A 57,671-nucleotide genomic window follows, 5' to 3' on the forward strand; every position below is an offset into this window, starting at 1 on the left:
ATTAAGAACTAAAAAAAATAAAAAATCCCAATCTAAATACCCCCCTAATGCCTAAACAAATGCATCAGGGGGTTTTTTGATAATTAGCAAAAAACAGAACTATCAAAATACACTATCAAAAATTTTATATAAATAGTAAAAACTACAGATCATATGACTTGTAGTTTTTTTATTTATCAAAATTAAATAATAACTTACCCGTGTTTTAATAAAATAAAACATCAAAAAACAAAACCCACAATACCAAATTACCATTTCTTCTTTAAAAAAACCTATTAAAAAAATGCGGTTATATAAACAAATTCATCTTCCTTCATGGCAATACTAAAATTTCCTTTATCAAAAATAACATTCTCTTTTTTACTGGGTATTCTATTTTCTTTTTATGTGAAACCTAATCTGAAATTTATATTTACAACGCTTATCATACTATTCTTCTTTTTAGGTTTATCTTTTTTTCTTGCGAGAAAAGATTTTCTGCAAAAGAGTTATTTTGGAATTTTCACTTATATAGTCTGTTTCTGGATTGGTAGTACTACACTGCTCCTACATACAAATTCTTTTCAGAAAACACATTATATTCATCAGATTAAAGACGATACTAAAACTAATCTAATAGAATTAGTAATTAATGAGAAACTTAAAGACGGCATTTACAACCAACGATATATTGCTGAAATAAAAAAAATAAATTCAATAAAAAGCACAGGATCTATACTTCTCAACATTCGAAAAGACAGCCTTACTACTTTAGTACATTTCCCTATTGGTTCTGTTTTGCAAATTAAAAGTTCTATTATTCCTCATAAAAAACCTTATAATCCCAATCAGTTTGATTATGGTAAATACCTTCAAAATAAATCTGTTTTTGCTCAGATATACACGGATAAAAGCGGGATAAAAATTAACTCCTTTTTAAAAAAAGATATTTTATACTATGCTGCTCATATTCGGGACAAAATCATTTCTAATCTTAAAGCAAAAGGATTTAATGATGCTGAATTAGGGGTCATTGCTGCTCTCATCTTAGGGCAACGACAGGATATATCACCTGAAACTTTAAGAGATTATCAGTATGCAGGAGCAGTGCATATTTTATCTGTTTCGGGACTACATGTCGGATTCATATTGCTTTTTATTAATTTCATACTGAAACCAATTCCCAACAATAAAATTGGAACAATAATAAAACTAATTGTTATAATCATTTCTCTTTGGGTTTTTGCTATAATAGCGGGACTTTCACCTCCTGTCGTTCGATCTGCTGCTATGTTTTCCTTTATTGCAATAGGAATGCATTTAAAACGACATACTACTATTTATCATACTTTAATTGTGTCAATATTAATCATTCTGCTCTTTCAGCCTTCTTTTCTTTTTGACGTAGGTTTTCAGCTAAGTTATATTGCTTTATTTTTTATTGTGTGGTTTCAGCCCTTATTGTCTAAAATATGGATTCCAAAAAATAAGATATTAAAATACTTTTGGGATATTCTAACCGTTTCTTTTGCTGCTCAAATTGGCACACTTCCGCTGTGTCTTTATTATTTTCATCAGTTTCCGGGTCTGTTTTTTGTAACGAATATTATTATAATTCCTTTTCTTTCTATTATACTTGCTGTCGGAATAGTTGTAATGCTGTTAGCTACTATTAACCAGATTCCTCTATTTCTTTTAAAAACACTGGAATATAGTATTTTTATTTTAAATAAAATCATTCATTGGATTGCCTCTTTTGAAGACTTTATTATTAAAGATATTCCTTTTAATTCCTATATGGTTATTAGCTCTTATTTTACAATTATTGTTATTATTATTTGGATTAAAAAACCGAGTTACAACAAATTAATCTTCTGTTTCACTAGTTTAATTCTGTTTCAGATCACCTGTTTAGGTACTAAATGGAAAAATGAAAAAACGGAGGAATGGATTGTTTTTAAGATGAAAAAAAATAATCTTATTATGGAAAGAAAAGGAACGGAAGCTATTCTATATTCTAATGACAGTCTAATAAAACATCTACAAAATAATCTTACTGTAAAATCATATTTACTAGAAAATTTCAGTTCTGTAAAACAACAGGATACTATTTGTAATCTGGCGTATTTTAATCAGAAAAAGATTTTAATAATTGACCATTCCGGTATTTATCCGAACACTGCTGATGTAGATATTCTTCTGATTATACAGTCCCCAAAAATAAATTTAGATAGAATAATTAATACTATAAAACCTAAACTGATTATTGCTGATGCTTCGAATTATAAAAGTTATGTTACCAACTGGAATGCAACCTGTAAAAAAAAAGAAATCCCTTTTCACGCTATTGCGGAAAAGGGATTTTATAGGATTTCAAAATAGTCCTTTTTAGTTGATAGTTGTTGGTTGATAGTTTTCATACTAATCGGTTAATGAGTACCGAAGTAAACAACAACTTACTTTTTAGTCTTTGAATTCATTTTTAAAATTTGCCTGATAACTCTCCCACTTTTCTTGCGTATTCAGTTCTTTGTATTTTTCTTTAGAGAAAATCTTTAGGAAAATTTCTATTCTACTTGGTGTATAATATCCTGTTAAAGGGGAAATATACTCTCCTTTTTCATCAAAGAAAACCATTGTAGGATATCCTGATATTTTTAAAGCATACGTCAGGTCGTGTGTTCCGTTTCTTCCTTTTCTAGTAGCGTCATAAGTTGAGTTTGTAAACTTTCTTCCTTTATAGTTTACTTCTTCATTACCTTCGGCATTGAACTTTACTGCGTAATAGTTTTTATTGATATAGTCTGCCACCTGTTTATTCTGAAAAGTATTTTTATCAAGCATTTTACAAGGACCACACCATTCTGTATAAACATCCATAATAATCTTCTTCGGATTCTTTTTTTGTGCAGTCAGAGCTTGTTCAAATGTCATCCATTTAATTTCCTGTGCTTGTCCTGCAAATGTCCCTAAAGCTACTATTACTGCTATAAATATCTTTTTCATAATTTTAATTTTAATTTTTGTATTCAAATAGTATGCCTAAAATTAATTATTTAACCCCATGCATTAATTTTTTCATCAAAGGATTTAAAGCGGTTACAATTATCCCTGCTGTGATTGGCACTATTGTAAAAATCAGAAAGAAAGTAGTCATATCATATTTACTGGTTACTTCATCGATCATACCTCCTAAAGAACCTGCTAGTTTACTTCCAATTGCAATCGCCAGATACCACATTCCAAACATAAAAGCTACCATTCTTCCTGGAACTAATTTACTTACATATGATAATCCTACAGGGGATAAACACAATTCTCCTAAAGTATGCAATAAATAGGCAAAAATCAGCCAGACCATACTTACTCTTACAGTACCGGCAATAGTTCCTTGTGGAATAACCTGAGAACCGAAAGCTAAAACAGCAAAGCCTAATCCCATTATAATCAGACCTAAACCATATTTAACGGCTGCACTTGGATTATATTTACTATCCCACCATTTTGTGAAGATTGATGCAAAGGTTATGATGAAGAAAGAATTCAGAATACTAAACCATGATGTTGTAATCTCTACTTGATTTTCTTTTAATTCTGAAACGGTAGCCTGTACTATCTGAGAAGGTTTATTTATTTTCTGATAATCGGCTCTTAATTTACTTTCAGCTTCTTTGGTCAGATAAACGAAACTACCTATTTCACTGTGAACAGCCACTTTATCATTAACTTTTAATATGTCTTTATTTGAGATTCTGACCAATTGATCTACTACTTTATCTGTTGGTTTTAAAATGGTTGTTTCTGTTATCGGTATAAAATTAAAGACAAGCTCTCCTTTCTCATCTTTTACCTGTTGCTTCGTTTCCGGATCAATCTGTGCAATCTTAACGGACTGATATTTTAATTCATATGCTTTTGAAGCATAATCATTATTCAACATCCAGATCACAATTCCCCAAATACCAACAAAACTTAAAGCTAATATAACATTCGATAATGCAATCTTTTTGAAGGTTTGTTTAAATAATAAAAATAGAACCCATGATATTAATAATAAAGGAACTACGGTTAAAAGCGTATTTACAATATTAAAAATTATAGCGGCATTCCCTTCTAAGGTTCTTTCTGTATAATCTCTTGCAAAAAGGACAAGGGAGGTTGCTCCTTGTTCAAATGATATCCAGAAAAACACAGTAAAGAATGCAAAGATGATTACGGCAATCATTCTGTCTCTTACAACTTTTTCATATCTGATAATTCTGGAAATTACTAAGAACAGGAATAAAATCAATCCGATAATAGTAATAACCAGGGCTCCCGGCACTGTCTCTTTACTAATCAAAAACTCTTCCGGTAATAAATGAATTCCTCCAATTTTTGACGCAGGATCGTTTATTAAATATAAAATTCCTATAATGGAAGTAATTGCAATCAGTATTTTATCTACTAATGTAAAAGGATTACGTTTTTCTTTTATGATATCTGTAGATTTTGGTTCTTTTATTTCTTTAGTCCCGGATTCTTTTGTTTCTTTATTTGGCACATCTCCAATCGTACCAAATAATGGTTTTGCAAACCAAAACTGAAGCATTCCTAACATCATAAATACTCCTGCCAGACCGAATCCCCAACTCCATCCTACTTTTTCTGCTAAATAACCACAAAGCATCATTCCGAAAAAGGCTCCTGCATTTACACCCATATAAAATATGGTATAGGCACCGTCTTTTTTTTCCGGAAGATCCTTATACATCTCAGAAATTATAGATGTGATATTCGGCTTAAAGAAACCGGTTCCAATTACTAAAAGAACTAATCCTGCGTATAATGAAAACTCTGTTTCAAAAGCCATTGAAGCATGTCCTAAAGTCATAATCAAAGCTCCGATCACAACTGCCCAACGATAACCGGTGATCTTATCTGCTACAATCCCACCTACTATGGGTGTCAGATATAAGAATCCTGCATAGGTTCCAAATAAAGCTCCTGCATTTCCTGTGCTCCACTCCCATCCCGGATTTGCTCCAACGGCTGCCATTGTTAAAAAGTTAATTAACAACACCCTCATTCCGTAGAAGGAGAACCGTTCCCACATTTCTGTGAAAAATAATACAAACAACCCGGATGGGTGTCCCAGAACTTTTGATTTGAAGAAATCATTACTTGTGGATTGAACCGACATATGCTTTTATTTAAATCCTTATTATATTATTATTTATTTTACTTCCTGCATTAGTTTTCTCACGAACGGTGAAATTATAATCAATATAATCCCTGCGATTAAGGCATAAAGGGCTAACTGCTGATAACCTGTAGTATATGAGATTAATTTATCATATAATGAAGCGCTTTCGCCGGGCTCTGAAGTTGACATTGCCGCTCCTAGTAACCCCGCAGCATACTGCCCGTAAGCACTTGCCAGGAACCATAATCCCATCATCATTCCGGATAAATGTTTTGGAGATAATTTTGTTACCATTGATAGTCCGATAGGAGATAAACATAATTCTCCAATAGTAACGAAAAAATAAGCTGCTGCAAAAACGTTTAATGAAGTTACGCCATTTACATCAGCAAAAAATCTTGTATAATAGAAAACATAATAACTTACTGCTAAGAATAAAAACCCTAAACCAAATTTAACAACTGTATTCGGCTCTATTTTTTTCTTTGCCATCCAAAGCCATACAATACCTAATATAGGGCTAAATATAATTACATAAAGTGAATTCATACTGTTATTCACAATATTCGGATCTATTTCAAAGAACAATAAAGTTGAATGTAGGTTCGTTTTTGCAAATAAAGCTAAAGAACCTCCTGCTTGTTCAAAAAAGGCAAAGAAAATGATAGAAAATACAATCATAACAAAAGCTGCCATTAATTTCTTTTGTGCTTTTATATCTTTTAAACTATAGGTTTGATAAATGAAATATAACAACGCTAAGGGTCCGATAGTATACATAAACTTATCTGTATAATCAGTATTGGTAATCATAACAAAAATCAAAGGAATTGTAAGTAAAGCACCTATGTATACAGCTATCTCTCTGATTTTTCTTTTAGCAACCGGCATGTCTTTTAACGGAGTGTCTCCGATAGGTCCTAAATGTTTTTTTGTTATAAGAAACGTAATAACACCTATAACCATTACAACAGCAGCGGCTAAAAAGGCAAGGCTCCAGGAATGTGATTTACCTAAATACACGCATACAAAACCTCCAAGTAAAGCTCCTATGTTGATACCGGAATAGAATAATCCAAAACCTGCATTTCTTCGGGCATCTCCTTCCTTATAAAGTTCTCCTACCATTGAAGAAATATTTGGTTTAAAAAAACCTGTTCCGATGATTGTTAAGGCAATCCCGATATAGAAAAAATCATGTGGGGAAACAGCGATCACGCTGTTACCGATAATCATTAATATTCCTCCAAACAACAACGATCTTTTAAAACCAAGAATTTTATCTGCAAAAATACCTCCGATAAAAGTAAACGCATAAACGAAGGCCTGAATTGCACCGTATCTCAAATTAGAAGCATATTCGGACAATGCTAACTGATCAACCATAAAAATAGCAAGAACTCCTCTCATTCCGTAAAAACAGAACCGTTCCCACATTTCAACTAAAAATAAATACCATAGCTGTTTCGGGTATTTTCCTTCAAAATTCTGTATTTTTTCTAAATCCGGATCAACAGATTCGACCTTTGTTGTATTCATTAATTATTCGTATTAGTTAGTTTAGTTTATTCTGAGTTAAGTTTTGTGATCTAAATTATATTCTTCTCTTTCATAATCCCATTCAGCCACTTCAGCAATAACACGGCAAAAGCGGTGGCAATCATCAAAAGTATAAAATTTATCAGGAAAAAATTAGCCTTATGGTCATAATCATACCACATACTTGCTAATACTCCGGATAATTTATTACCGATAGAAGTGGAAAGAAAAAAACCTCCCATCATTAATGCGGTCAGCCTCGGCGGACTTAATTTTGAAACTAGTGATAATCCCATCGGGCTTAAACAAAGTTCTCCAAAGGTAATTACACCATAACAGGCAATCAGCCAGAGAGGGGAAACTTTAATCGCTCCGTTACTTCCTATGTAAGCGGCTCCTACCATTACTAAACAGGATAAAGCGGAAATAAATAATCCCAACGCTATCTTACCGGGGGTAGAAGGCTCTTTTTTTCTTTTTCCAAGAAAAAGGAAAATACCTACTAAGATGGGAGTAAGTAATATTACCCAGGCAGGATTAACGGACTGGAATAACTCCGTATTAAGCAGATATATCTTACCTCCTTCTTTTGGTAAATTTTCGGGGGCTACATTTCTGAAATAAATATCTTTCCCCATCTCTTTTACAGGGGATCCGTCTTCATTTTTTATTGCTCTGAACTGGGTATCATAAGTTGTTACCAGTTCATCTTTATATACTTTTTCTTCGGCTAAATATAATTTATTCAGCGGTTTTTCTAAACTTGGAGAAACACTTCTTTCTGTATAATAATTTGCCCAGCGTGTGAGAGCTGTTCCGTTCTGCTTAAAGACTGCCCAGAACATTACGCTTACTGCAAAAATTGCTAATAATGCTGCAATGGGTCTTTTATCTACTGAACTGGCTCTGAAATAAAGGGATACATAGAAAATCACAACTGGGATACAGGCAAAGATAAAGGCATCTGTACTATCACTTCCTAATATATTTCCGGGAATCTGCCAACCTATAAAACCGGCAATCATAGCGGGTAAAAACACAAAAGACAATACTTTTGATATTCCTACATCTCCTTTTTCTGCAGGTTTCATTACATTCGCCTCTTTAATATATTTTAATCCGATCGAAAAGATAATCAGACCTATAAACAATCCGATTCCTGCTGAAGCAAAAGCGGCTCCCCATCCAAATTTATTACGCATAAATGCAGCGATAATATTACATATAAGGGCACCGATATTGATTCCCATATAGAAAATACTATATCCTGAATCTTTGAATGCTTTATATTGTTCTTCTGAATATAAATTTCCTAAAAGTGTTGATATACTTGGTTTAAAAAGTCCATTACCTATAATAATCAACCCTAAAGAAACATAAAAAGAGGTCATCCCAGGCAAAGCTAATCCGATATAACCTAATGCCATTAATACACCACCTATATAAACTGCTTTTATATAACCTAATAAACGATCTGCTAAAAATCCTCCTAAAAACGGAGTTAAATAGCTCAATGCTATGAAAGTTCCGAAAATATCATCTGCATTTTTATCTCCTATTGATAAGCCTCCTTTATCAACATCTGTCATATACAGAACAAAAATTCCAAGCATTAAATAATACCCAAAACGTTCCCACATTTCGGTAAAAAATAAAAAGTATAATCCTTTTGGATGTTTTGGCTTCATAGTAAGAAATTCATTAGTTTAATTCTGATTATAAATTTTGCTGAATAAAATTGGTCATTTTGGTATACAGCTGTACTCTGGTCTTACCTCCATAAATACCATGATTCTTATCGGGATAAATCTGAGAATCAAATTGTTTATTCGCCTGTATAAGTGCTTCCATCATTAACATGGTATTCTGCACATGTACGTTATCGTCTGCACTTCCGTGGATCAAGAGATATTTGCCTTTTAATTTATTTACATGATTGATTGGGGAATTATCGTCATACCCACTTGCGTTTTCCTGTGGTGTCTGCATATATCTTTCTGTATAAACGGAATCATAAAACCTCCAACTTGTAACTGGGGCTACTGCAATTGCCATTTTGAAAACATCGTTTCCTTTTAAAATACAATTTGAAGACATAAATCCACCATAACTCCATCCCCAGATACCGATTCTACTTACATCTACATAATTGTATTTCCCAATTACTTTAGCGGCATCAATCTGATCTTCTACTTCATATTTCCCTAATTCTTTATAGGTAACTTTTTTAAATTCGGCTCCTTTAAAACCTGTACCTCTGCCATCAACACAAGCAACAATATAACCTTGTTGTGCTAACATCATATACCAGTAATCATTTGAATTATGCCATTGATTTGCTACCTGCTGGGAACCGGGTCCACTATACTGAAACATCAGTACAGGGTATTTTTTATTCGGGTCAAAATCGGTCGGTTTAATCATCCAGGCATTTAACTGATGTCCTTTTTCTGTAGTAAGTGTAAAAAATTCTTTCTTAGAGATACCATATCTTTTTAAAGTATTCAGCAAAGTATTATTATCAACTATTGACTGAATCTGTTCTCCTTTATTAGCACCATTTAGTGTGAACTGTGGTGGTGTGGATACGCTGGAGAATGTATTGATGTAGTTCTGAAAATTTGGACTAAAAATAGCTTTATTTGTTCCTTCGGATTTTGATAATCTTACTTTATCCTTCCCATTCAGTTTAATACGATAAACGTCTCTGTTAATTGATCCGTTCTCAACTGACTGATAAAAAATAGAATTGGTTCTTTCATCGAAACCGTAATAGGAAGTAACTTCCCAATTTCCTTTTGTAACCTGATTAATTAATTTCCCTTCTTTACTGTAATGGTAAATATGATTGTAACCGTCTTTTTCACTGGTCCATATAAAACTGTTGTCTTTCAGAAAAGTCAGATTATCTGTAATATCGATATATGCTTTATCTTTTTCATTCAGAATAACTCTTGCTTTTCCTGAATCACCATTTACAAAAAGCAGATCCAGATTGTTCTGATGTCTATTTAGAATCTGAACGCTTAATTCTTTCGGATCATTGGTCCATTTTATTCTTGGTATATAGAAATCAGTATCGTTTTCTAAATTAACCTGTTTTGTGTTTTTAGTACTTACATCATAAAGATATAAGGAAACTACTGCATTTTTCTCTCCTGCTTTAGGGTATTTAAAAACCTGTTGTGTCGGATATAAAGTATTTCCATAAATATCCATTGAGAATTTCGGCACTTCTGTTTCATCAAATCGAATAAAAGCAATCTTATCACTTGCTTTATTCCAGTCAAAGGCTCTTACAAAAGCGAATTCTTCTTCATAGACCCAGTCTGTAATACCGTTAATGATATGGTTTTTCTTTCCGTCAGAAGTAATCTGAGTATTTTCTTTTGTAGCCAGATTATAAACATAAAGATTGTTTTCTCTGGCATACGCTATTTTCAATCCGTCAGGAGAAAAAGTGGGCTCCTGTACTTTAAAATCAAAAAGTTTAGTTAGTTTTTTACTTTCAATATCATACAAATAATAATCTGCTGTGAAAGAATGACGAAAGATTTGTTCAATATTACAGGCTAATAAAATTTGTTTTTCATCAGCACTAAAAGTATAACTCTGAATAATAGGCAGTTCTTTGTGATTTTTCGAATCAATCAGGGATGTTACTTTTTTCAGAGTAGCAAAATCATATAAATCAATCTGAATGCTCCTTGAGAGTCTATCAAAATTCAGTACGGTATACTGATTTGTATTTTTCATTGACTGGAGTTCGTCCATACCCTTGGTTCTGAATGTTCCTCCAAAAACTTCTTCTACTGTTATTTTTTGTTGTGCAAAAAGAGATACAAAAATAAATAAAAACAAAACTGTAATTTTATTCGAATACTTCATTTTAATAAATTAATAAAAACCTGTCAATTTTAGTGAAAAAATTGCAATTAACAACATTTTTTTGTGTTAAATCAAATTTTAGAAAAAAACAACCCTTTTGTTGAAGCTATAAAACTAACTTAAATAAATTATAAATAGCTGTTTTTTAACCCTAAATATTTTTTATACCTTATTTTAAAATCATCCAGACTAATGGTGTGTACAGAGATAAAATTATTGAACAAATCAAATAAATAAATATTTAAACCAATTCATAAAAAATAGATTGTAGAAAGAAAAAAACAAAACAATATTATAAATTAATACATTTTAATTATCTTTTAAAAAAGACATTAGTAGGACTTTTATATATACAAATAGTTAAAAATTACATAAATAAAAAACCAATATTAAAACTAATTTACAAAAGAGAAGTCCCAAAATTAACTACACAAAACTTAAAGTGTATTGGATTTAGATACTAAATATTTATATTTGCAAATATTTAAAAATAAAAAATTAAGATTATCTAAATTAAATTGAAAAATGAAAACAATATTACTTTCTTTAATAGCACTTTCGGTACATAACTTTAGTTTCTCACAAATTTCAAAAGTTGGGATTGGAACGCATAATCCAACTGAAATACTTGATGTAAATGGTACTGTTAGAATCAGAGAAACAGATGAAATAGGAACAGATTTGTATAAACTTTTAGTGAAAAATAATAACGGCGTTATTAAACAATTAGATAAGAGCGATCTTAATGCCAATACTGAACGAAAAGAGATAACGGTGGAATCCAAGAAAAGTGTTATAGTGACAAACGACCAAAATTTTGAAAGTACAAATATTACAATACTTTCAACTAATTCTTGTAATAGACATATGCTTAATTCATTCCAATCTTTTAATGCTGGTTTAGTCTTTTTAAATGGAATAGCCAGAGATGTTATAGCAAAATCAGTTTTAACAGAAATCCCTACAAATGAAAAGAATATGTCTGTAACATGGAATATTACCTTTCCAAATTTGATAGGATGTATGGATAAAGGGAGTACTCATTTTGATTTTACATTAGCAAAAACAATTCCTAATACTTATAAAATAACTAATGATGGTGACGATACAAGAACATACACTGTTATATTCCAAAAAATTTAGAATATTAAGCACTATAATCTTAATAACAAGAAGAGAGTACTGATTGGTTTTTGCTAAAATAAACAGAACAAGTATCTTAGAGCTTGTTTAAATTTTATTTAATTATTTTTCAAAGATGATTTATAGGAACATGGAATAGGTTTACAAAAGACTACACAACCACAAAATAGTACCAAACCTTTTTGGATTAATAGCAAATAAACGATCTAAAACGTATATTTGCCGATAATTTTATTTTTAATAAACTGAGAATGAGCAAAGAAATTACGGGATTTTCTAAATTATCTAAAGAGGAAAAAATTAACTGGATAGCTACTAAATATTTTTCGAATCCCACGGAAGCAATCAGTTTATTAAAAAAATACTGGAATAAAGATCTTGTTCTTCAGAAACTACATGATGAATTTATAGAAAATACGCTTACTAATTTTTATCTTCCTCTAGGTGTTGCACCGAACTTTTTAATAAACGGACAATTCAGAACGATTCCGATGGTCATAGAGGAAAGTTCTGTTGTTGCTGCTGCTTCTAATGCTGCTAAATTCTGGTCTAAACGCGGAGGCTTTAAAGCAACTGTTATCAATACTGAAAAAATAGGTCAGGTTCATTTTATATATGAGGGAGATTCTGAAAAACTGGAATCTTTCTTCTCTACTATTAAACCGAAATTCTTTTCGGAAACGGAAAGCATCACAAAAAACATGCAGAAACGGGGTGGCGGAATACTTGATGTGGTTTTAAAAAATAAAACAGATCTGATCTCAAACTACTACCAGTTACATGCTACATTTGAAACGAAGGATTCAATGGGAGCCAATTTTATCAACTCTTGTCTGGAACAGTTTGCAAAAACACTGAAAGAGGAAGCGGTGCTATATGAATCTTTTTCTGCTAAAGAAAAAGAAATTCAGATCATTATGAGTATTCTTTCTAATTATGTCCCTAATTGTATTGTAAGAGCTGAAGTTTCTTGCGAAGTAGGAGAACTGAATGTGAATAAAAATATAGCACCGGAACTGTTTGCCGAGAAATTCATAAAAGCAGTTCAGATCGCAGAGGTAGAACCTTACAGAGCGGTTACACATAATAAAGGGATCATGAATGGTGTGGATGCTGTTGTACTCGCTACCGGAAATGATTTCAGAGCTATTGAAGCGGGAGTGCATGCCTATGCTTCCCGAAACGGACAGTACAGTAGTTTATCTCATGCAAAAATTGAAAATGGTGTTTTTACTTTTTGGTTAGAGATACCATTAGCATTGGGAACTGTTGGGGGATTAACAACATTACATCCTCTTGTAAAACTGTCTCTTGAAATGCTGGAAAAACCATCTGCAGAAGAACTGATGCAAATAATAGCTGTGGCAGGATTAGCACAAAACTTTGCTGCTTTGCGCTCTCTTACTACAACCGGAATTCAGCAGGGACATATGAAAATGCATTTGATGAATATTCTTAATCAGTTACATGCTTCTAATGAGGAGAAAACACTGGCTGTGGAATATTTTAAAAACAATACTGCTTCGCATAGCGCTGTTGTTGACTTCATTGAAAATTACAGAAAAATATAAATCAGGACTCTTTTGAATACTACTTTCTACAGTAACGGAAAATTACTTATAACAGGTGAATATCTTATTCTTGACGGAGCCAAAGCTCTGGCTCTACCAACAAAATACGGGCAAAACCTAATTGTTAAAAAAGGTAAAGCATCTGAAATAATCTGGAAAAGTTTTGACTGTGATTCGAGTTGCTGGTTCTCTGCTTCTGTTACTTTTAATGATATTATACATAACAAAGTATCTGAACATCCTGAAGACATAAAAAATACTTTAATTAAGATTCTACACCAGGCTTATTTACTCAATCCCGGTTTCTTAAATTCAGGAAAAGGATATGATATTGAAACCAATCTTACTTTCCCCCGATTATGGGGTTTAGGCACTTCTTCTACTTTAATCAACAACATTGCTCAGTGGACGAAAGTAAATGCTTTTACGCTTCTTAATAATAGTTTTGGGGGCAGTGGATATGATATTGCCTGTGCGCAAAACAATACTGCTATACTATATCAGCTTGTTAACGGAAATGCTGTTGTTGAACCAATCACTTTTAATCCGGAATTTCATTCGTTCATTTATTTTGTTTACTTAAACAAAAAACAAAATAGTAAAACGGCTATTACTGCTTATTATAAAAACCGAAAAACAATTTCTTCTGCTAAAAACAGTATTGACAGCATCACTCAAAAAATAGCTGTAGCAAATGATATTGATCTTTTTTCTGCTTTATTAGAAGAGCATGAAAACATCATGAGCTCTGTTCTGGAAACTAAAACCGTTAAAGAGAGCTTATTCAGTGATTTTAATGGTTTTGTTAAAAGTCTTGGTGCCTGGGGAGGTGATTTTGTAATGGTGGTTTCAAAAGAAAACCCTGAAAATTATTTTAAAGAAAAAGGCTATTCTGTTATTCTGAATTATAAGGATTTGATTCTTTGATTTTTGTGATTATTCGATAGTTAGATTGTTCTATACTGTACTATCAATAATAGAATCTATTTATTTCCTATAATGGAAAACACCTATAATATTTTTTAATAATAAAGATCCGGGGAATTTATACACAGCTACAAAATAGAGAACTTCATAGAGTCGGTTTTCTTTCTGAATGGATTCTGATTCTCATACCTAACAGGTTAAAAAAACCTGTTAGGTATTATTTAGACAACATATAGTTGATCGATATAGTAAATATCTTGATATATATAATCTTAAAGCATATAAAAAACGAAGAAGCGGTCTAGAAATTAGACCGCTTCTTCGTTTTTTATAATACTATCGGATAACTGCTATTAGTAATTAAACTGCGCTCTGTTATCTTTAATTTTAGCATTCTCTTTTAAAGCCTGAACGACTCTTCCATTTACAGCTCCCTGACTCTGAGATTTTAATCTGTTTGAATAGTTAGCATAATTAGGTAATGCCGGAGCTTTAATAATTAGTTTTGTTCTTATTTTATACACTCCCAGGTTACCTTCTATCAGGTCGGAAGTTTTTCCTTGTTCTGTTCCAAAAGCAACGCCTACTACTTTAGGTTCTGGTCCTATATTTGGTAAATATGGAGCCATAAGAGCCACATTATTTGCCTGATAAACACTGGTTCCGGCGTTTTTAGCAACTTCTTCGAGTGTAGCTCCTTTCATTTTTACTTTGATTAATTCTGCTTTCTTGTTGTTTCTTAATATAGATTCAACAGTAACTCTGGCTGCATTCACAGACATTAATCCTTCTTTGTTTGCTTTCTTCACTCTTGCAATAACGTGACCTGCAGAAATATCAAATTTCTTAACGTCTCCTTCTTTAGTATCACTGTTAAATGCCCATCTAACGATTTGTCTTTGATTACCTAATCCCTGAACATTTTCATCGAAAGCTAAAAGACTGTTTACAGGAACTACTGTTAGTTTCATCTCTTTAGCAACAGCTGATAAATCTTTATTACCGGCTTCCATTTCAAGTTTACTTGCTAATGTATAAATCTGATCGTTTGTAGCATCTGATGCTTCTATTCTTCGAGCAACTGTAGCTAATCGAACAGCATCTTGCTTATCTGTAACTTTAATTATATGATATCCAAAATCTGTTTCTACTAATCCAACTTTTCCAACTGGATTACCAAACACATAATCATTAAATGGTTTTACCATCTGATTTGGTCCGAAGTATCCTAAATCACCACCTGATTGCGCGGATGAATCGTCTGAATTAGCTCTTGCTAAATCTTCAAAAGATGAAGGATTAGCATTAATTTCTTTTATTAATTCTTCTGCTTTTGCTTTTGCTTCTTCTTTTGTTCTTGTTATAGCCGGATTTGCTCTCTGAGCACCTGCATAAGCTAAAAGAATATGGCTTGCTTTTACATTAGCTCCTGCTCTTCTTTCTTCTAATTTAGAAATACAATAGTAATCTCCAAACTGATAAGGTCCGTAAATTTCTCCTTTCGCTAAATTAAATAACTGATCTGCATGTCCTTCCGGTAAATCTTTTTTAGCAATAAAGGTAGAATCGTATTTTACATCGGAATTTGAATCTACAAATTCTTCAAGATTAGTTGGTTTTCTGAATCCAGGTAAAGTATCGTTTTGACCTGTTTTCTGATTGTAAACTATTTTACTGTCTAATAATGCAGTAATTGAAGCTTTAATTTCATCTTCATCTTCTTTTGATGGTTTGTCTTCGATAAGAACGTATTCTATATCTCTATTTTCATCTGCTTTATATTTCTTTTCATTTTTCTTCATGTAGGAAATAATATCAGCATCGGATACTTTTACATCTTCATCTTTTATGGTACTGAACAATACTGGTACAATATCAAAATCAACTTTATTATTTTCTGATTCGTAAGCAAATTTTCCTTCATTTGATGTACTTATAAGACCTGATTTGATCATTGTATAATACATTTGCTCAATTGCCATCTGCTCAACTTGCTTTTCAAAAGTTAACCATTCATTCCATTGTGTTGAACCTGAAGTTTTGATACTGGCAACATATTCATTGAATTTAGCTTTATCAAAAACTTTCGCTTCATTTAAGAACATTGGGTTTTGTCCAATATTCGGATTCTGTATCATCACATTGATCAACTGGTCTCTACCAATTCTCAAACCTAATTTTTCATATTGTGCATCCAGCAAAACTCTTTTTACCTCCTGATCCCAAACACCGTTCATTACCTGCATCGAGGTCATACCTGAACCCTGAACATTTTTTTCAGCTGCATCAACTTTTAATCGAAAATCTTCAAAAGAAATATCTTGTCCATTTACGCTTCCTACATTATTTGAAGTACGATTGAATCCCTTCGTGAAAAGGTCAGGAAGTAGAAATGCAAATAATGCAAGTGCAATAACTGCTATCATTAAAGCGGAACGTTGTCTAATTTTTGCTAAAACTGCCATTTTATAATTATTAATTTTTTAGTTCAGTGGGCGAAAATACAATTATCTATTTAATAATAAAAGCTATAAAGTTATATTTTTATATAAAAAACATAATTTATATCGATCTCTATTTTCTTTATTATTTTATACTACCTGTAATTATTCTTCTTCATCCTTGTTCTTTTCTTCTAATCTCTGGATATTTCTACGTCTGAAAAAGAACATAAAAAGAGCGAGTACAACAAACAAAAAACTTGCCCATGGACTTTTGTCACCTGAATTCAGACTGATAATTCCATCATATAGAAATAGCGCTGCTATTGCTAAATATAAATAGTGTGTGTATTTATAATATTTCATCTTTATCTTTATTTTATTGTGTTCTATCTATCTCTGCCCGGAAATTTCTGGTTTTAATTACTTTGAAATCTTTACTAAAATCGACTCCTGTACCATAACTTTCTGCTTTTACATCTGTAAATTTATAATCACTTTCTGTAAAAAACCATTCGTTCTTCTGATCGTAATACAATTGTTCTGTTTCCAGCACTTTACCATCATCAGAAGTAATTCTGACGTTTCCCCTCAAATCAATAATATCAGATTTGGAATAGGTTATGGCATAATCTGATCTCACGAAACTATTCTTCCCTTTTTCATCGTATAAAGTCACGTCTACTCCTAAAGGAAATTCCATAAAAGGAAAATTGACATTGGAATAATCAAACATCTTCTTACTCACTAATATTGCTTTAATCTTACCGGAATCTGTATATTTCAGATTCACACTGTCTGCTTCTCCGACAGGAGTAAATTCTTTTGCATTGATATTCTGAACATTTTTAAAATTACTTTCACATGCAAAAAGCATTGTCACAGTAATAACTGTGACAATGCCTGAAAGCACTTTAAGTATATTCGATTTCATCTTTCTGTTTTGAATCAATATGATTAATCGTATTTTGATTTCACGAACCACTTATCGCTTAAGGACAATCCAATCATTACATTAAAGTAATTTTCCTGAACAAGATTTGCTTTTGTTGTTCCGCGTCTGCCATATTCAAAACCTATATTCACATTTGAAAAGTTTCTTCCAACCGGTAATCCTACTCCTAATGAAATTGCATAATCATTGATCGACTGATCTGCAATTACCAGTCCTGTTTTTTCAAATCGTAAACCTGCTCTGTAGGTTATTGTACTCCAGTAACTACTGAAAGAGGCATAGTTAGGAACATAATACCCTCCTATGGAAGCTTTGGTTCCATTCTCATAACTTGTCCCTGTAATATCATCATACAGATTACCAAATTTATTACTTTGTTGTAATGTAATTTCAGCACCTAAAAACCATTTCATTTTTTCCCCAAAACCTGCCCCTAGCACTAATTTACTTGGTAAGGTAAGATCATTATCTGCAATATCGTTCTCAATCTTATTATGAATAACCTCAATACCTTTAGCATTATAAGTAATAGTAGCTGTATTCCTTTTATTTTGAGATTTCAGGTTACTCTCAGGTGAGAAAACTACACTTCCTATAAAATCATATTTTTGTTTAAATTTGGCCTGATAAACTGCTCCAAAATTAAAACTTGCTCCACTCAAATCTGAAATATTCAACTCTCTTGTCCCATATTGAACGAAGGGTTTAAAAACTGTTCTGTTTGTTTCAATGTTACCGAAGTTATAATTAACATCCGCTCCCAGACTAAAGTTTTTTGTTATTTGATATCCTGCTCCTAAAAACACTTTATTTACACCCCCTTTTCCTGTATATCTCTTACTATCTGTAGTCCCATCAGAAATAGTCTGAATTTTATATCCTACTGATGAGAATGGAATCAAACCGAAAGCAACACCTAGTTTTCCCATCGGAATCCCAACAGCCAAATAGTCTAATGTCGTTCTCTGAGCGTCATCTTTAGCTGAATTTGTTTTCAGCTTAACGCTGTTATAACCTCCACCAATTGTAAATGTAGTACGCTTTAACGCAGAATATGTTGCTGGATTCTGCAAATTAAGATGAATACTATCGGGGAACACCCCTAAACCTCCCATAGAACGATTTTCAACAGTTCCTTTAAATTTCTGATCTCCAATTCCGTAGAAAGAATATGGTGAAGATGTACTCTCCTGAGCTACTAATACTAATGAAAAAAGCAGAGAGAAACTTACTATTATTTTTTTAATCATTTTCGATTTTTATAATGAAAGGTTTGATTCAAACTTTGTAAAAGAAAATTTGAATTGGCAAATATGGTATTTTTTAATCTTTTAGCCAAAAAATCAGCGTCTCCTCCTGTTAAAATTATTGTTAAAACCGGATATTTTTTTTCATACTGGTCAATAAACCCATTTATCTCATGAATTAATCCATTTACGACTCCGGAATGAATTGACTCATCGGTAGATGAACCAATAAAATCTCCAGGTTCTTTTAAAGTCAATAACGGTAATTTTGCGGTAAAATTATGGAGAGATTCATACCGCAGACGAAACCCGGGAGAAATCGCTCCTCCGTGATACTGATCTGCTGAATCTATAAAATCATAGGTTATACAGGTTCCTGCATCTATAACCAGACGATTCTGATCGGGATACTGAAGCACAGCTCCAGATGCCAGAACGATTCTGTCAATTCCTAATGTATGAGGTGTTGCATATAAATTTTTAAAAGGAAAGGGGTCTTTATGAGAAATAATATGGGTTTCAATCACACTTTTCAGATATTCTAAGTCGCTTTCTTCTAGATATCCGACTGAAGCAATGGTCAGATTTGAAATTTTTTTAAAATTTTTTAAAATTTTTTCAATGCTTTTTTTAAGGTCTTTTTTTAAGAAAACACAACTCTCTATTAGGCTATTGTTCTCAAAAACAGCTCCTTTAATTCTGGTATTCCCAATATCAATGGTGAGTAGCATAATGTGTAATTTTATTACTGCGAAGATACGAATTGATTTTTTTTAAAAATTGTTTTGGATAAACTAAAAAACATTCTATATTTGCACTCGCAATAAGCAAGGTACCTTAGCTCAGTTGGTAGAGCAATGGACTGAAAATCCATGTGTCCCTGGTTCGATTCCTGGAGGTACCACTTAAAAAACCGCACTAAAATTTAGTGCGGTTTTTTTGTTTTATGTCCTTTTTCAGACTAATACAAAATTAGGAACAAAAATTAAGTTTTCTTTATTCTCTCGCCCAAAGTATTCCATGAGTTGCTTCTGGATTCCATTCCGCAACTAATGAAATATGAGCTTGAATACAAAAATATTTATTGTCTTTGTAGCTTACTTTACTACCTAATTCGTAACGTATATTTAATTCCCATTCAGGATCACTACTACCAGATGCCTTTGTTCTTATGACAAGAACATCAGTTGGAGAGGATATCAGCTCTTGGGAATCTTCAGCCAGAATATAATAGCTGTATTTTGTATTTGATTTTAAATTTTCTTCACTATAACTTTCTTGAGTACCGGGAACTTCTGAATGTTTGTGTCCATCTCTATATATATGGTAGACTGCTATTGGATTATGACCTATTGATGCTCCCCACATCAAACTAACTGAAGTTTCAGTAAGTCCCATTGCATGTAAACCAGAAGGAGGAGAAGGTGGTGCTTGACTACCATCATCATTGAGTGTACGAACTTTAATAGCAGAACTTGGTAAAGATTCTTGTCCATTAAAACCAACGGCACTAATAAAATAGGTATATTCACTACCTGGTAACACTCCTGTATCTGTACATAACAGCATAGAACCATCTATCTCTATTAGCGTCGTCCCATTTCGAGTTATTCTATATTTTTCAATTGGCAATGAACTTTTGAAATAATCCCAAGTTAAAGTAACGCTTCTTTGTTTAACGTCAACTGCTTCTAAATTTTTTGGTGTTACCGGCAACTCACCTCCTCCATTATCTTCACCACTAAAGTTAAGATCAATAACCTGATAAAATGCATTACCTGTATCTGCAACTTCCCAAATTGCGTATAACACCTGATATCCTTTCTTTTTTGGTAAAGGAACTTCATGAATAGTCGGTATTCGAGGTGTTAGTTCATCCGTATAACTCCAATAAGGCTGATGGCTAAGCTCAACCTTATAGAAAGGTTTCTCTTCAAATTGATCTCTGCTTAGAGGCTGATCAGGAGCCCAACCATCTTTAGTAATAAAGTAATTCCATCGACGTGTTCTATGGTTAGCTGTATAGTCCCAAGATACTGTTAATATTTCCCCTGAGGCAACTTCATGCTTTTTCCAATGTGTTCCCGGCTCATCTAGAAAGGCTCCTGTTAATTGCCCTGTACTGGCTAGTTCTCCATCTTTTGGAGGGGTATTACTCGGAGTATCATCTGGAGCAAGTGAATCTGTTAATCCACCTTCAACTTTTGGAAAAAACTTCCCTGCTTCTCTCTGGTTTAAGGCTCCTTCATCAAGTTTTCCTTCCAGCCAGGCAAAATAGGCTCGTGAAGCTGGTTGAAAAATGTGACCATGTCGTGAAGACTGTGTTTTACTTTTAAACTTTTTCATGATTGTTTAGATTTGGTTTATATAAAAATATTTAATCTCTACTCCAATTTACTTGACCTTCATAAAAAACAGAAATGATACTATACTTTTAATATATTTGGGTCAAGTACACCCCAAGACTCTCCCTCCTCTCCTTAACATTTCTATACTTTTTAATTACAAAAAAACAGAAATGAATACACTATCAAATTTATAATATTTCATTTTAAATAAAAATAAGAAAAAACCTATTTTACGCGAAATATTTATAAATAAAACATCAATAACACGAAATAGATAAATTTATCGTAATTTATAACAGAAATAACACTCTTTTTTTAAAATATAATCAATTTAGCTTTCAGTTTTGAATACTAAAAAAACTAAATTAATTTTTGTCTGTAAGTATAAGTAATAAACAGATACCTGCAAGGTCAAAAAAGACCTTGCAGGTATCTGTTTATTACCCTTTAAAACCTGTATATAGTATCTCTCTTAACTCAGTCCTTCTACTTTACCATTTACCAGGTCAATATAAATTGCTTGTGGAATCTTAGGTAATCCGGGCATACGCATAATATCTCCAGCTATGACTACAATAAATTCTGCCCCTCTGTTTATCACGACGTCTTCTATTTTAAGATCAAAATCTTTTGCTACTCCAAAGGCTTTTGGATCTGTAGAAAATGAATATTGCGTTTTAGCAATACATACGGGAAAACGACTCATGTCTGTATTTTCTATTTTATCCAGTTTTTTAAGGGCTACTGCACTAAAACTGACGCTTGCTGCTCCATATATTTTCTTTGCTACTTTTTCTGTTTTTTCTGCAATACTGTCTTTATCATCATAGGCTAATGTAAGGGAACTTGAAGGTGTATCCTCTATTGTTTTCACTACCAGTTCTGCTAGTTCTTTAGCTCCTTCTCCTCCATCGGTAAAAGCATTATTAATCGCAAAACCAATATTTAAAGTTTTACAAAACTCTTTTATTACGGTTATCTCTGCTTCTGTATCGGTATTGTATCGATTAAAAGCAATTATGATACTCTGTCCATAGGATCGAATATTACCAATATGCTTTTTAAGGTTTTCCAGTCCCTGAACAATCCCCTGAACATTCTCTTCTTTAATCTTTTCTATAGGCACATTCCCATGCATTTTTAATCCTTGTCCTGTCACTACTATAATGGTGAGTGCGGGTTCGAGACCAGATTTTCTACATTTGATATCAAAGAATTTTTCTGCTCCTAAATCTGCTCCAAATCCGGCTTCTGTAATTACGTAATCTCCAAAACTCATTGCCATTTTAGTTGCAATCACGGAATTACATCCGTGTGCTATATTAGCGAAAGGACCTCCGTGAATAAAGGCGGGTGTATTTTCAGTCGTCTGTACTAAATTAGGCTGCAATGCATCTTTTAATAACACAGTAATAGCTCCTGCTACTCCTAAATCTTTTACGGTAAACATACTACCATCTGCTTTATAGCCTAATAGTATATTTTCTATTCTTCTTCTCAGATCTTCTATACTGGATGCTAAACACAGAATAGCCATAATTTCTGAAGCGGGTGTAATATCAAAACCTGATTCTTGAGGAACCCCGTTAGCGCTACCTCTTAATCCGGATGTTATATAACGTAGGCTTCTGTCATTTACATCGAGTACTCTTTTCCAGAGTACTTCTTTCAGCATCTGATCTGTACTCCTGTTCTGATAATTGTAATTATCCAGTAATGCGGTTATCATATTATGGGCTGATGTTATAGCATGGAAATCACCTGTAAAATGCAGGTTTATATTTTCCATAGGCAACACTTGTGCATAACCTCCACCGGCAGCTCCTCCTTTCATACCGAAACAAGGTCCCAATGACGGTTCTCTTAGTGCTACTACGGCATTCTTTCCAATCTTATTTAAACCTAACGCCAGTCCAATAGAAACGGTAGTTTTACCTATTCCTGCTTTTGTCGGGGTAATGGAGGTTACCAGAATCAGTTTTGATTTTTTAATATGTTCTTCTGATTTCAGATTTAGCGGAACTTTGGCTATATATTTTCCATAAGGAATAAGGTCTTCCTGTGGTATATTAATTTTTTTAGCAACTGTCGTTATATTTTCCAATAACGTAGACTGCGCAATCTCAATATCTGTTTTCATTATATGTTATTTAATATTTTCATTTTCAAAATTGGTTTTGAGACTTTGTAAATGATAAACATACAAGATACAAAATAAGGAATTAATTATCCCCAATTATTAAGTTCAAACCCTCTCTTTTTTTAAAATTAAAGTCTTACAAATGAGACGGTTTTAGTGATTAAAATCTCAAAACACTGACAATCAAATACACTGACAATTTTTTTTTGTGATCTTTAAAATAAACCAATATGTATAAAAAAACCACTCAGCTGAGTGGTTTTTTATACATATTATGGGTTTTTAATTTCTTCTTCTGTTAATTTAGATTTTATAACAGGTTGTATGGAATCAGTAACTGGTGCTACAGGCTGGTTTTTTGGCACTACGGGTTTTACAATCCCGGTAGAGTCTACATATTCTGTTTCTTGTACTTCGTCTGCTGATTTACTAAATATCTTGACTTTGGGATTCTGTTGTGTCCCTTCTATTACGATCGGAATTCCTATAATTCCTAATGGTGGTAATCCGAGTCTCATTTTTAGACTCAGTTGCCCATCAAGATTTGTTTCTCCTTCTATTCTCGGTCTAAATCCTGCTACTTTCATTTTAAAACGATCAATGGTGATTACATTATTTTTAATAGCGGTTTTAATATCTACTTTTGAAATATCGGGATCATCCATACCTTCGGAACCTGTTTTTTCGCTTATTACACTGAACATTTTAAGTCCTCTAAACTTCACTTTACTAACAGACAGCACACCACATCCTTCTAAAGAGGAATAGATCGGTTTCATATTACCATCCAGAACCCCTTTTAGTTGATAATCTATAGAAATAATCCCTTCTGCTTTTTCGGCTGCTGTTGCCATTTCTCTGAATATTGCTATTTCATTATAGGCTTTTTTTACATCAAAATCTTGTGCCTGAAGATGAAAATCAAAATCTGCTTTTCTGGGACCATCAGCTTTATAGGTAGCATCCATATTTACTGTACTGCCAATCAGATTAAAACAGGTCTTATTTAAGAACATTTTCCCCTGATTTATTACGAGACTTCCTTCAAAATTTTGAATATCCAGTCCGTCATAAGCTACTTTAACAGCTGCTGCGTCTAACTGTAAATTCAAATTGGAAGGAATCAGAATCACTCCTGATTCTTTTGAATTTTTCTTCTTTACGGCTTTCGCTTCTTGTGCATCTTTCTGATTATCTCCGGATTCTAAAAACATAAATTGATCTACATTGATGAAATTGGAATTCATCTTGAAATTACCCTTCAGGATTCCTCTCTCAGCAAAAACAAAATCAATGACATTCTGTAAATAACCATTTAGCACGAAATCAGATTGTCCATATACTGCTTTGAATTTTTTAAACCACATTTTATCCTGATTAAAAGAAAACAGTCCTTCTTTAATAATAAACGGTTTTGGGAAATACTCTGATGTCGTTTTTATATCCCTCAGTTCAAGGGTTCCTTTATTATTAAGTTTACTGTACTGACCTTTTGCAGCATAACTCTGTTTTCCTTTCAGCGATAGATCTGCTTTAATATTACCGTCCAACTCTAATCCTTTTCTTGAAAATACTTTATAAATTTTTGCGATTTCGATCTCTCCTTTTGCTTTAACATCATAATCAATATCGTCAAAATTAATCAGACTTGCTTTAACATAAACCGGATTATTCTCAAACAGAAAGGATGCGGGAGCAACGTTCATTTTTAAATCCTTATACTTTCCGGAAGTATTTACCACATTTGCAATTACATTTATATCAGTAATCGGATTAGGATAATATTCTGTTTTTATCCAGCCTTTCTGTAAATCAATCTTAGCGTCTGTAATGGGAAACAATCTTTTTTTAGAGTCATAGATACCATTCATTTTGACATCTGCTTTTAATACTCCCTGCAAATCAACATTTGGTATTCCAAAAGCTTTATCTAAAACTGCCAGATCCAGATTTCCTTTCATTTTTACTTTTATAAAAGGACTCGCTATTCCTTTTGTTTCTACTACTGCATTAAAACTATCTTTTCCTAAATTAAAAAATAGTGAATCAACTTTTATATTCAGACTATCCACATTTGTAGCAGGCATTCTCATTTTCATATCTAAATAAATATTAGATGCGGGCAGAGGAGCAACACCATTTTGTACAAAACCATCTCTAATATTCATATCAAAGGTCAGATCGGGTTTTCTGCTTTTTGATGCATTATAATTCCCTTTAAAAGTAAACAACAGACTGGCTTGTCCTTGTAATTTTGTCTGTTCCAGCCAAGTGACATAATGTGGCGGAAGTGCTTTAAAAAAATCTTCGAGTTTACTGTTCACTGAACTTGCTGAAACATCAATATCATATCCGTCTTTAAGGAAATTCAGCTTTCCATTGAACATAACGGGCAGATTATTTATTTTCAGGTTATTTTTCTGAAAGATAAAAGCCAGGGAATTCGTATTGATATTGGTTATCAGATCGGCTTTAATTAATTTATTTTTTAAATACGGTTCTCCTTCATAATAAAAATCCAATGAATCGATCTGAGTTCTGGTATGCAAATCAAAAACGGATTTACTTAAATCTCCATTTCCAATATACCTAAAACCTTTTGCGTCAATCAACATTTTTAAAGAGAGATCACTATATTTAACGTGGGTATTTTTAATATCAATCCTTTCTAATCGAATAGCGGTTGAAGAGGCTGTGTCTGCCGGTTCGTCAGAAACATAAACATTATAATTCGCCAGACCTTTTTCATTTACCTTGATATTGATAAAAGCATCTGCAACGTATATTTCATTGATCTTTACTTCATTGTTAAACAGCAGTCTTTTTAGATTGACACCAAAACCCACTTCTTTTGCCGCTAGTAAAGTGTCGTTTTTATACGGCTCTGACCCTTTTAAAGAAAAATCATATAAGGTCAGTGTCAGTGTAGGGAAATGATCGAAAAAAGACAACCTTGCTTTAGAAAAAGCAACTTCTCCTTCTAATTTCTTATTGGTAAACGTTTTTATTTTTTCTGCAACTGGTCCCGGAAAAATCATTGGAACTAAAAACAAAACTAACAACAAACCGGAAACTGTAATCGCTACGATCTTCAGCCCCTTTAACGCTATTGATTTGATCGATCTTTTCATAGAGTAAAGATACTACAGTAATTAGATAAAAATCAAAAGAAATAAAAACTAAACAGATTAAAGTTAGTTATTTATGAAATAAAAAGAATCTTGTTTAACTTATTGTTAATACAAATAGTAACAAAAAACACAAATAACACAAAAAAACATTATTTGGTCAAAAATTTATAGTATGAGACAACACTGTTAAAATTTAGACCTGAATAAACTCTTCTTTTTAAATCTGTCATTTTACTCTATATTTACGTTTTATAAACTAACTCAAACAGCATGAACAAAAAAGCATTTTTCCTTCTTACGGTAATAGGAACGACCTTATTTTCGTGTAAGAAAGATGACAAAAAACAAATTTCAGAAAACGTGAATCCACTATTAGAAGCTTACACCACTCCTTATGGAGTTCCTCCTTTTGATCTGATCAAAAATGAGCATTTTAAACCGGCTATTCTGGAAGGAATCAAGATTCATCAGGCAGAAATCGATTCTATTGCTAATAATCCGGAAACTCCAACTTTTGACAATACTTTACTTGCTATGGAAAATGCAGGTAAATTACTAGATCGTGCCAGTATTGTTTTCTTCAATCTGAAAAGTGCTAATACGAATGACACGCTTCAGAAAATAGCGGAAGAAATAGCTCCGGAATTATCAAAACACAGTGATAATATTTATCTGAATGAAAAACTTTTTGCACGTGTAAAGACAATATGGGATACTAAGGCAAATCTGAAACTGAACTTAGAACAGGCAAAAATATTAGAAAACACTTATAAAGCTTTTGTACGAAGTGGTGCTAATTTATCAAATGTGGATAAGGAAAAACTCAGAGCTATCAACAGTAAGCTTTCTTTACTCTCTCTAAAATTTGGTGATAACATATTAGCTGAAACAAACTCTTATGAATTAGTAATTGATAAAAAAGAAGATCTTGCGGGATTACCTCAGGATCTGATCACTGCTGCTGCTGAGGAAGCTAAAAATAGAGATAAGGAAGGAAAATGGGTTTTTACACTTCATAACTCCAGTGTAATGCCTTTTCTTCAATATGCACAAAATCGTGAATTACGCAAGGAAATATGGACTGCTTATCAAAATCGTGCTAACAATAATAATGAGTATGATAATAAAGCTAATGTTATTGAACTAGCAAATCTTCGCAGAGAAAAAGCGCAACTTTTAGGATATAAAAGTTTTGCAGATTACAGTTTAGAGGAAACAATGGCGAAAACTCCTGAAAAAGCATATGAACTGCTGAATCAGCTTTGGAAACCGGCTTTAGAAGTTGCACAAAAAGAGGCAGCTGATATCCAGAAACTAATGCTTGCTGACGGTGTTAATGAAAAGGTAGCTCCTTATGACTGGAGATACTATACTGAAAAAATCAGAAAAGAACGTTTTGATCTGGATGAGCAGGAAATGAAACCGTATTTTAGTTTAGAGAATGTTCAAAAAGGTGTTTTTCAGGTAACTGAGAACCTTTACGGACTAAAATTTAAAGAATTAAAAGATCTTCCAAAATATCATAAGGATGTAACAGCTTATGAGGTAACGGAAGCTAACGGTGATCTTGTCGGAGTGATTTATATGGATTTCCACCCAAGGGAATCTAAAAGAGGGGGAGCCTGGATGACTTCTTATAAAAAACAGGAAACGGTAAACGGAAAAAGAATTGCACCGGTAGTTTCTATTGTATGTAATTTCACTAAACCAACTGCTGACGCTCCTGCTCTGCTTACGTTTGATGAGACTACTACTTTCTTCCATGAATTCGGACATGCATTACACGGTCTGTTATCTAATGTACAATACAAAAGCTTATCGGGAACGAGTGTTTCAAGAGATTTTGTTGAGTTACCATCACAGATAATGGAAAACTGGGCTGCTGAACCGGAAGTAATGAAAATCTATGCTAAACATTATAAAACGGGAGTTGCAATTCCGGATGCTTTAATTGAAAAATTACAGAAAGCAGGAACTTTTGATCAAGGCTTTGCTACAATTGAATATTTAGCTGCTTCATTACTGGATCTGGATTACCACTCTCAGAAAACAGATATTACAGTTAATGTAAATGACTTTGAGAAAACTTCATTGGAGAAAACAGGATTACCGGAAACAATTATCCCAAGATACAGAAGTACTTATTTCAGTCATATTTTTGCGGGAGGATATTCTGCGGGATATTACAGTTATATCTGGTCGGGAGTATTGGATACGGATGCTTTTGATGCTTTTAAAAAGACGTCTTTATTTAATCCGGAACTGGCAAATTCTTTCCGTAAGAATGTACTTGAAAAAGGAGGAACGGAAGACCCAATGGTGTTATATAAAAATTTCCGTGGTGCTGAACCTAGCATTGAACCTTTATTAAGAAAAAGAGGTTTAAGTAAAACACCTTTGAAATTATAAAATACAGATACTATAATTTGGAAATTTGAAGATTAGATAATTTGAAAATTCGTTCTCAGAAACAACAGAATTAATATCTCTTTTTTCCCCAATAAAAAACCGTTTCATTATCTGAAACGGTTTTTTTACTTATTTGTTCTTACACTTATACTATCCGTAACATCTTCTATTGCTATTTCTGCTAATTTTCTTCTCGCATTTTCAGAAAAATAACCACTTACCAAAGGCACGAAGAAAAGAGCAATGGAAGCTCCTTTTATTAATAATGAATTAGGATTATTTAAAGACCACCTGTTATCTCTGACAGTATCATCTAAATGAGATATAGCATTATTTCTCATTCCCGGGGTAATTCTATTTTGGTTATATTTATTATTTCTTTTAACGGCATCATATACGCTCTCATATTTTGGACTTAATTCTACTTCTTTCCATAAATTTTTAGCTATCTCACTTGAAGCTAATTGCTGTCTATTCATGGAAGCCAGTTTTTCAAATTGAGCTTGTAACACTTTATCTTGTATAATTAGCTGACCTGTCTTATATAATTGTACTACTCCAAATATATCTTTTATTTTTCCTGTATTAGAGTCTATTTCTATATCTATTTTAGGCGGGTCTCCTGATTTAATAGAGTCTACCACTGACTCCTTTAATCCTTCCTGCAAACTAGTGTTTTCAGCTTCATTCATCCTTTGATAAATTTCATTACCTGCATACTCCTCTTTACTTCTCATAATATGACTTTGATAAGAAGTCATAGCATAAGTTACCCCTATACCACTAAGAGTAAACAAAGCTCCCGATTTAGTAAATATCCCTTTCATGGCACTTAGAAAACCTCCTCCTTTTCCCATTAAAAATCCAGAAGCAACGGCACCAATAGTAGTAACTCCTGTTTCTATAATATTTTCTTTAGCAATGGCTTTAGCTACTTTACAAGCTACATCATAACTAATAATAGGTTGCAATATTCCTTTATTATCACACATAAGCATAGAAGACTGGGTAATAGCATTATATCCATTAAACTTTACATTTTCTTTATAATTTATCCATTTCCCGGCTTGTAAAGGTCCTGAGCAATCATGAGTAACTACTGCTAAAGTAGCTGCCGCAGCAAGAATACCTACACAAATACCTGCTACAACCCATCCAATCGGATTAGAAGCTAAAATCAAACCTACGGCAAGACCTGCTAATCCCATCAATAAATTCATTGGGCTTTTACAAATAAATTTCACATCAGTATTTCGGTCTTCTATAGTTAAAAAAGGTCTTTTATCTTTATAAAAAACAGAAACCTGAGCTCGTGTTACAATTAATTTCTTAGGATCTGTATTTTGTTGGTACGTACAAACCACAAAAGCATCTTCGGGTATATAAGCTTTACTCATATTTTATTTTTTATATATTATGAAGTATTTTGAAGTATAATTTTGCACTGAGAGAATACAATACTGAAATAACCATAAAACTAAAAACAACATAAATCAACAAATAGGTTTTTACGAAAAAATCAGTCATTGTCTTACTGTTTATTATTGTTTTATTTTCAAAATAGTTTACTAAATTATCCTTATACTCTACCGGTATATATAAAAAATAACTCCTGCCATTTTTTAAACTAATTCTTAAGCCAAAAAAAAGCCTCAAAGAGTTAAAAATTCTATAGTTAGCAATTTCTGACAACTCTATATCTTCATTATTTATATTTATATTTTCATTACTAAAAGAAATGTTTTTCTTTATTTTTTTTGTTTTTTCCATAAAAAGAGAATATGGCAATCCTACTGCTATCATTGCAAACCACATCGAGTGCATATATTTTGATAAAGGATAGCTAAAAAGCATTATGAAAAAAGAAAAAAACACTGCCATTAAACTGTATTTTAAAATTTCTTTAAAATTATATACCTGTATTTCTAAGGTTTTATTTTTCATGCTTATTTTTGTTTTTTTTAAACAGAAATCTAAGGTTGTGTGATAATAAGTTTCTTTGAACTTATATTTATCAATAATTTTGCGGCATACAGAATTTAATCCTTTTTAATTGTATTTAATAAAATAATGAATCTTAACTACAATTCCACAAATCAACAAACCTATAAAGGGTAAAACTAAATGACTGTATTTTAAATAGGTATCATAAAATGTTTTTTTTACAGGAAATTGACTGTTTTCTAAAAAAGAATCTATTTCTGTTTTATCTTCTTTTCCTATATATACTATTTTATCGCTACCTTTTATTTTCATTCTCAACATAAACAATTCATTCAAAGGACGACAGATATAATAATTCTCTATTTCTGATAACATAATAGTCTCTTTATCAATGTTTATTCTATCTGCTGAAAAAATGACCTGAATAGATTTTTTCTTCATTCGGTTAAGAATCATTCCATAAGTTGCCGCTCCTACTGTCATAAACAAAAAGAATTTTATTTTTTCAAAATAAGAGGAAATAAATAAAACTATAGAAAACACAGGAAGCCACATGAGAGCCATTTTTCTTATAGTAAAATATTCATAAGCTTTAACCTCAATTATTTTCTCTTCTTTATCCATATTTACAACTCTATCTTTTTTAGTTCAAACTTAGTGATGGTTTCATAATTATTTTTGACCTGTTCACTCAAAGAAACATTGGCTTTTATTAGTAAACCTGTTTTGTTTTCCATTACATAAGTGATTCTATAAACAAAATTAAATTCAGTATATGAGAATTTTATCAATGGTTGATACATTTCATTATACAACTTCCTTAATTCTTTTTCATTGAGGTTTTCTTTATTTAATGTTCCTACTAATCTATAAGTAGTAGAAAGATCGTCATCAGAAACTTTGGTTTTCACCACCTTTGTTTTTAGTTTTATATTTGGAAATATTTGAGATTGTTGCTCTATATAATATTCTTTTAAGTCCTCCTCTAAATTAGCTTTCAAAAGAACATGATAAAAAAGGTTTTTATCTAATACACCTGCTAGCTCCTCGCTATTAGAAAACTCTTTATTTCCGTTTTTTATAAAATCTTTGATTGTGTCAGGACTTCTTATTTCCAGTTCTTTAAAAAAAGGTATCTTTTTAACTTCTTTATTTAAAAAAAAACTCCAGTTATTCTCTAAAGTTCTTAGATTATGAATTTTGGACATATTTCCTACATTATCCTGAGTAAAAATTATATTATTTCTAATTAATTCTATTTGTTTAATAAGTTCAAAGGCTTCTTTCATTCCCTCAGGCTGTATGGAAGTAATATAATCCTCTAAATTGACATTAAAATATCTCTGTTCTTCTTTATCTAAGGTTGAAAATAAATATTGCGTTTTAAGTTCACAGGAAAAATTAGGAGTTCCATCTATAGTTATCAAATTGGTTTGACTACACCTATAACGAACTTTAGGTATAAATTCTCCTAAAGAAACTGTATATCTTTCTTTTTGTAATACTTCTATTTTTTCCTTATTAGGTATTTTTATTTCTTGCATTGCAGAAACAAATTCCCCTCCTATAAAACCTCTAAAAATTCTCATATCAGGATTAAGAGCTTTTATTTCCTCTATAGTAGTATTGTATTTATCAACAATTGAAAGAATTTTTTCTTCTTTGGTTACTGTGTGTATTCTGTATTCCATAAAATAATATAAGTACTTTTTACAAATAAACATAATTAATTTAAATAATTAGCATTAATTTACCAATAAAAACATTTATTTAAAACAATATCGCCCGAAAACATAAACAAAAAAACCGTTTCATTATCTGAAACGGTTTTTTATAATCTATGGATTTTTATTTTTATCCGTGATATACTCTTGAGGCTATAATTTTATCTCCTCTGATGTCTAATACTTCTGCTACTAACATATCTTCTTCTCCTTCTACCATTCTGATATATTCCATGAATACACGCTGATTGTTTGCAGTAAGTGAGGTTACTTTGTAATGTAGTGTGGGCAAACGGTCAAAGGCATCCTGCCACCAGTCGTGCAATGCTGCTTTTCCTTTTACATAACCGTTGGTTTCCGGTTTTTTAATTTTTAATTTAGGACTAAAATGCTCTGCTTCATCATCATACAAGGCTAATAATTGTGCCAGCTGATGTGTATTAAAAGCTTCAAACCATTTATAAGCAATGGTTTCTAATGGAGGGGACATCATGATATTATTTATTTTTTGCAAAGATAGGATTATAGTTCAATTATCAATTGATAGTTAACAATTGATAATTTTGTAAAAGGTGAAATATTTTTTGAGAAAAGTAAAAAGAATCAAGAGTAAAGAAAAAAGAGAATTACAACAAAAAACCTTTAATCTAATGTTTCGATTAAAGGCTTTTATATTTCGTGATGTAAATAATTACATATTCTTTATATTGATAATCTCCTGTTCTGTGAGGAATCTCCAGTTTCCACGAGGTAAATTCTTCTTGGTCAGTCCTGCATAGGCAACGCGATCTACTCTTAAAACATCGTATTTAAAATGTTCGAAAATAGCACGAACTACTTTTACATGGGAGGTACGTAACTTAATACCTACTTCACTTTTTGGTTCGTTTTCTATATAACTGATCTCTTCTACATGTACTCTGTGACCATCTAACATCACTCCTGTTGAAATTTTCTCCAGATCTTCGAACTTCAGATTCTTATCCAGTGAAACCTGATAGATTTTTGATGTTTTCTGATTAGGTAAGGTAAATTTTCTCAGTATGTCTGTATCATTGGTAAACAACAATAAACCGGTCGTATTTTTATCCATTCTCCCAACAGGCTGAATATTCGCATTAGTAGCGCCTTTAACCAGTTCCAGGACATTACGGGGTTCATTCTCATTATCTCCTACTGTTGTAAAATTCTTAGGTTTATTCAGTAAAACATATTCTTTTTTTCCGGGTGATAATAATGATCCATCAAAATGAACTACATCGGTTGGTTTTACTAAATGTCCCATCTCTACAATTACAATTCCATTCACTTTTACATTCCCGGACTGAATATAAACATCTGCTTCACGTCTGGAACAAACTCCTGAATTTGCTATATATTTATTCAGACGCATTTCGTCTGCACCCTTCGCTCTTTTAACAGTGGGTGTTTTGGTCGCTACAGGCTTTACTGCTTCGGGTTTTGCCGAATTTTTTTTAGGTGCAGGTTTTCCTTTATTTGGATTGCCTTTTCCAAAAGCTCCTTTACGTTCTCCACCGGACTTCCCTCTGTTACTACTATCTTTTTTATTCATATATTATATAAATACTGTTTATTGATTTTATTGATCGTCTAAAAAATTGGTCTGAATATACTAATCTACCTTCTGCTACAATCTATCAGACATAATATTCCGGCAAAGATAGTTTATTATTGATTAATAATTGTTAGTTCTTCAAGGATAGATTTGGAGCTTTTCTACTGTTTTTAAATGTTTTGTAAAACTATATTAATCGTTTTAAAAGAACACTCGGATCAATTAATGCAATACAAAAAACGCCTGCTACAATAAGAAATTTTAAAGTATTATGAAGTAATAAATATTCGGGTTTTGTTTCTGCTTTCCACAGATACAGTAGAAAAAACAGTAATATGATTAAAGCGATATAAAAATAAATATCCATATAACCGATATCAAAAACTTCTATTAGAACATAAACAGGAATTACGGTAGCAATAGTCAATATTGTAATGCTAATTTTAGAAACTTTTTCTCCGTATAAAATAGGAATGGTTTGATAACCACTGGCAATGTCTCCTTTTAAATTTTCCAGATCTTTGATCATCTCTCTGATAAGAATCAACAGAAACAAGAAAGTAGCATGTCCAAAAATAACTTCATAAAAATTCTTATAGTACAAAAGAATAGCAAAAAAGGGTAAAACGGCTAACAGTGAAGCCCACAGATTTCCTATAAACGGATATTTTTTTACTTTGTGGGAATAAAACCATATCATAAAAATATAGACTGCGAAATAACTTACTGCACGCCATGAAACAAAGAAAGCAAGTAAAATAACGATAAAATTCAATGTAAAATAAACCTGTAGTTTTGTCTTCTGACTTACGAGTCGATCTAACATCGATTTATTAGGCTTATTAATCAGGTCTTTCTGAGAGTCATAAAAGCTATTAATAATATATCCTGATGCTATGGTCAGTGATGAAGCAAAAACGATTATAAACAGATTAAAATCAAAAACAACAGCAGATACTCTTACTTCGGGAGCCAGAATAAAAATAGCTGACAGGTATTGTGCTAATACAATCACAGGAATATTGTAACCACGAACAACGGAGAACAAGCCAAGAATTTTCATTAATAATAATCTGTTCTTTCTGCTTGACATTGATAAAGTTTAATATTTAATGTTTCAGGTTGTTCGTAAAGATATAAAAAGACATTTTTTAAAACTGATAAACTACTTCTAATTTATAGTCTTTTAAAGATGTTTTTGCCTTTTCCAAATCTTGTGTAAAGCCTAATATATATCCTCCTCCACCTGATCCGCAAAGTTTTAGATAATAGTCATTAGTTTCTATCCCTTTCTTCCAGAGTTCATGAAATTGTTCGGGAATCATTGGTTTGAAATGATTTAAAACGACTTTAGACAGTTTTTTAGTATTTGTAAATAACGATTTCATATCTCCGTGTAAAAAATTTTCTACGCAGGCATCTGTATGTTTTACAAACTGATTTTTTAGCATATTACGGAAACCTTTGTCTTTTAGATTTTCCATAAAGATATTAACCATGGGAGCTGTTTCTCCTACGATACCTGAATCAATCAGAAACACTGCTCCTTTTCCGTTCTCTATCTGGGAAGGAATTCCTGCAGGTTCGATATTATCTTTTGAATTGATCAGAATCGGAATGCTTAAATAACTGTTCAGAGGGTCTAATCCTGAACTTTTTCCATGAAAGAAAGATTCCATCTGAGAAAAGATCTCTTTTAGTTTTAATAACTTCTCACGGGTTAAATTCTCTAAAACAGTAATTTTATTATGGGCATATTTATCATAGATGGCAGCAACTAAAGCACCGCTGCTTCCTACACCATATCCTTGCGGAATACTGGAATCAAAATACATTCCTTCTTCTACATTCTTATTTAGTGTTTGCAGATCAAAAGTTACTAATTCAGGCTGTTCTTTTTGCAGAACTTCTAAATATCCTACAAACTTCTTTAGGCTCAAATTAGATTTTATAGCTTCTTCTGACGGGGTATCCATCATTTTTAAAGCTCCATTATAAAAATTGTAGGGTATTGACAACCCTTTGGAATCTTTAATTATACCATATTCTCCGAAGAGTAATATTTTCGAGTAAAATAATGGTCCTCTCATATATTATATTAATTGATAATTAGCAATTGAAAATTGATAACTATTTATTCTTTAACGTGTTAATTATACTAATTAACAATCGTAATATTTCTACTAATTTTGGCTTTATAACCTGAAACCTATCTTCTGACAAAAACTTTGTTTCAAATAATAAATCTATCCAATATTCTGTTTCATTTGCTTCTTTTAAAGCAACTGATAATTTATGAATGAAATCGGCCTTACTTTCAGCATGTTCTGCTTCTCTTACATTTGCTCCTATTGAAGTTCCCGAACGCAACTATTTGTCTGGACAACACAAACTCTTTCTTCTCTATTAATTCTTTATAGAGAGATACTATTTCTATTGCAAAAGAAAATGTCTTTTCTTTAATAACATTTTTCTTTGCCACAAATTATTAATTATCAATCATTAACTATCAATTAAATTGAATAGCTCCGTTACCTATTTCGTCGCAAAGGTACTGACTGTTTTGACAATAGACAATTAATTCTGCCTTAATAAAATCTAAAACTTCATTTTTATTTCTCTCAGGATACAGAATATGAACGTTTGCTCCTGCATCAAGGGTGAAACAAACGGGTACTTTTGTTTTTTCTCTAAAAGCCCAAATCTTGTTGATAATTTCGAGGGTATTGGGTTTCATCAGTATAAAATAAGGCATTGAAGTCATCATCATGGCATGTAATGTCAACGCTTCACTTTCCACAATTTTTATGAATCGGTCCAGATCTCCTGTTTCAAAAACAGATAATAAGGTTTCTAAATTTTCATGCGCTTGTAAAAAACGTCTTTCTGCATAGGGATGGTTGTGCATCAAATCATGTCCTACTGTACTGGAAACCTGCTTTTCTCCTTTATCTACTAACAGAATTGTATCTTGATAATTATTAAAATTTTCATGAACTACATAAGGATAGGACACTCCAAACAAATCTGAGCTTCCTTCTATCTTTTTATGTTCTCCCCAGACTACTATTCTGCCTTTTACACTTCTACAGGCACTTCCTGAGCCTAAACGGGCTAAAAAAGAGGCTTTCTGAAAAAAGAAATCATCTGTCATTTCTGGAAACAATTCTTTTTCAAGACTCATTAACCCGATAGATAATGCACTCATTCCGGATGCTGATGAAGCGATTCCTGAACTATGGGGAAATGTATTATGGGTATCGATTGTAAAATGATATTCTTTTAAAAAGGGCAAATAACGTTCTACACGTTCAAAAAACTTTTGAATCTTAGGTTTAAAATCTTCTTTGGGTTTTCCTTCGAAAAGCAAATCAAACGAAAAACCACCTGTCGAATCTTTCTTCCGATAGGATAAAACTGTTATGGTTTTACAGCTATTCAGTGTAAAACTCACGGATGGGTTAGCAGGGATCTGATTGTCTTTTTTCCCCCAATATTTTACTAATGCAATATTACTAGGAGCACTCCATTTAAAACTTCCTGAATCTGATGTCTTAGTATATACGGGAATGCTGAAATCTTGTTCTTGTAACATTTCTATTTGAAAATTTAAGCAAAGATACATTTTTCGGAAACAATTTTTATTTCTTCTTCTTGATTCTTTTTATCTCTAAAAAGAGGACTAATGAAAGTCAATTCAAAAAAATAATAAATTTTGTTTCAGCTCTTAAAGTTTGTCAGCTTAGCTCTTTCCAGAACTCACTATAGAAATTATGCGTTTTAATCAGCTGATTATGGTTACCACTAACTGAAATTTGTCCTTTTTCCAGAACATAGACTTCATCTGCTATCTTTTTTAATATATCTAATCGATGAGAGATAAAAAACACGGCACAATTCGGTTTAATTTTCTCTAATAACTGCAGTGTGAATTTCTCTGCTTTTCTATCCATTGCTGAAGTGGCTTCATCAAGAATGAGAAGTTGGGGTCTTTTATATAAAGCTCTTGCTAAAGCAACAATCTGTTTCTGTCCTCCTGATAAATTAATCCCTTCTTCTCCTATAATTGTATCTAATCCTTGCGGAAACTGATCAAAATAAATATCAAAACCATACTCTGATAAAAATGCTTTATAATCTCCCAAGACCTCTAGCTTACTCAATACTACATTATCTGTTATATTTCCATTAAAAAGGGTTATTTCCTGAGGAACCACTCCAATCAGATGACGATAGTTCTGCATTTTTATTTCAGAAAGATTATAGGTTTTATTAACCATAATACTCCCGCTTTCAAAAGAATAAAAACGTTGTAAAATTTGCCCCAACGTACTTTTCCCTCCTCCGCTTTCTCCTACAATAGCTGTAATTTTATTTTTCTCTAATGTGAGATCAATGTTCTTTAAAAGCATGCTTCTTCCTGCAAAACGAAAGGATAGATTTTTAATTTCAATTTTATCAATAGTCATTATTATTCGTCCGTCTTCTTCTTCTTTTTCTAAAGAGGCAAACTCATACATCCTGTTAAAAGCGATTTTTGCTTCATTAACAGGAATTGCTATTAAAGCCAAATTAACAATGGAAGGCAATAAAGAACTTACGATTCCTAAAATAGCCATCAATTCTCCTAATTTCATTGTTGAATTAAAAACAGCAACTGAAGCATAAATCATAATACTTATCAGAAAAAAAACGCTTGCTAATCCTGACTGCCAGGATAATCGAACATTAATAACTCCTAATTTAAAGATCTTATCCTGATAAAAAGAAAAAATAGTCTGATTCTGCTCACTGAAAACAATCTGACGGTTATTATTCTTTATTGTTGCAATACCCTGCATACTTGTTATATAATTACTCTCTGTAGATACATAGGTTTGCATTACCTCTTTCTGAGCATCAATTATGACTTTATTATTCCTGTAAATAATATAAAAGTAAATCGGCAAACTAAACAATAGTATAACTCCTATTTTCCAGGAATACACAAATAAAAGAACTAATGAGATAAGAGTTATCAGAACATCAATAACCAGATTACTTGCTAATATCTTTATTACACGTTGCACTCGTTGTGTATCGTTTAATCGAGCTACCAACTCTCCTTTTGTTCTTGTATCAAAAAAATGCTTAGGCAGATGCAATAATGAATTATAGAACAGTCTGTTTATTCGATTATTAAAATCCAATGACTGTTCTAGTAAAAAATACTCTCTTAAAGCAGAAAAACCAACTCTGGAAAAAAGCAGAATAGCTAATAATACAACTCCCGAAATTAACTTCCTTATATTTTGAGAAGGTAGTATGTCATCTATTAGTTTTTGAAAAAAAACAGACATTGTTAATCCGAGACCTGCCACAAAAACACCAAGAACAATACTAAACACTAATAATTTGTAGTCTTCTTTTACTAATTCTGTGAAATATTCTTTCTTTGATTTTTCTGCAACTCCGTTATTTATAAAATTTCGATTTGGAGACAGCGTTAAACAAGTCTTTGAAACCCATATTTTCTCTAAATCCATCTCTGATAAAAAACAAATCCCTTTAGACGGATCTCCTATAATAAATCCTCTTCGCGGATCATAACCATAACAAACTACATAATGCTCTAAATTCCCCTCGATAAGAACATGTAAAATAACAGGTTCTTTATGATCTATTAACGCCTGTATTTCTGCTTCACAACCTTCGGCAGTAAATCCTAATATATTTGCTGCCTGATAGAGACCCAATAATGTGGTCCCTTGTTTTGTTGTTCCACTTGATTTACGAAGAAATTCAAGAGAATGGTCTCCTCTGTGAAACCTTAATACTGATAATAAACAGGCAACGCCACAATCTGACTGATCTAATTGTAATACATGTGTGTTTTTAATATGTTTTTTATCCATTTTTTCACTGATTTAATCCTTAAACTTTTTAATAATGGTCTCTACTTTAACTTGTCCTTTAATTTTCTCAATCAGATTATTTTGAACACCAAAACCAACAAAAAAACATATTCCACTTTAATAACAACTTTCCAAATCTCTTTATATTGTACTTCTTTATTAAAGAAATAGATCCCCATATACAGAATAATTGTTATCAGGCTTATTTTTACAAGTAAAAACAATAGAATAGAAACATTACCCACCCATTCCCATTTTTCCTGAAATTCAAAAAAACTATCTATTTGGTGCGCTGTTAACTTTTCTGATAAGGACAAATACAATAAGGCATCAATATTTAATATCTCTTTTAAAAGAGCATTTAGAAGTATAGATAAAACTACTAAAACAAAAAAAGACAGTATACGATTCATTTTAAAAAAGGTTATAAAAAAATACCTCTCTTTTACAAAAGAGGTGTTTTTCTTATTTATATCTATAGTAATAAATGTTAACTATTCCAACATCTAACTATTTCGTCATTTAAAAGGGGGTTAAAAAGGATTAATACAGCAAATACTCCAACCCAACTACATTTCATTCCTCCTCTAATAAATTCCATTTTTTTCATTTTCCCTTGGACATTTAACATTAATAAATAATGACAAAAGCATAAATGCTATCAATGTCAAGAGGAGGATTGTAATAACGTCTTCAGTAACAAAACGCTTTTGATTATTAACAACAATAACCCCAACAACAAACCATGTAAAACCACCAACCACTTTTTTCATCTTCATAAATAATCTTCATAAATATTAAAAACAATCTGCTGCAGCTGTTGCTGTAAAAACTCCTAAAAAAACCATTCCTCCAAACACAATTGATACTGCTAAAGCTCCACCCAATAACATACAATTTCTACCACTAGTACCTCCATTCAAATTTTCCATTTGATTTATATTTATTTTTTTCATAATGATATAGTTTTAATAATTAATAAATATTGTATTGCAATACTTTTTCAAACTTATAATAAAAAAATCGTTTAAAATATTCCCATTTGGAATAAATTGTTAAAGTTTCATAAATACTGGATTTATCACAATAAAAACACATAAATATAAAACAAAACACATGTATTATTAAAAAATACACAATAATTAATACTATTTAATATTTAAAATATTGTCTTTTTATTTATATTGCAATACATAATAAGGATAAAATATGGAAGCTATTATTAGAAAAAATATTAAAGAATATAGAATAAAAAAGGGATATACTCAGGAAAAGATTGCTTTTATTATGGGTATTTCTCAGGGATTATATGCTAAAATTGAGAATGGTTCTACAAAGCTTACAATCGGAAGAATATCCTTAATTGCAAAAGCACTTGAAATAAATACGGAAATATTATTTATAATTAAGTGAAAAATAAACCTAGCACAACGCTTAAAAAAGAAATCTAAAAAACAACGTAAATTCTCTGAAAACAAATTCTCCGGTTATAGCATCAATATTTACAATTTTACTACTAAAATAGTATATAACTTACTCTTTATTATTTCTAAGTTAATCCCTTTCATATCTATTACCTCTACGGGGTAAATTCTTCTTTAAAATCATTATTTTTCATTAACACAAAATTAACATTTGTTGTGTATAAAAAGTACATATTCTACTATGTAAGAAATAATAAAAAACTCATTTTCATACTCATTATTTTTACATTTCTAAAAGAAAACAAACATTGTATATTTTTAAAAAATTCAAATCCCAAAGTATTGTTTAACAATACTTTGGGATTAAAAACATAGCTGTCAGAAACTTATAAAATTATTATTATTTTAACCTGAAATTATTTTAGGTTAAAAAAAATATAATATTGAAAATCTTTTTTTTTTATCTACATTTGCCCGTTTCTCTCAAAAGCTAAGAGAATCACTCTAATTTATATATATACTTAATTATCAATAAATTAGATTTTATAAAAAAAATAAATAGCAAACATTAAACAAAAATATTAACTTAATAAATTACAATATATTTGCCAAAAGACAAAAATATTGATAATAAATAAACATTTTAAGCTTTTTTAAACGAAATGGAATGGAAATGAAAAGATTATTACTTATTATACTCATTAGCTATAAATCATTTGCTCAAATTGCAATAGGTACTACAGCACCTCCTCATCCTCATGCACAAATGGAATTTATTTCCTCTAATAAAGGAATATTAATCCCAAAAATAGCATTGATCTCTACAGAAGAGACAACCCCTATTGACGGTTCAATAGGCTCTATTCCTGAGAGTTTATTAATCTATAATACCAGTAAAAATAAAAATGTTACTCCTGGATATTATTTTTGGAATAATAACAAATGGAATAGAATTATTATTTCGGGAGAAGAAGCTCTTAATTCTTTAAAAGCAACAACAGACACCGTAACTGACAATTACAGATATGGATATAAAAAACATTTATTAACCTATTTTGATGAAGATCAAAAAGAAAAAGAAATCTCCTTTCAACAGGATATTACTCCAACAGCTTCTTTTACCCTGCATTGTGATAAGATTATATATAAAGGAAATTATAATGCCAATGTTCCGCTGGAACAGTCAGAATATCTGAAAATCCCAATTACTATACAAAAAACAGGACATTATACTATTGTAGGAAAAACAGGAAACGGATTTTATTTTGAAAAATCCGGTTATTTTCCAACAGAAGGAAATTTTACAGTAAATGTACAAGGATATGGTATCCCCACTGAAGGGAAAGAAACTGAAATTATTTTTTATATAAATGGTATAGATAAAATTATCAAGAGTAACACTTTAATAGAAACTTCCTGCAAACCCAATATAGGAATAACAGCACAAGCAGATTTTTCTCTAATTTGTAATGAGACTGTTATCAATGGGAATTATCTTAAAGGAATCGCTCTTTCTGAAAAAGAAACAATAACAGTAGTTGCATCAGTTAAAAAACCGGGCTCTTACCAAATAAAAGCAGAAGCAACTCCGAACAACGGCTATACTTTTTCAGCCGAAGGAACTTTCAATGAACCGGGGATAAACTCTATCATTCTTACCGGAAAAGGAACTCCTAAGGATGTTGCAAAAAGTACTTTTGATATAAATAACACTCTAAATAACGAGAATTGCCCTGTTGTAATTGAAACTTCTTCAGCAATATTTGAAATAACAGAATGCAACAGTATAAAAGCAAACGGGGAATATATAAAAGACGTTCCTTTGACTGACGCCAATACTCTTGAAATGCAAATCAATGTAATCTCTCCGGGAGCTTATATAATCAAAGCTTATTCCGGTAATGGTTACTCTTTTGAATATAGTGGTACTTTAACACAAATCGGAACTACTACTATCAAACTTCAGCCAACATCGGGATCAATCCCCACAGCAGCACAAACAGATCACATTAGCATTACAGCGGATCAGACTCTCTTATCTTGTAAAGCTCAAATTAGAGTAGCATCATTATCGGAAGCCAACTATAATGGTAACGCACTGAACGTGGTTTATTTCCTTCCTTCTGATGTTCAAGAGCCACTGGGAGAATATAAAAGACGTCTTTCGACACTATTGTTTTTTATGCAGGACTGGTATAAAAAAGAAATGGAATCCCACGGCTTTGGTTCTAAAACATTTGGTTTATTACGAGATCAAACCAATAAAAGTTACGTGAAAATAATGGTTATCAAAGGAAAAGAAGGAAAAGCAAATTATAATGCTAAAGATGGTGGTGCTAAAGCAAAAAAAGAAATAGAACAATATTTTATTGACAACCCTTTAGAAAAAGCAAGTGAACACTCTCTCGTTTTCATGGCCAGTTTAACAGGTGACGGTAAGGGAAATAACGAGGGTGGTGTCCCTTTTCATAGCCTGGAAAAATATACCTTTAGTATGGATTACCGCTATTTTGATGTTTCTCTTTTCCCAAAAGAAACGAATACAGCAAAAATAAGCTGGGTAGCAAAAACGATACATGAATTAGGGCATGGATTAAACCTTCCTAATGATGAAGAAAAAGCAAGTGATACTTTCATTTCGTTAATGAGCGACTATAGTGCTTTTGAGACCAAACATGATAAATCTCATCTTACTTTTGCAGCAGCTTCTATTCTAAACAACAATGAAGTTTTTAATACCGGAAAAGATTATTATAAAGTAAATCCGGATTTTAAGATAAAAGAAACACGCATTTATGCCGATAATAATAAAATTTATTTTAAAGCTAAATTCAGCGCAAAAGTTCTGCCAAATAGTGTGATCATCTATAATGATCCTAAAACCAGCCCGGAAGATGAGGATTATAATGCCGTTAGCTGGGCAACAAAGGACATTCAGAAAACCGGTGATGTTTATACGGTTACTATGGAAATGCTCACTTCTGAAATCGAAAAATATAAAACGTATCCTTTTGAAATGAGAATTCGATATTGTTTTGAAAACGGACTAACAGAAATAATATCACATCCGTACCGTTTTGAAAATGGCAAAGCAACTATAAATGAAGAAGAGATTATTGATTTTAAAGAAATCCCTGCAAAAACCTGGGCTGTAACAGCTTCTTCTACCGATCCGAATGATCCTATAAAAAACATGTTCGATAATGACCTAAACACGATATGGCATTCCAGATGGAGTGCAACAAAAGATCCTCTGCCATACATCATTACTATAGATTCCGGTAAGTTGACTACTCTGGAAGGAATTTCTTTTACATCTCGTCAGACTCGTTCCGACGGAAGACCGAAAAAAGTAACGGTTGAGGTCAGTACAGACGGAAAAAAATGGGATAATGCTCTTAATCTGGAGTTAAAAAACAGAAAAGTACCACAAAGCTATCGATTTAATACCATTTTAAAGACAAGACATATTCGTATTACTATTAATAGTGTCTATTCGGCTGGATCAATAATAGATCCTGAATATGCACATATAGCAGAATTAAAGTTTTTTTAAAAGTATACTACTTAAAAATAAAAACGCCTTTCTTTTATAAGAAAGGCGTTTTTTACTATTATGTACGTCTCATACTAAAAGAACGACACATACAAAATTATTCCTACTCTATCGAATTCGCTACAATAAAACTAGTTGTCCACGCATTCTGAAAATTAAATCCTCCGGTTATGGCATCAATATTTACAATTTCACCGGCAAAATAAAGAGTATCATATAACTTGCTCTGCATGGTTTTAAAATTGATTTCTTTCAGGTCTATTCCTCCTGCTGTAACAAATTCTTCTTTAAATGTACTTTTCCCATTAATCTGAAACTGTGCCTTGGTCAGTTCGTTTGCCAGATTCTGAAGTTGAAGTTTGGTCAGGTCTGCCCATTTTGTTTCTGAGCTTATTTCTGAAGCAAGAACAATACTTTCCCATAAACGATTGGGAAGATCAAAAGGAGATTTTTTACTGACTGTTTTCTTAGCCTGATCTTGTTTCAGGTCTTTTAACAGTACCTCAGCATCACTTGTATCCAGATCATTCAGCCAGTTAATAAAAATAATAAACTGATAGTTTTTCTCCGCTAATACCCTCGCTCCCCATGCGGAAAGTTTCAGAACTGCAGGTCCGCTCATTCCCCAATGGGTGATTAATAATGGTCCTGTGGAGGTTAATTTAGTATCTTTCACTTTAATAGAAACCTGTGCAGCAATACCCGGTAATTCTTTAATACGCTTATCTTTACTGTTAAAGGTAAATAAAGAAGGAACGGGAGTTACAATAGTGTGTCCCAACTCTTGTATCATTTCCCACATTTTAGGGTTACTTCCTGTGGTTAGAACTATTTTTTCTGTAAGATAGGTGGTATCCTGTGTTGATATCTTCCAGAAATTATCTGATCTGTAAACAGATTGTACGCTCTGCCCCAATATCACTTTTATATTTAGTCGGGCTGCTGTTTGTATAAAACAATCTATAATAGTCTGAGAGGAATCGGTTACCGGGAACATTCTGCCATCCTCTTCTATTTTTAATTCTACTCCGTGTTTTTCAAACCATTCGATGGTATCTCCACTGCAAAACTGATGAAAGGGACCTTTCAGCTCTTTTTCTCCTCTTGGATAAAATTTCACTAATTCGTTCGGTTCAAAACAGGCATGGGTTACATTACAACGTCCGCCTCCTGAGATACGGACTTTCGTTAGCACTTCTTTTCCTCTTTCAAGAATAGCAATTTTAAGTTCCGGATGCTTCTCTGCAATATTAATCGCTGTAAAAAATCCTGCTGCACCCCCCCCTACAATTATAATATCAAACTGTTGATTCATCTCTTACTTCTTAAAATGCTTAATTTTTATTATTATCTAAATAGTTTTATGTTTACTATAATACCTACAAGGTTCAAAAAAACCTTGCAGGATAAATCATTACTGACCACTTTATATTTTATCCGGATAATCGGAAATAATTCCGTCTACACCGTATTGCTTCATTCTTTCTATATCCTGAATATCATTTACAGTCCATGGAAAAACTTTATATCCTGAACGTTTTATTTTTATTACTTCTTCTTGTGTTAACAGGGTAAAATCGGGATGAATGGCTTTTGCTGAAAATGCTCTCGCCCATTTCAGAGCTTCTTCAATATCGGTTTCAGTCAGTACACCTAATATTATATTGGGATTGGTCCGGCTCATCTTCTCCAATTCTTCTTTTTCAAAACTGGAAACAATAAAATCTTCATAGTTCCATCCTTTTTCTGCTCTGTATCTCTCAATACAACCTGAGACTCCCTGAGCGGTATTGGCTCCTTTCAATTCTATATTAACCACTCCTTTTCTATCAATCATATCTAACACTTCTATTAAAGTCGGAATCCGGTATTTCTCTTCTATTTGAAACTTTTTTAATTCTTTCAATGTTAAATCTTTGACTGCTCCGAAACCATTAGTCGTTCTATCTATAGTAAAATCATGAATTACAACTAATTCGCCTGACTTGCAAAGATGCACATCCAATTCAACTGCATCTGCTCCCAAATCTAATGCTTTCTGAAAAGAAATCAGTGTATTCTCGGGTTTGTAAGCATTCGCCCCACGATGCCCTATTTTTAATATTTTATCCAAAACGAAAAAATTATTGATAAATATGATGTAAATTTAGTTATTCTAAGTTAGATAATCGGATTGTTCGATCGCTTCGTCTATTCGTTCTTTCAAGCTTGGGTCTATAATTTTTGGATAATTAGAAAAACTACCGGTTCTTTTATACTATCCAAAATCTCAGAATCGTATAATTATATAAAATAAATTCTGTTTTTTATGTCTTTTAATACAAAAATTTATCTGTTATCTGCACTGGGTTTATTATCATGTGATTCTAAAACACCTCTGGAAACGGTCTTCAAACTTCCGAAAAAAATAAAAGAGGCTTCTGCTGTACAGGTAACGAATCAGTCTGATCTGATTTGGACTCTGGAAGACAGTGGTAACAAAGCACAATTATATGCTTTAAATGAAAAAGGAAAAATAGAAAACACACTTTCTGTTACAAATGCCAAAAACATAGACTGGGAAGACCTTACCGCTGATAAGGAAGGCAACCTTTATATTGGTGATTTTGGCAATAATCAGAATATCCGACAGGATCTCTGTATCTATAAAATATCTAAAGACAGTCTTTCTAATAAAAATACGGAAACTTCACAAAAAACGACTTTTTATTTTCCGGAACAAAAATCATTCCCTCCTAAAAAAAGTGAGCTATGGTATGATGTGGAGGCTTTCTTCATCTCCGATAATCAGTTCTACTTATTCACTAAAAACCGTAGTAAAGGGTTTGACGGAACAACTTTTTTATATCGTGTTCCTAATCGGGAAGGAAATCACAAAGCGGAACTATTAGGCTCTTATAAAACCTGTGCTATTTTTAAATACTGTGCTATTACAAGCGCTGATATTAGTCCTGATGGCAAGAAAGTAGCATTGTTGAGTAATAACAAAGTATGGATATCTAAACAATTCCCTAAAGATCGTTTTCTGGATGGAAAAATAAAGGAAATAGACCTAAATCATGCCTCTCAGAAAGAAGGTATCTGCTTCGTAAACGATTCTACTCTGATTATTACGGATGAGGTAAAAAAAGATTCCGGAGGATATTTGTATAAATTGCATTTATAATCATTTATAATTGTATTGTAGAGATGCACAGCTGTGCATCTCTACAATACAATACAATACGTAAACGTAAACGTAATAATATGATCAATTATTAAAATCCAAATCCAAACCCGAAGGTAAATCGCCCACCGTCACTGGATTGGAAATAGGATACTTTTGCTGTTACCATGTCTACGCCATTCAACCAGATTCCTCCTCCGACAGACTGATGCCATTTTGAAGAAAAATCATCTTTTAACCAGATGCGTCCGTAATCATATCCACCAAAAACACCGTATTTTAACGGTCCTAAACCACTTTTTATCTTACCTATATTAAAACGCAAGTCTGAAGTTTGATACAGGGATTGTTTTCCTGCAAAACGTTCATTTCTAAAACCTCTCAAATTGGAATCTCCTCCAACGGTTGCTGCTTGATAAAATTCATAATCATCACTAAATAAGGCTTGTCCTTTTATTTGCGTAGCGAAAACTATCCTTCCTGTTTTAGACAACTTATAATTAAAGCTGATGGAAGATTCCATATAAGGAACGGTTCGATCTGTATCTTTCAGATTTACGGTCCATCCGCCTAATAAAGAGAAAGTCATTCCCATTGTGGGATTAGAAGCATTGTCAAAATTTTTAAAACTATACTCCATATTTACATCTACAAAATTCAGATGATCAAAAACGGAAGTATTAATTGCATTCGGCTGTGCTATAAACCTGCCTGCTGTTTTCTGTACTCTGACACTTTCCAGAGTTGTTTTGATTGTTACTGCTGCTCCTTGTTCTCCAACCCATTGTAATGAGGGAGAAAACCGAATTATTTCTGTTTTTACACGGTTATAATCTTTATTAATATCTTTATCGAAGTTTGGTGTTTCATTTCCGTATCCAAAGAAATTAATACTGAAATTAGCGCTTGTAAATCCTGCTTCGAGTCCTAAATCCCATTTTCCTACTATGTGGGTAAAAATACCTTTATAATTTAATTCATATCCACTGGTTGCAAAATAATAATTAGCATTCAGACTATGTTTCTGACTATATGGATAACGATTGAATCCATTAACGGTATAATCCAGTAAAACCCCTAATTTCACTCCGTCATCGGGATTGTATCCAGCCCATGGATATCCGGCATTTACATTGAATTTTGGTTTTCTATAGTCATAGTTATTTACTTCATAATGATCGGATAAGGATATACTTGTTCTTCTGTCTGCTTCGAAAGTATTTTTTTTACTTTTAAAATCATATATTTTTACTTTTTTACCATTTTCAACAGCGTAAGTATCATCATTTTGCCCTCCTAATAAACGTACCAAAATTGCATTATCTCCTTTTCCTTTTACTTCATAAATATCCTCTTCATCTAGTCCGTAAACCCACAATTCTTTTGTTTCTTTGTGATTGTAGGTTTTATCGTGTGTGAGTTCTTCTCCGTCTTTTTTAATTCTATAAATCTGTACCTGTGTTTTTCCTTCGGGAAGTCTGGTAATTACAAATCGATCTTTTTTATCTGTTCCGACCAGTAAAACGGTTTTTTGTAATACTTTATAATAATCCCGGGCATATTTCTCCAAATCTGCTCTGCGTATCTTCAGTATTTCTTTTATTTCGGTAATGGTCTCATCTTGCATTTCCGGAGGAAGATTCAGAAATGCTTTATCAATGACTGCGTCTGTCAGATGGGTCTTGATATAATAGGCTTGTTTTATCCAATCTTCTTCATTTGCTCTTGTAATAAAAGCCAAATCCATTGGGTAAGGCTCCATATTAAACCATTTCACATTTCCAATATCTTCTTTAAACGATTTCATATGACGTAAAGGCGGAACAGTCATCAGAACGGATAATAAATTACCGTCATATTTTGTAAAGACCTGATCTCTGTCTCTTGCTATCGGGCGATAGATTACTTTTCCATTCTCTTTATATTCTCCCCAGCGCCACTGGTCGGAATGTCTGTCCCAGTCTCCGATAAGCATATCGAATAAACGTACTTTGATATATTCGTCTTCGTCTATTTGATATTTTTCATCTTTGGTCAGATTCGTCAGAACGTCATCTGTATTTATAATTTTCGGAGGATATCCAAAACTTTTCAGATCACTATGTGCACTCATCGGACGTTCTTCTATCATATATAATTCGTCTCCAAAATCAGTATTGAATTTACTTAGTCGTTCCTGTTTTGGAACATAATATAAAACGGGATTGGTATGATTAATTCCTAAAGGATCTGCCAGATCTCCTATTACAAAAGGAAAATAAGGATGTGATGTTGTATAAAAATCTAATAGAAAATCTTCTGCATAGGTATCTTTATATTCGTCTTCTATAAACTGATCTTTGAAGGCTACGGATTGTAAAAAACGAACAGCGCTTTTCTTCAAAGCACGCATTACATATTCTTTTCCGTCTTTATCTACTAACCGAAGTGATTTTGACTGATGCCCTCCTCCTGCCCTGACCGGAGTTAATCCGCCATATAAGGTATCGAGTGTTACTGTTTTTGCTTCTATTGGCAAACTATAATATTTTCGATAATGATTTCCCCAAAGAAATCGATACGTTCCTCCTTTTTGGGTCATTTCGTCTGAATAAACGGATGTCTGTATTTTTTCAGGAAAAGACACAGCATAGGAATTTACAATCTCTTCGGGTTTAGCAAGTAGAGGTTCTTGTTCATACAACAGGGCTTCTTTTCCGTCAACGGAACCATAATAGGATACTTTGGTTGCTCCGTTCCTGTAAACTTCCAGAATAGCGTATCCATTACCTCCATAAGAAAAATCTCTGAAATTGGTTGCTCTTGCGGGAGCAGTTTTAGATCCGGAACCACTAATGATTTGTTTGATATTATCTTTTTCAATATACTGTAAGTTGTGTTCGTGTCCTGAAACGACCACTACATTATTTCTATTCTGAATTAATGCTTTAATACGCTTTACGAGAGAAGTATATTTTTTATTCTGAATATCCTGAGGACTAACTCCTCCTGTAGCACGCATCAAATTAATAAGGGAACCTACTACGGGAACAGGGATATTGTCCTGAAACGGAAACAAGTGTTTTTTCAGGGAGAACTCTCCTCCATGAGGTCCATTACTCATTAAAGGATGATGAACTGCGAGTACTATCGTTTTATTCTGATTTTTATTTAACTGACTTTCGAGTTCTTCAAAGAAATCTTCTCTGGTCTTTATGGTACAATCATCATTAATTGTCGGATTTTTGTCCCAGTTTTCAAGATACCATTGTGAATCAAGCACAATCATAACAATACTGTCATTAATATTCAGTTTGTCGATCCCACATCCTTTTCTAGGTAAAAAAGATTTTTTTTCTTTTAAAACTTTATTGACATAGTCTTCCTGACGTTTAAGTCCTTTTACTCCATTATTATACCAGTCATGGTTTCCGGGAATAAAAACAGTCTTCCCTTTGAACTTACCGGAAAGGGCTAATTGATTGTCTATCTTTTCTTCTGCTAAAGCTCTTTTTTCAGAACTCTCTTCAGGCATTCCTTTCGGATAAATATTATCTCCCAATACCAATAATGTAGCACTGGAATTAGACTTCTCAAGTCTTTCTTGCAGCATGGCAAGAACCTGCCTGGAGACCTCTTCATCTGCGTTTCCGGCATCACCTAAAAGATAGAATGTATGAATCGGTTTTCCTTTTGCGGAAAGGTTTTCAAGATTTGCAGACACTTTGGAACCATACTGAACATGGTGTGTTGCACATGAGTTTAAAAAAACAATAATTAACAGACTCTGCAATATTGTAATATTTTGCTTTGCTCGTATATTAACCCAAAAGAATTTCATAATTTGGCACTACGTTAAAAAATCTATATTTTATGACTATTATTCAAAAAGCTGAAGACTTCGTCTTTTATCTTTTCAAAGATAAACTTTCTCTTTCATATACTTATCATAATTTTAATCATGCATTAAGGGTAGTAAATAGTGTGAAAGAGCTTTGTAATGGAGAAAATTTAGATGATGATTCTAAAACGGCTGTACTATTAGCTGCTTGGTTTCATGATACGGGATATATAAACGGAAGTGAAAATCATGAGGAAAACAGCGTTCTGATAGCTCAGAATTTCCTGAAAGAAAACCCTGTTTCTCCTGTTATTACGGAACAGGTAATACAACTGATCCGTGCAACTAAAATAGGGAAAGCTCCGGAAAACCTTCTGGAAAGGATCATATGTGATGCGGATTCTTCTCATTTTGCTGATAAAAACTATCTGGGAATATGTGAACTGCTACGGGAGGAATGGAAACTGGTCTTAAATAAAACGTATACGGATAAGGAATGGGCAATTGAAAACCGAACTGCTTTTATTCAGTGCCATCGTTTTTATACGAATTATGCTAAGGAAAACTGGCAAATGAACAAGGAAAAAAATCTTACTTTACTTCAGGAAAAAATACAGTCCACTGAGGAAAAGAAAAGAAAAAAACAGGATCGACTTGAAAAAACGGAACGTCCGGAACGGGGTATTGATACCATGTTCAGGGTTACACTGAACAATCATACACGATTGAGTAATATTGCGGACAGTAAGGCAAATATTCTGCTTTCTGTAAATGCTGTTATTGTTTCTATATCTCTGTCTACTCTGATCCCGAAACTGGACAGCCCGGGTAATGCTCATCTTATTGTACCTACTTTCATTATGCTCATCCTGAGCGCCACTTCTATTATATTTGCAATCTTATCTACGAGACCAAAGGTAACTCAGGGTTCTTTTACCCGTCAAGAGATTCTGGACAAGAAGGTCAATCTGTTATTCTTTGGTAATTTCTATAAAATGCCTCTGAATGAATATGAATGGGCTATGAATGAAATGATGGCAGACCGGGAACATCTTTATAACACAATGATTAAGGATCTTTATTATCTGGGTATTGTTCTAAACAGAAAATACAAGTTGCTTCGCATTACTTATTCTATTTTTATGATTAACATCATTGCTTCTGTAATCGCGTTTGTATGGGCTTTTAGGGCATTGGGATAGTTTTAATTTGAAGATTAGGCATTTTGAAGATTTGAATAATGAATGGTTGTTAGTCACTGGTATTTGGTTGTTAGATATAATAAAGAGCCTGTTTAAATTTTATATACCTACAAGGTCAAAAAAGACCTTGCAGGATAAATGGTAATAAAACACAAAACGATATTTAAGATATATCTTAAATATCATTTTAATGACTCTTTTTCTTAAAGTTTCTCAATACTATTTAGATTGATAATTCTTTCAACAGATCTTCGTAACTGAAGGTAATTTGATCTTTTGGAATTACTTTGTACACTATGGGCACACGAATTGCTTTTAATCCTGATACTCCCTGAAGGTCTTCTACATTGAATGTTTCGATTTCTTTTCCGAGAATATTTTTACTTTGTAAGAATTCTATATAACGCAGATATTCCTGCTCTTCTTTTTTATGAGAAAAAACAATCGTTATCTTCCCTTTTTGAGTAATACGTTCTCTTGTGCCTTTTATATTTGCTTTATCAATCCGTTTCTTCACAATCTCATAACGGGCATTGTAATTTCCGTCTACGTCAAATCGCTTTTCATCCATTCTAAATCGAATCGAAATAGGGGTACTGAAAACGAGAATTAGAGATGCAACATCAAGTTTATAAGGTAATGTTGTTCTTAAAGACTGATACTCATTCTCCATTTCACACATAATCTGCAACTGCCATAAGCGTAAATTATAAAGATATAACAGATCAAATGTTTTACCTGCTGTTATGGAAGCTCCTATATATAAATTATGTTCTACTCCGTCTGTTTTAAATCGCTCATAATAATGGGGATAATACTTCTGTGCTGCCAGTTGTTTCTCGTCCAACATATTTGCCATTTTTTTATTGATAATGGAAAGTGTAATATCAAAATTCTTTCTGTCTTCATAAATGGTCCCTGTTTTTTTATCGAGACGATCTGTATAAACTTTTATTAATGCATTAGTAATTTTATTATCAGATTGAAAAGAAAACACTATCGGATTAATATCTGTACTGATATTGTTCTGAATGCTTTGTTCTGTATCTGCACTGAATTCTGTTTTTAATTGTTGAAGAGTTTGTTTTATCTCAAATATTTTCTGTTCAAAAATAGGCAGATGGCTTTCTTTAGTAATCTGATTAAAAATCTCTATCAGAGAATTCATTTGTATAATCAGGTCTTTCTGAACAGATGCGTTCCTGATCTCTGATGAACCTTTTATATCTATCTGACCGAATAATGCATATACTTCAGAAAAGACGATCTCATTAGGAGTATAATCTTTTATCTCACGAACAGTATTGATATACTGAATTGCTTCTTTTCTGAACTTCCAGTATACACTGGGATGAATTGAGGTGTATTCTTTTTGAATAATAGCTTCAATCTGATTTTGCAAATCAGAATAATATCGCTCCATTGTATCTACAATATATGGCATTACAATATCCATTTTTGTAGCATTCAGACTATTCAATACTCCTTTTTTTGATGAAACCAGCTCTATAACTCCCATTAAACGGTCGTTTTTAACAACAGGAGCAAAAATACAGCTCTGTATACCTTGTTCTAACAAATGATTTGCTAAAAGAACTTTATCGGTAGAAGCTAAATAGGTCTGTACATCGGATATTGCAAAGTATTTCTTATCTTTCATCAGTGTATCAAAAGAACAGTTACACAATATCGATTTACATTCTGCTTCTACAACATTCAGTAATATATAACTGTGAATTACGTCGTTAAAAGAAGCAATATTGAATGTTCCTTCTTCCTGATTAAAGGCTGTAAAACCAACTTTTAAATCCGGAATCCTGAAAATAGAACTGAAAATAGTTTCAAATTCACCGGTCAAACCTCTTGAATTAACATCAGCTGTTAATAAATTTGTTTTTAAGTTAGAAACAGCATTTTCAGTTGTAACATCAAATAAAGTCACAATACCAAATCCTTTTGATATCCAGCTTTCATTAGGAAATTTCTCTTTCCATAACGACAGATCATCATAATTGTCCATAAGAAGTTTAACATCTTCGGATGTAATCTCTATTGCTTTTTCTGTTGGATAAATTTCCAGAAAATCAGCATTATAAAGAATTCTGTAATGTTTTACTACTCCCTCTGCATCCGGAATATCATAGAATAATGGCTTGCTCAGATCAAAATTATATCCGTAATAATTATTCAGTATCAGACAACAACTCATCACATAGAACTGATGTTCTGTAAAATCGCGAATAATAACATCAAATTCCTCTCCTGCATCTTTAATAATCTTAGAGAATCTTTCGGAATAATTCAGTGTAACATTCTGAAAAGGAATAGTAACTGCTTTTATTTCATTATGAGTTAAGGTCTGAGGAAACAGATCTGCCAGTAAACTCTTTATAATCGGAGTATATTCGTTTATTTTTTCTATTGAAATTCCATCACTTAATTCCGGATAAGGGGCCGCTTTTTCCAATAAAGCTTTTGCATAAGCAGACTGATAGTCCACATCTGACAAAGCTATCTCTTTCAGACTTTCAATTACTTTATGAAAGGAAATTCTGATCTGAAACGGATTTTCTTTGTATTTTTTATAATTCATATCGCATATCCTTTTATGACTTCCAAATTTACGAAATATTGTACAATTACCACTCAACAAGGATTTTACTATATGATAAAATACATTCCTGTTCTTTTTCATTCATATTTATGATAAAACAGGAAAAATGCATTAAAAACACTTTACTATAGTATGATTTTTATCATGTTTTCTAAAAGTTTATTTTCTCTTCTTTGTAAACTCTTAACTAAAAATTTAACCCAAAAAAATTATGATTCATTCATTTCACATCCCGGTACTGGGACTAGGATATTCTGTTGATACGCCTGTAAAAGTAGCTCCTTACGGTATCTCTTCTGTAGCGTCAATTGTTGACGATATTTTACTGGAAGAAATCCGAAAATATTACTGCGATGCAACGAATCGTCCTTTTACAACTATCTTACCTAAAGAAGAAGACAGCAGAGCAAAAAGAGTTACGGCTTATTTAAATCTAATCCAGGAACTTATTGATCAGGAATTTGACGCTATACGTTCTGAAGAATTTACGAAAGGAAGCAGAATCAGTAAATATTTTGAACTCCTGGCAGATCCATCTACTCTGAAACAAACTTATATCAAAATGCTTGCCTGTACGAATATTTCAGAAAAAGTAGCTTTACAGCAACAACTTCGCCAACAAATGAAAAAAGGTTCTATTGATGTTAACATCATGGCTAAAGTTGATAAAGTAAACAGTAATGCTTCGGGTGAGATACTGGACGGAACCTTTACGGATGCCTTAGCTGCTTTTCGCGGTTATGCGCAAAGTAATTTATCTTCTTCTATTGTTCTGTCTGCCGGAATGAATCCAAAACTATACAGTTATGTTGAAAATTTTGATTCATTTTTTCCGGATGAAAACGGAATAATGAAAAAAAAGATCATTTTGAAAGTAAGTGATTTCCGTTCTGCTCTGATACAGGGGAAATTCCTTGCTAAAAAGGGTGTATGGATATCTGAATTTCGAATTGAATCAGGATTAAACTGTGGTGGACATGCTTTTGCTACGGAAGGCTATCTTATGGGACCAATATTAGAGGAATTCAAAATAAAAAGGCAGGATATACAAACAGAGCTTTTTGAAATCTATCAGAAAGTATTACTGGAAAAAGGAAAGATTGTTCCTAATGCAGTTCCTGAAATGCGTATTAGCGCACAAGGCGGAATCGGCACTCATGAGGAGGATAGTTTCCTTGTTAATTATTATCAACTGGATGCTACAGGATGGGGAAGTCCTTTTTTACTGGTTCCGGAAGCAACTAATGTGGATGAAGCTACTTTAAAAGATCTTACCAATGCTACTGCTTCTGATTTCTATATCAGTAATGCTTCTCCACTAGGAGTTCCGTTCAACCATTTCAGAAACAGCAGTGTTGAAAAGGAAAGACTGGAACGTATTACAAAAGGAAGACCGGGAAGTCCATGTAAGAAAAAATTTCTGGTATCAGATACTGAATTTGGAGAAAAACCATTATGCACTGCTTCGAGAGAATATCAGAATCTGAAAATAAAACAACTGGAATCTTTACAATTACCAAAAATTGATTTTAAAGCGGCTTTTGACAAAATCACAGAAAAAATATGTCTGTGTGATAGTTTATGTTCTTCTGTTTATATAAAATACAATACACTGAAACCACGTCAGAATAAATCGGTTGCGGTTTGTGCAGGACCTAATATTGCTAATTTCTCAGGAACATACAGTCTGGAAGAAATGGTAAAGCATATTTACGGAAAAATAAAATTGTTTGATACGGAGAAACGTTCACATATGTTTATTAATGAATTACGTTTATATGTAGATTATCTTAAAACGGATATCAATAATCATCTTACAGATATTAATGATAAAAAACGCAAATATCT

The 57,671-nt window shown here is 32.3% G+C and carries 40 protein-coding genes, 1 tRNA gene and 1 pseudogene (1 of these 42 running past the window's edge); 11 read left to right on the plus strand and 31 right to left on the minus strand.

What is annotated here, in order from left to right; genetic code table 11:
* The first annotated feature begins 315 nt into the window (after positions 1 to 315).
* Positions 316 to 2,361 carry a ComEC/Rec2 family competence protein gene (locus tag AC4FQX_RS10565; RefSeq protein WP_491167664.1) on the plus strand — a complete coding sequence of 682 codons (2,046 nt, stop codon included), beginning with the start codon at positions 316 to 318 and terminating at the stop codon, positions 2,359 to 2,361.
* Positions 2,362 to 2,442: 81 nt separating this feature from the next.
* Here AC4FQX_RS10565 and AC4FQX_RS10570 read toward each other — a convergent pair whose 3' ends face one another.
* The 5 genes from AC4FQX_RS10570 to AC4FQX_RS10590 are packed head-to-tail and all read right to left on the minus strand — an operon-like array spanning position 2,443 to position 10,591.
* Positions 2,443 to 2,985, minus strand: coding sequence for a thioredoxin family protein (locus AC4FQX_RS10570; RefSeq protein ID WP_491167665.1), 543 nt, complete (start codon positions 2,983 to 2,985; stop codon positions 2,443 to 2,445).
* A 46-nt stretch (positions 2,986 to 3,031) separates the two neighbouring features.
* Complete coding sequence (locus AC4FQX_RS10575) at positions 3,032 to 5,161, minus strand: peptide MFS transporter (protein ID WP_491167666.1); 2,130 nt, start codon at positions 5,159 to 5,161, stop codon at positions 3,032 to 3,034.
* Positions 5,162 to 5,194: 33 nt separating this feature from the next.
* Positions 5,195 to 6,703, minus strand: a complete 1,509-nt coding sequence (locus tag AC4FQX_RS10580) for a peptide MFS transporter (protein ID WP_491167667.1) — start codon at positions 6,701 to 6,703, stop codon at positions 5,195 to 5,197.
* Positions 6,704 to 6,753: 50 nt separating this feature from the next.
* Positions 6,754 to 8,391, minus strand: coding sequence for a peptide MFS transporter (locus AC4FQX_RS10585; RefSeq protein ID WP_491167668.1), 1,638 nt, complete (start codon positions 8,389 to 8,391; stop codon positions 6,754 to 6,756).
* Positions 8,392 to 8,419: 28 nt separating this feature from the next.
* Entirely contained in the window at positions 8,420 to 10,591 is a 2,172-nt protein-coding gene (locus AC4FQX_RS10590; protein ID WP_491167669.1) for a S9 family peptidase, read from the minus strand.
* A gap of 525 nt (positions 10,592 to 11,116) precedes the next feature.
* Here AC4FQX_RS10590 and AC4FQX_RS10595 point away from each other — a divergent pair.
* The 3 genes from AC4FQX_RS10595 to AC4FQX_RS10605 all read left to right on the plus strand — a co-directional run bounded on the left by AC4FQX_RS10595 (position 11,117) and on the right by AC4FQX_RS10605 (position 14,232).
* A complete protein-coding gene (locus tag AC4FQX_RS10595; protein WP_491167670.1) occupies positions 11,117 to 11,734 on the plus strand; it encodes a hypothetical protein in 618 nt (205 codons plus the stop codon).
* Between the two features lie 251 nt (positions 11,735 to 11,985).
* A complete protein-coding gene (locus AC4FQX_RS10600; RefSeq protein WP_491167671.1) occupies positions 11,986 to 13,305 on the plus strand; it encodes a hydroxymethylglutaryl-CoA reductase, degradative in 1,320 nt (439 codons plus the stop codon).
* Positions 13,306 to 13,317: 12 nt separating this feature from the next.
* Positions 13,318 to 14,232: a GYDIA family GHMP kinase gene (locus AC4FQX_RS10605; RefSeq protein WP_491167672.1), complete on the plus strand. Its 915-nt coding sequence runs from the start codon at positions 13,318 to 13,320 to the stop codon at positions 14,230 to 14,232.
* Positions 14,233 to 14,585: 353 nt separating this feature from the next.
* Here the strand turns inward: AC4FQX_RS10605 and AC4FQX_RS10610 are convergent, their stop codons facing one another.
* From AC4FQX_RS10610 to AC4FQX_RS10630, 5 genes are all read right to left on the minus strand, one after another.
* A complete protein-coding gene (locus tag AC4FQX_RS10610; RefSeq protein WP_491167673.1) occupies positions 14,586 to 16,697 on the minus strand; it encodes a peptidylprolyl isomerase in 2,112 nt (703 codons plus the stop codon).
* A gap of 141 nt (positions 16,698 to 16,838) precedes the next feature.
* Positions 16,839 to 17,039: a hypothetical protein gene (locus AC4FQX_RS10615; protein WP_491167674.1), complete on the minus strand. Its 201-nt coding sequence runs from the start codon at positions 17,037 to 17,039 to the stop codon at positions 16,839 to 16,841.
* A gap of 13 nt (positions 17,040 to 17,052) precedes the next feature.
* The gene (gene lptC / locus AC4FQX_RS10620) at positions 17,053 to 17,607 is read right to left on the minus strand and encodes an LPS export ABC transporter periplasmic protein LptC (RefSeq protein ID WP_491167675.1); all 555 of its coding nucleotides are present in this window, start codon (positions 17,605 to 17,607) and stop codon (positions 17,053 to 17,055) included.
* Positions 17,608 to 17,630: 23 nt separating this feature from the next.
* On the minus strand, positions 17,631 to 18,878 hold the full coding sequence (gene bamG / locus AC4FQX_RS10625; RefSeq protein WP_491167676.1) for a BamG family beta-barrel-assembly machinery protein: 1,248 nt from the start codon (positions 18,876 to 18,878) through the stop codon (positions 17,631 to 17,633).
* Positions 18,875 to 19,606, minus strand: a complete 732-nt coding sequence (locus AC4FQX_RS10630; protein WP_491167677.1) for a type III pantothenate kinase — start codon at positions 19,604 to 19,606, stop codon at positions 18,875 to 18,877. The genes bamG and AC4FQX_RS10630 overlap by 4 nt, the downstream gene beginning before the upstream one ends.
* A gap of 100 nt (positions 19,607 to 19,706) precedes the next feature.
* Between AC4FQX_RS10630 and AC4FQX_RS10635 the strand changes: the two genes are divergently transcribed.
* Positions 19,707 to 19,779, plus strand: a tRNA-Phe gene (locus AC4FQX_RS10635).
* Positions 19,780 to 19,871: 92 nt separating this feature from the next.
* Here the strand turns inward: AC4FQX_RS10635 and AC4FQX_RS10640 are convergent.
* From AC4FQX_RS10640 to AC4FQX_RS10650, 3 genes are all read right to left on the minus strand, one after another.
* Entirely contained in the window at positions 19,872 to 21,221 is a 1,350-nt protein-coding gene (locus tag AC4FQX_RS10640) for a lytic polysaccharide monooxygenase (protein WP_491167678.1), read from the minus strand.
* Positions 21,222 to 21,695: 474 nt separating this feature from the next.
* Positions 21,696 to 23,363: a formate--tetrahydrofolate ligase gene (locus tag AC4FQX_RS10645; protein WP_491167679.1), complete on the minus strand. Its 1,668-nt coding sequence runs from the start codon at positions 23,361 to 23,363 to the stop codon at positions 21,696 to 21,698.
* Positions 23,364 to 23,635: 272 nt separating this feature from the next.
* A complete protein-coding gene (locus AC4FQX_RS10650) occupies positions 23,636 to 26,494 on the minus strand; it encodes an AsmA family protein (RefSeq protein ID WP_491167680.1) in 2,859 nt (952 codons plus the stop codon).
* Positions 26,495 to 26,764: 270 nt separating this feature from the next.
* On the opposite strand from AC4FQX_RS10650, the gene AC4FQX_RS10655 reads away from it, so the two are divergent.
* Positions 26,765 to 28,903, plus strand: coding sequence for a M3 family metallopeptidase (locus AC4FQX_RS10655; protein WP_491167681.1), 2,139 nt, complete (start codon positions 26,765 to 26,767; stop codon positions 28,901 to 28,903).
* Between the two features lie 125 nt (positions 28,904 to 29,028).
* Here the strand turns inward: AC4FQX_RS10655 and AC4FQX_RS10660 are convergent, their stop codons facing one another.
* The 14 genes and pseudogenes from AC4FQX_RS10660 to AC4FQX_RS10725 all read right to left on the minus strand — a co-directional run bounded on the left by AC4FQX_RS10660 (position 29,029) and on the right by AC4FQX_RS10725 (position 40,973).
* Complete coding sequence (locus AC4FQX_RS10660) at positions 29,029 to 30,300, minus strand: hypothetical protein (protein WP_491167682.1); 1,272 nt, start codon at positions 30,298 to 30,300, stop codon at positions 29,029 to 29,031.
* A 10-nt stretch (positions 30,301 to 30,310) separates the two neighbouring features.
* Positions 30,311 to 30,847, minus strand: a complete 537-nt coding sequence (locus AC4FQX_RS10665) for a hypothetical protein (protein ID WP_491167683.1) — start codon at positions 30,845 to 30,847, stop codon at positions 30,311 to 30,313.
* Between the two features lie 105 nt (positions 30,848 to 30,952).
* On the minus strand, positions 30,953 to 31,471 hold the full coding sequence (locus tag AC4FQX_RS10670) for a hypothetical protein (RefSeq protein ID WP_491167684.1): 519 nt from the start codon (positions 31,469 to 31,471) through the stop codon (positions 30,953 to 30,955).
* A 2-nt stretch (positions 31,472 to 31,473) separates the two neighbouring features.
* The gene (locus AC4FQX_RS10675; RefSeq protein WP_491167685.1) at positions 31,474 to 32,391 is read right to left on the minus strand and encodes a hypothetical protein; all 918 of its coding nucleotides are present in this window, start codon (positions 32,389 to 32,391) and stop codon (positions 31,474 to 31,476) included.
* A 310-nt stretch (positions 32,392 to 32,701) separates the two neighbouring features.
* Positions 32,702 to 33,085: a nuclear transport factor 2 family protein gene (locus tag AC4FQX_RS10680; RefSeq protein WP_491167686.1), complete on the minus strand. Its 384-nt coding sequence runs from the start codon at positions 33,083 to 33,085 to the stop codon at positions 32,702 to 32,704.
* Between the two features lie 177 nt (positions 33,086 to 33,262).
* Positions 33,263 to 34,144, minus strand: a complete 882-nt coding sequence (locus AC4FQX_RS10685; protein ID WP_491167687.1) for a pseudouridine synthase — start codon at positions 34,142 to 34,144, stop codon at positions 33,263 to 33,265.
* 190 nt (positions 34,145 to 34,334) lie between these two features.
* Positions 34,335 to 35,240 (minus strand): geranylgeranylglycerol-phosphate geranylgeranyltransferase, encoded by a 906-nt coding sequence (locus tag AC4FQX_RS10690; protein WP_491167688.1) that lies wholly within the window; start codon positions 35,238 to 35,240, stop codon positions 34,335 to 34,337.
* A 58-nt stretch (positions 35,241 to 35,298) separates the two neighbouring features.
* Positions 35,299 to 36,237, minus strand: coding sequence for a mevalonate kinase family protein (locus AC4FQX_RS10695; protein WP_491167689.1), 939 nt, complete (start codon positions 36,235 to 36,237; stop codon positions 35,299 to 35,301).
* Positions 36,238 to 36,277: 40 nt separating this feature from the next.
* Positions 36,278 to 36,629: pseudogene (locus AC4FQX_RS10700) on the minus strand (four helix bundle protein).
* A gap of 27 nt (positions 36,630 to 36,656) precedes the next feature.
* Positions 36,657 to 37,742 (minus strand): diphosphomevalonate decarboxylase, encoded by a 1,086-nt coding sequence (locus AC4FQX_RS10705; RefSeq protein ID WP_491167690.1) that lies wholly within the window; start codon positions 37,740 to 37,742, stop codon positions 36,657 to 36,659.
* 142 nt (positions 37,743 to 37,884) lie between these two features.
* Positions 37,885 to 40,041 (minus strand): peptidase domain-containing ABC transporter, encoded by a 2,157-nt coding sequence (locus AC4FQX_RS10710; RefSeq protein WP_491167691.1) that lies wholly within the window; start codon positions 40,039 to 40,041, stop codon positions 37,885 to 37,887.
* 71 nt (positions 40,042 to 40,112) lie between these two features.
* A complete protein-coding gene (locus AC4FQX_RS10715) occupies positions 40,113 to 40,454 on the minus strand; it encodes a hypothetical protein (RefSeq protein WP_491167692.1) in 342 nt (113 codons plus the stop codon).
* A gap of 174 nt (positions 40,455 to 40,628) precedes the next feature.
* Positions 40,629 to 40,820 carry a hypothetical protein gene (locus AC4FQX_RS10720; RefSeq protein ID WP_491167693.1) on the minus strand — a complete coding sequence of 64 codons (192 nt, stop codon included), beginning with the start codon at positions 40,818 to 40,820 and terminating at the stop codon, positions 40,629 to 40,631.
* 18 nt (positions 40,821 to 40,838) lie between these two features.
* Positions 40,839 to 40,973, minus strand: a complete 135-nt coding sequence (locus AC4FQX_RS10725) for a hypothetical protein (protein WP_491167694.1) — start codon at positions 40,971 to 40,973, stop codon at positions 40,839 to 40,841.
* 277 nt (positions 40,974 to 41,250) lie between these two features.
* On the opposite strand from AC4FQX_RS10725, the gene AC4FQX_RS10730 reads away from it, so the two are divergent.
* Positions 41,251 to 41,454 carry a helix-turn-helix domain-containing protein gene (locus AC4FQX_RS10730; protein ID WP_491167695.1) on the plus strand — a complete coding sequence of 68 codons (204 nt, stop codon included), beginning with the start codon at positions 41,251 to 41,253 and terminating at the stop codon, positions 41,452 to 41,454.
* 684 nt (positions 41,455 to 42,138) lie between these two features.
* Positions 42,139 to 45,021 (plus strand): discoidin domain-containing protein, encoded by a 2,883-nt coding sequence (locus AC4FQX_RS10735; RefSeq protein WP_491167696.1) that lies wholly within the window; start codon positions 42,139 to 42,141, stop codon positions 45,019 to 45,021.
* Between the two features lie 103 nt (positions 45,022 to 45,124).
* Here the strand turns inward: AC4FQX_RS10735 and AC4FQX_RS10740 are convergent, their stop codons facing one another.
* Both AC4FQX_RS10740 and AC4FQX_RS10745 read right to left on the minus strand, forming a co-directional pair.
* Entirely contained in the window at positions 45,125 to 46,336 is a 1,212-nt protein-coding gene (locus AC4FQX_RS10740; protein WP_491167697.1) for a BaiN/RdsA family NAD(P)/FAD-dependent oxidoreductase, read from the minus strand.
* Between the two features lie 111 nt (positions 46,337 to 46,447).
* A complete protein-coding gene (locus AC4FQX_RS10745; RefSeq protein WP_491167698.1) occupies positions 46,448 to 47,134 on the minus strand; it encodes a glycerophosphodiester phosphodiesterase in 687 nt (228 codons plus the stop codon).
* A 195-nt stretch (positions 47,135 to 47,329) separates the two neighbouring features.
* Here AC4FQX_RS10745 and AC4FQX_RS10750 point away from each other — a divergent pair, with 195 nt between their 5' ends.
* The gene (locus AC4FQX_RS10750) at positions 47,330 to 48,187 is read left to right on the plus strand and encodes a hypothetical protein (protein WP_491167699.1); all 858 of its coding nucleotides are present in this window, start codon (positions 47,330 to 47,332) and stop codon (positions 48,185 to 48,187) included.
* Positions 48,188 to 48,278: 91 nt separating this feature from the next.
* On the opposite strand, the gene AC4FQX_RS10755 is transcribed toward AC4FQX_RS10750, so the two are convergent.
* Entirely contained in the window at positions 48,279 to 52,007 is a 3,729-nt protein-coding gene (locus tag AC4FQX_RS10755; RefSeq protein ID WP_491167700.1) for a metallophosphoesterase, read from the minus strand.
* A 32-nt stretch (positions 52,008 to 52,039) separates the two neighbouring features.
* Here AC4FQX_RS10755 and AC4FQX_RS10760 point away from each other — a divergent pair, with 32 nt between their 5' ends.
* Positions 52,040 to 53,209, plus strand: coding sequence for a Pycsar system effector family protein (locus tag AC4FQX_RS10760; RefSeq protein ID WP_491167701.1), 1,170 nt, complete (start codon positions 52,040 to 52,042; stop codon positions 53,207 to 53,209).
* A 223-nt stretch (positions 53,210 to 53,432) separates the two neighbouring features.
* Here AC4FQX_RS10760 and AC4FQX_RS10765 read toward each other — a convergent pair whose 3' ends face one another.
* Entirely contained in the window at positions 53,433 to 55,802 is a 2,370-nt protein-coding gene (locus AC4FQX_RS10765) for a GAF domain-containing protein (RefSeq protein ID WP_491167702.1), read from the minus strand.
* Between the two features lie 232 nt (positions 55,803 to 56,034).
* Here AC4FQX_RS10765 and AC4FQX_RS10770 point away from each other — a divergent pair, with 232 nt between their 5' ends.
* Positions 56,035 to 57,671, plus strand: the 5' portion of a protein-coding gene (locus tag AC4FQX_RS10770) for a hypothetical protein (protein ID WP_491167703.1). Its footprint extends 160 nt past the window's final position; 1,637 of the gene's 1,797 nt are visible here — the first part of the coding sequence; its start codon is at positions 56,035 to 56,037; its stop codon lies beyond the right edge, outside the window.

Source organism: Flavobacterium sp. AK-301, from assembly GCF_058310215.1.

Bases quoted from the DNA above. Each gene is read 5' to 3' on its own strand.
- AC4FQX_RS10640 (WP_491167678.1), bottom strand. From the start codon at position 21,221: ATGAAAAAGTTTAAAAGTAAAACACAGTCTTCACGACATGGTCACATT.
- AC4FQX_RS10580 (WP_491167667.1), bottom strand. From the start codon at position 6,703: ATGAATACAACAAAGGTCGAATCTGTTGATCCGGATTTAGAAAAAATA.
- AC4FQX_RS10655 (WP_491167681.1), top strand. From the start codon at position 26,765: ATGAACAAAAAAGCATTTTTCCTTCTTACGGTAATAGGAACGACCTTA.
- AC4FQX_RS10665 (WP_491167683.1), bottom strand. From the start codon at position 30,847: ATGAAAAATAAAACCTTAGAAATACAGGTATATAATTTTAAAGAAATT.
- AC4FQX_RS10715 (WP_491167692.1), bottom strand. From the start codon at position 40,454: ATGAATCGTATACTGTCTTTTTTTGTTTTAGTAGTTTTATCTATACTT.
- AC4FQX_RS10730 (WP_491167695.1), top strand. From the start codon at position 41,251: ATGGAAGCTATTATTAGAAAAAATATTAAAGAATATAGAATAAAAAAG.
- AC4FQX_RS10760 (WP_491167701.1), top strand. From the start codon at position 52,040: ATGACTATTATTCAAAAAGCTGAAGACTTCGTCTTTTATCTTTTCAAA.
- AC4FQX_RS10645 (WP_491167679.1), bottom strand. From the start codon at position 23,363: ATGAAAACAGATATTGAGATTGCGCAGTCTACGTTATTGGAAAATATA.
- AC4FQX_RS10735 (WP_491167696.1), top strand. From the start codon at position 42,139: ATGAAAAGATTATTACTTATTATACTCATTAGCTATAAATCATTTGCT.
- AC4FQX_RS10650 (WP_491167680.1), bottom strand. From the start codon at position 26,494: ATGAAAAGATCGATCAAATCAATAGCGTTAAAGGGGCTGAAGATCGTA.
- AC4FQX_RS10750 (WP_491167699.1), top strand. From the start codon at position 47,330: ATGTCTTTTAATACAAAAATTTATCTGTTATCTGCACTGGGTTTATTA.
- AC4FQX_RS10575 (WP_491167666.1), bottom strand. From the start codon at position 5,161: ATGTCGGTTCAATCCACAAGTAATGATTTCTTCAAATCAAAAGTTCTG.
- AC4FQX_RS10565 (WP_491167664.1), top strand. From the start codon at position 316: ATGGCAATACTAAAATTTCCTTTATCAAAAATAACATTCTCTTTTTTA.
- AC4FQX_RS10600 (WP_491167671.1), top strand. From the start codon at position 11,986: ATGAGCAAAGAAATTACGGGATTTTCTAAATTATCTAAAGAGGAAAAA.
- AC4FQX_RS10695 (WP_491167689.1), bottom strand. From the start codon at position 36,237: ATGAGAGGACCATTATTTTACTCGAAAATATTACTCTTCGGAGAATAT.
- AC4FQX_RS10670 (WP_491167684.1), bottom strand. From the start codon at position 31,471: ATGGATAAAGAAGAGAAAATAATTGAGGTTAAAGCTTATGAATATTTT.
- AC4FQX_RS10590 (WP_491167669.1), bottom strand. From the start codon at position 10,591: ATGAAGTATTCGAATAAAATTACAGTTTTGTTTTTATTTATTTTTGTA.
- AC4FQX_RS10675 (WP_491167685.1), bottom strand. From the start codon at position 32,391: ATGCAAGAAATAAAAATACCTAATAAGGAAAAAATAGAAGTATTACAA.
- AC4FQX_RS10705 (WP_491167690.1), bottom strand. From the start codon at position 37,742: ATGTTACAAGAACAAGATTTCAGCATTCCCGTATATACTAAGACATCA.
- AC4FQX_RS10755 (WP_491167700.1), bottom strand. From the start codon at position 52,007: ATGAAATTCTTTTGGGTTAATATACGAGCAAAGCAAAATATTACAATA.
- AC4FQX_RS10690 (WP_491167688.1), bottom strand. From the start codon at position 35,240: ATGTCAAGCAGAAAGAACAGATTATTATTAATGAAAATTCTTGGCTTG.
- AC4FQX_RS10610 (WP_491167673.1), bottom strand. From the start codon at position 16,697: ATGGCAGTTTTAGCAAAAATTAGACAACGTTCCGCTTTAATGATAGCA.
- AC4FQX_RS10585 (WP_491167668.1), bottom strand. From the start codon at position 8,391: ATGAAGCCAAAACATCCAAAAGGATTATACTTTTTATTTTTTACCGAA.
- AC4FQX_RS10660 (WP_491167682.1), bottom strand. From the start codon at position 30,300: ATGAGTAAAGCTTATATACCCGAAGATGCTTTTGTGGTTTGTACGTAC.
- bamG (WP_491167676.1), bottom strand. From the start codon at position 18,878: ATGATTAAAAAAATAATAGTAAGTTTCTCTCTGCTTTTTTCATTAGTA.
- AC4FQX_RS10595 (WP_491167670.1), top strand. From the start codon at position 11,117: ATGAAAACAATATTACTTTCTTTAATAGCACTTTCGGTACATAACTTT.
- AC4FQX_RS10630 (WP_491167677.1), bottom strand. From the start codon at position 19,606: ATGCTACTCACCATTGATATTGGGAATACCAGAATTAAAGGAGCTGTT.
- AC4FQX_RS10685 (WP_491167687.1), bottom strand. From the start codon at position 34,144: ATGAATAAAAAAGATAGTAGTAACAGAGGGAAGTCCGGTGGAGAACGT.
- AC4FQX_RS10765 (WP_491167702.1), bottom strand. From the start codon at position 55,802: ATGAATTATAAAAAATACAAAGAAAATCCGTTTCAGATCAGAATTTCC.
- lptC (WP_491167675.1), bottom strand. From the start codon at position 17,607: ATGAAATCGAATATACTTAAAGTGCTTTCAGGCATTGTCACAGTTATT.
- AC4FQX_RS10740 (WP_491167697.1), bottom strand. From the start codon at position 46,336: ATGAATCAACAGTTTGATATTATAATTGTAGGGGGGGGTGCAGCAGGA.
- AC4FQX_RS10615 (WP_491167674.1), bottom strand. From the start codon at position 17,039: ATGAAATATTATAAATACACACACTATTTATATTTAGCAATAGCAGCG.
- AC4FQX_RS10570 (WP_491167665.1), bottom strand. From the start codon at position 2,985: ATGAAAAAGATATTTATAGCAGTAATAGTAGCTTTAGGGACATTTGCA.
- AC4FQX_RS10720 (WP_491167693.1), bottom strand. From the start codon at position 40,820: ATGAAGATGAAAAAAGTGGTTGGTGGTTTTACATGGTTTGTTGTTGGG.
- AC4FQX_RS10725 (WP_491167694.1), bottom strand. From the start codon at position 40,973: ATGGAAAATTTGAATGGAGGTACTAGTGGTAGAAATTGTATGTTATTG.
- AC4FQX_RS10710 (WP_491167691.1), bottom strand. From the start codon at position 40,041: ATGGATAAAAAACATATTAAAAACACACATGTATTACAATTAGATCAG.